This window comes from Citricoccus parietis (assembly GCF_042433045.1).
Taxonomy (GTDB): domain Bacteria; phylum Actinomycetota; class Actinomycetes; order Actinomycetales; family Micrococcaceae; genus Citricoccus; species Citricoccus parietis.
The window spans coordinates 172,234-229,747 of the sequence record NZ_JBHLWH010000027.1 but is presented as its reverse complement, the minus strand read 5'-3'; the positions used below and the strand labels follow the sequence as shown (position 1 = coordinate 229,747).

At 69.9% G+C, this 57,514-nt stretch carries 54 protein-coding genes (1 of these 54 cut by a window edge); 49 read left to right on the top strand and 5 right to left on the bottom strand.

Features of this window, described 5'->3' with window-relative positions:
• Positions 1-20 precede the first annotated feature (20 nt).
• Positions 21-1,169, top strand: a complete 1,149-nt coding sequence (locus ACFFIO_RS10130) for a glycosyltransferase (RefSeq protein WP_378041485.1) — start codon at positions 21-23, stop codon at positions 1,167-1,169.
• Positions 1,170-1,175: 6 nt separating this feature from the next.
• Here the strand turns inward: ACFFIO_RS10130 and ACFFIO_RS10125 are convergent, their stop codons facing one another.
• Positions 1,176-1,805 (bottom strand): peptidoglycan DD-metalloendopeptidase family protein, encoded by a 630-nt coding sequence (locus ACFFIO_RS10125; RefSeq protein ID WP_378041483.1) that lies wholly within the window; start codon positions 1,803-1,805, stop codon positions 1,176-1,178.
• Between the two features lie 439 nt (positions 1,806-2,244).
• Here ACFFIO_RS10125 and rpsB point away from each other — a divergent pair, with 439 nt between their 5' ends.
• From rpsB to ACFFIO_RS10095, 6 genes are all read left to right on the top strand, one after another.
• The gene (gene rpsB / locus ACFFIO_RS10120; RefSeq protein WP_378041481.1) at positions 2,245-3,198 is read left to right on the top strand and encodes a 30S ribosomal protein S2; all 954 of its coding nucleotides are present in this window, start codon (positions 2,245-2,247) and stop codon (positions 3,196-3,198) included.
• 125 nt (positions 3,199-3,323) lie between these two features.
• Complete coding sequence (gene tsf / locus ACFFIO_RS10115) at positions 3,324-4,160, top strand: translation elongation factor Ts (RefSeq protein WP_378041479.1); 837 nt, start codon at positions 3,324-3,326, stop codon at positions 4,158-4,160.
• Positions 4,161-4,341: 181 nt separating this feature from the next.
• Positions 4,342-5,160, top strand: coding sequence for a UMP kinase (gene pyrH / locus ACFFIO_RS10110; RefSeq protein ID WP_378041478.1), 819 nt, complete (start codon positions 4,342-4,344; stop codon positions 5,158-5,160).
• Between the two features lie 98 nt (positions 5,161-5,258).
• Positions 5,259-5,816, top strand: a complete 558-nt coding sequence (frr, locus tag ACFFIO_RS10105) for a ribosome recycling factor (protein WP_378041476.1) — start codon at positions 5,259-5,261, stop codon at positions 5,814-5,816.
• 15 nt (positions 5,817-5,831) lie between these two features.
• Positions 5,832-6,752 (top strand): phosphatidate cytidylyltransferase, encoded by a 921-nt coding sequence (locus ACFFIO_RS10100; RefSeq protein ID WP_378041475.1) that lies wholly within the window; start codon positions 5,832-5,834, stop codon positions 6,750-6,752.
• A 120-nt stretch (positions 6,753-6,872) separates the two neighbouring features.
• The gene (locus ACFFIO_RS10095; RefSeq protein WP_378041473.1) at positions 6,873-7,490 is read left to right on the top strand and encodes a DivIVA domain-containing protein; all 618 of its coding nucleotides are present in this window, start codon (positions 6,873-6,875) and stop codon (positions 7,488-7,490) included.
• 37 nt (positions 7,491-7,527) lie between these two features.
• Here ACFFIO_RS10095 and ACFFIO_RS10090 read toward each other — a convergent pair whose 3' ends face one another.
• Positions 7,528-7,998 carry an Lrp/AsnC family transcriptional regulator gene (locus ACFFIO_RS10090; protein WP_378041472.1) on the bottom strand — a complete coding sequence of 157 codons (471 nt, stop codon included), beginning with the start codon at positions 7,996-7,998 and terminating at the stop codon, positions 7,528-7,530.
• Between the two features lie 182 nt (positions 7,999-8,180).
• Between ACFFIO_RS10090 and pdhA the strand changes: the two genes are divergently transcribed.
• From pdhA to ACFFIO_RS10075, 3 genes are read left to right on the top strand one after another with little or no spacing between them, the layout of a single operon-like run.
• Entirely contained in the window at positions 8,181-9,323 is a 1,143-nt protein-coding gene (pdhA, locus tag ACFFIO_RS10085) for a pyruvate dehydrogenase (acetyl-transferring) E1 component subunit alpha (protein ID WP_378041470.1), read from the top strand.
• Positions 9,320-10,387 (top strand): alpha-ketoacid dehydrogenase subunit beta, encoded by a 1,068-nt coding sequence (locus tag ACFFIO_RS10080; protein WP_378041468.1) that lies wholly within the window; start codon positions 9,320-9,322, stop codon positions 10,385-10,387. Before pdhA ends, ACFFIO_RS10080 begins: the two co-directional genes overlap by 4 nt.
• 1 nt (position 10,388) lies before the next feature.
• Complete coding sequence (locus ACFFIO_RS10075) at positions 10,389-11,780, top strand: dihydrolipoamide acetyltransferase family protein (RefSeq protein WP_378041466.1); 1,392 nt, start codon at positions 10,389-10,391, stop codon at positions 11,778-11,780.
• A gap of 19 nt (positions 11,781-11,799) precedes the next feature.
• Here the strand turns inward: ACFFIO_RS10075 and ACFFIO_RS10070 are convergent, their stop codons facing one another.
• Positions 11,800-12,264: a GNAT family N-acetyltransferase gene (locus ACFFIO_RS10070; protein WP_378041464.1), complete on the bottom strand. Its 465-nt coding sequence runs from the start codon at positions 12,262-12,264 to the stop codon at positions 11,800-11,802.
• A 75-nt stretch (positions 12,265-12,339) separates the two neighbouring features.
• Positions 12,340-12,945 carry a TetR/AcrR family transcriptional regulator gene (locus ACFFIO_RS10065; protein WP_378041462.1) on the bottom strand — a complete coding sequence of 202 codons (606 nt, stop codon included), beginning with the start codon at positions 12,943-12,945 and terminating at the stop codon, positions 12,340-12,342.
• A gap of 143 nt (positions 12,946-13,088) precedes the next feature.
• Here ACFFIO_RS10065 and ACFFIO_RS10060 point away from each other — a divergent pair, with 143 nt between their 5' ends.
• From ACFFIO_RS10060 to ACFFIO_RS09900, 33 genes are all read left to right on the top strand, one after another.
• Positions 13,089-14,288, top strand: coding sequence for an acyl-CoA dehydrogenase family protein (locus ACFFIO_RS10060; RefSeq protein WP_378041461.1), 1,200 nt, complete (start codon positions 13,089-13,091; stop codon positions 14,286-14,288).
• Positions 14,289-14,408: 120 nt separating this feature from the next.
• Positions 14,409-14,825, top strand: coding sequence for a DUF485 domain-containing protein (locus ACFFIO_RS10055; protein ID WP_378041460.1), 417 nt, complete (start codon positions 14,409-14,411; stop codon positions 14,823-14,825).
• A gap of 11 nt (positions 14,826-14,836) precedes the next feature.
• Positions 14,837-16,459, top strand: coding sequence for a monocarboxylic acid transporter (locus ACFFIO_RS10050; protein ID WP_378041586.1), 1,623 nt, complete (start codon positions 14,837-14,839; stop codon positions 16,457-16,459).
• A 123-nt stretch (positions 16,460-16,582) separates the two neighbouring features.
• The gene (dxr, locus tag ACFFIO_RS10045) at positions 16,583-17,806 is read left to right on the top strand and encodes a 1-deoxy-D-xylulose-5-phosphate reductoisomerase (protein WP_378041458.1); all 1,224 of its coding nucleotides are present in this window, start codon (positions 16,583-16,585) and stop codon (positions 17,804-17,806) included.
• Positions 17,800-19,182 (top strand): M50 family metallopeptidase, encoded by a 1,383-nt coding sequence (locus ACFFIO_RS10040; RefSeq protein ID WP_378041457.1) that lies wholly within the window; start codon positions 17,800-17,802, stop codon positions 19,180-19,182. The genes dxr and ACFFIO_RS10040 overlap by 7 nt, the downstream gene beginning before the upstream one ends.
• 64 nt (positions 19,183-19,246) lie before the next feature.
• Positions 19,247-19,561 (top strand): YciI family protein, encoded by a 315-nt coding sequence (locus tag ACFFIO_RS10035; protein WP_159549817.1) that lies wholly within the window; start codon positions 19,247-19,249, stop codon positions 19,559-19,561.
• Positions 19,562-19,773: 212 nt separating this feature from the next.
• Positions 19,774-20,523 carry a hypothetical protein gene (locus tag ACFFIO_RS10030; protein WP_378041455.1) on the top strand — a complete coding sequence of 250 codons (750 nt, stop codon included), beginning with the start codon at positions 19,774-19,776 and terminating at the stop codon, positions 20,521-20,523.
• Positions 20,524-20,592: 69 nt separating this feature from the next.
• Positions 20,593-21,756: a flavodoxin-dependent (E)-4-hydroxy-3-methylbut-2-enyl-diphosphate synthase gene (gene ispG / locus ACFFIO_RS10025; protein WP_378041454.1), complete on the top strand. Its 1,164-nt coding sequence runs from the start codon at positions 20,593-20,595 to the stop codon at positions 21,754-21,756.
• Positions 21,713-22,642 (top strand): GNAT family N-acetyltransferase, encoded by a 930-nt coding sequence (locus ACFFIO_RS10020; protein WP_378041453.1) that lies wholly within the window; start codon positions 21,713-21,715, stop codon positions 22,640-22,642. Before ispG ends, ACFFIO_RS10020 begins: the two co-directional genes overlap by 44 nt.
• A 139-nt stretch (positions 22,643-22,781) precedes the next feature.
• On the top strand, positions 22,782-23,639 hold the full coding sequence (locus ACFFIO_RS10015) for a hypothetical protein (protein ID WP_378041451.1): 858 nt from the start codon (positions 22,782-22,784) through the stop codon (positions 23,637-23,639).
• Positions 23,640-23,713: 74 nt separating this feature from the next.
• A complete protein-coding gene (locus ACFFIO_RS10010) occupies positions 23,714-25,492 on the top strand; it encodes a proline--tRNA ligase (RefSeq protein WP_378041449.1) in 1,779 nt (592 codons plus the stop codon).
• Between the two features lie 68 nt (positions 25,493-25,560).
• A complete protein-coding gene (locus tag ACFFIO_RS10005) occupies positions 25,561-26,310 on the top strand; it encodes a sulfite exporter TauE/SafE family protein (RefSeq protein WP_378041584.1) in 750 nt (249 codons plus the stop codon).
• Positions 26,311-26,318: 8 nt separating this feature from the next.
• On the top strand, positions 26,319-26,975 hold the full coding sequence (gene rimP, locus ACFFIO_RS10000) for a ribosome maturation factor RimP (RefSeq protein WP_378041447.1): 657 nt from the start codon (positions 26,319-26,321) through the stop codon (positions 26,973-26,975).
• Positions 26,976-27,941, top strand: coding sequence for a transcription termination factor NusA (nusA, locus tag ACFFIO_RS09995; RefSeq protein WP_378041445.1), 966 nt, complete (start codon positions 26,976-26,978; stop codon positions 27,939-27,941).
• Between the two features lie 95 nt (positions 27,942-28,036).
• The gene (locus ACFFIO_RS09990) at positions 28,037-28,348 is read left to right on the top strand and encodes a YlxR family protein (RefSeq protein WP_378041444.1); all 312 of its coding nucleotides are present in this window, start codon (positions 28,037-28,039) and stop codon (positions 28,346-28,348) included.
• A gap of 131 nt (positions 28,349-28,479) precedes the next feature.
• A complete protein-coding gene (gene infB, locus ACFFIO_RS09985; protein WP_378041442.1) occupies positions 28,480-31,392 on the top strand; it encodes a translation initiation factor IF-2 in 2,913 nt (970 codons plus the stop codon).
• A 43-nt stretch (positions 31,393-31,435) separates the two neighbouring features.
• Complete coding sequence (rbfA, locus tag ACFFIO_RS09980) at positions 31,436-31,885, top strand: 30S ribosome-binding factor RbfA (protein WP_378041441.1); 450 nt, start codon at positions 31,436-31,438, stop codon at positions 31,883-31,885.
• A gap of 32 nt (positions 31,886-31,917) precedes the next feature.
• Positions 31,918-32,880 carry a tRNA pseudouridine(55) synthase TruB gene (gene truB, locus ACFFIO_RS09975; protein ID WP_378041583.1) on the top strand — a complete coding sequence of 321 codons (963 nt, stop codon included), beginning with the start codon at positions 31,918-31,920 and terminating at the stop codon, positions 32,878-32,880.
• 5 nt (positions 32,881-32,885) lie between these two features.
• The gene (locus ACFFIO_RS09970; RefSeq protein WP_378041582.1) at positions 32,886-33,248 is read left to right on the top strand and encodes a hypothetical protein; all 363 of its coding nucleotides are present in this window, start codon (positions 32,886-32,888) and stop codon (positions 33,246-33,248) included.
• A gap of 79 nt (positions 33,249-33,327) precedes the next feature.
• Positions 33,328-33,699 carry a hypothetical protein gene (locus tag ACFFIO_RS09965; RefSeq protein ID WP_378041580.1) on the top strand — a complete coding sequence of 124 codons (372 nt, stop codon included), beginning with the start codon at positions 33,328-33,330 and terminating at the stop codon, positions 33,697-33,699.
• Positions 33,700-33,741: 42 nt separating this feature from the next.
• The gene (locus ACFFIO_RS09960; protein ID WP_378041440.1) at positions 33,742-34,707 is read left to right on the top strand and encodes a bifunctional riboflavin kinase/FAD synthetase; all 966 of its coding nucleotides are present in this window, start codon (positions 33,742-33,744) and stop codon (positions 34,705-34,707) included.
• 7 nt (positions 34,708-34,714) lie between these two features.
• Entirely contained in the window at positions 34,715-35,503 is a 789-nt protein-coding gene (locus ACFFIO_RS09955; protein ID WP_378041439.1) for a class I SAM-dependent methyltransferase, read from the top strand.
• Positions 35,504-35,602: 99 nt separating this feature from the next.
• Positions 35,603-35,872, top strand: a complete 270-nt coding sequence (gene rpsO / locus ACFFIO_RS09950; protein WP_115930821.1) for a 30S ribosomal protein S15 — start codon at positions 35,603-35,605, stop codon at positions 35,870-35,872.
• 260 nt (positions 35,873-36,132) lie between these two features.
• Positions 36,133-38,409 carry a polyribonucleotide nucleotidyltransferase gene (locus ACFFIO_RS09945; protein ID WP_378041437.1) on the top strand — a complete coding sequence of 759 codons (2,277 nt, stop codon included), beginning with the start codon at positions 36,133-36,135 and terminating at the stop codon, positions 38,407-38,409.
• A 129-nt stretch (positions 38,410-38,538) separates the two neighbouring features.
• On the top strand, positions 38,539-39,876 hold the full coding sequence (locus ACFFIO_RS09940; protein ID WP_378041435.1) for a M16 family metallopeptidase: 1,338 nt from the start codon (positions 38,539-38,541) through the stop codon (positions 39,874-39,876).
• Between the two features lie 156 nt (positions 39,877-40,032).
• The gene (locus ACFFIO_RS09935) at positions 40,033-41,547 is read left to right on the top strand and encodes an alanine/glycine:cation symporter family protein (protein WP_378041434.1); all 1,515 of its coding nucleotides are present in this window, start codon (positions 40,033-40,035) and stop codon (positions 41,545-41,547) included.
• A gap of 70 nt (positions 41,548-41,617) precedes the next feature.
• A complete protein-coding gene (gene dapB, locus ACFFIO_RS09930) occupies positions 41,618-42,421 on the top strand; it encodes a 4-hydroxy-tetrahydrodipicolinate reductase (RefSeq protein WP_378041432.1) in 804 nt (267 codons plus the stop codon).
• A 15-nt stretch (positions 42,422-42,436) separates the two neighbouring features.
• Positions 42,437-42,886: a hypothetical protein gene (locus ACFFIO_RS09925; RefSeq protein WP_378041430.1), complete on the top strand. Its 450-nt coding sequence runs from the start codon at positions 42,437-42,439 to the stop codon at positions 42,884-42,886.
• A 198-nt stretch (positions 42,887-43,084) separates the two neighbouring features.
• Positions 43,085-43,597: a 2Fe-2S iron-sulfur cluster-binding protein gene (locus tag ACFFIO_RS09920; RefSeq protein ID WP_378041579.1), complete on the top strand. Its 513-nt coding sequence runs from the start codon at positions 43,085-43,087 to the stop codon at positions 43,595-43,597.
• Entirely contained in the window at positions 43,594-44,610 is a 1,017-nt protein-coding gene (locus ACFFIO_RS09915) for an FAD binding domain-containing protein (protein WP_378041429.1), read from the top strand. Before ACFFIO_RS09920 ends, ACFFIO_RS09915 begins: the two co-directional genes overlap by 4 nt.
• Positions 44,607-46,706 (top strand): xanthine dehydrogenase family protein molybdopterin-binding subunit, encoded by a 2,100-nt coding sequence (locus ACFFIO_RS09910; protein ID WP_378041427.1) that lies wholly within the window; start codon positions 44,607-44,609, stop codon positions 46,704-46,706. Before ACFFIO_RS09915 ends, ACFFIO_RS09910 begins: the two co-directional genes overlap by 4 nt.
• A gap of 53 nt (positions 46,707-46,759) precedes the next feature.
• Positions 46,760-47,476: a nucleotidyltransferase family protein gene (locus tag ACFFIO_RS09905; RefSeq protein ID WP_378041425.1), complete on the top strand. Its 717-nt coding sequence runs from the start codon at positions 46,760-46,762 to the stop codon at positions 47,474-47,476.
• The gene (locus ACFFIO_RS09900) at positions 47,463-48,545 is read left to right on the top strand and encodes an XdhC family protein (protein WP_378041424.1); all 1,083 of its coding nucleotides are present in this window, start codon (positions 47,463-47,465) and stop codon (positions 48,543-48,545) included. The genes ACFFIO_RS09905 and ACFFIO_RS09900 overlap by 14 nt, the downstream gene beginning before the upstream one ends.
• 27 nt (positions 48,546-48,572) lie before the next feature.
• Here the strand turns inward: ACFFIO_RS09900 and ACFFIO_RS09895 are convergent, their stop codons facing one another.
• Entirely contained in the window at positions 48,573-49,796 is a 1,224-nt protein-coding gene (locus tag ACFFIO_RS09895) for a heparan-alpha-glucosaminide N-acetyltransferase domain-containing protein (RefSeq protein WP_378041422.1), read from the bottom strand.
• Positions 49,797-49,926: 130 nt separating this feature from the next.
• On the opposite strand from ACFFIO_RS09895, the gene dapA reads away from it, so the two are divergent.
• The 6 genes from dapA to ACFFIO_RS09865 form a co-directional block, all read left to right on the top strand.
• Complete coding sequence (dapA, locus tag ACFFIO_RS09890) at positions 49,927-50,838, top strand: 4-hydroxy-tetrahydrodipicolinate synthase (protein WP_378041420.1); 912 nt, start codon at positions 49,927-49,929, stop codon at positions 50,836-50,838.
• Between the two features lie 15 nt (positions 50,839-50,853).
• Complete coding sequence (locus ACFFIO_RS09885; protein ID WP_378041419.1) at positions 50,854-52,539, top strand: ribonuclease J; 1,686 nt, start codon at positions 50,854-50,856, stop codon at positions 52,537-52,539.
• A 73-nt stretch (positions 52,540-52,612) separates the two neighbouring features.
• The gene (locus tag ACFFIO_RS09880) at positions 52,613-55,798 is read left to right on the top strand and encodes an FtsK/SpoIIIE family DNA translocase (RefSeq protein ID WP_378041417.1); all 3,186 of its coding nucleotides are present in this window, start codon (positions 52,613-52,615) and stop codon (positions 55,796-55,798) included.
• Between the two features lie 18 nt (positions 55,799-55,816).
• Complete coding sequence (gene pgsA / locus ACFFIO_RS09875; protein WP_378041415.1) at positions 55,817-56,410, top strand: CDP-diacylglycerol--glycerol-3-phosphate 3-phosphatidyltransferase; 594 nt, start codon at positions 55,817-55,819, stop codon at positions 56,408-56,410.
• 31 nt (positions 56,411-56,441) lie between these two features.
• Positions 56,442-56,951, top strand: coding sequence for a CinA family protein (locus ACFFIO_RS09870; RefSeq protein ID WP_378041578.1), 510 nt, complete (start codon positions 56,442-56,444; stop codon positions 56,949-56,951).
• A gap of 219 nt (positions 56,952-57,170) precedes the next feature.
• A protein-coding gene (locus ACFFIO_RS09865) for a helix-turn-helix domain-containing protein (protein ID WP_378041413.1) crosses the window boundary here: on the top strand, positions 57,171-57,514 show its 5' portion. It continues 109 nt past the right edge of the window; the window shows 344 of its 453 coding nt (coding positions 1-344); the start codon lies at positions 57,171-57,173; its stop codon lies off the right edge, out of view.

The window sequence follows — 57,514 nt, the reverse complement described above, 5'->3', positions numbered from 1 at the left end:
AACGACCCATACGTCTGTTCATGGACGCCCGCTACACCCGGATCGGATTCCATGACGGCATCTCGCGCTACGGTGCCAGCCTCATTGCCGCAGCCGCACGCCTCGCACCGGAGGTGGAGGTCACCATGATCATCTCGGACGAGGCCCAGCTGCACATGTTGCCGGCCAGCTTGCCGTGGGTGAAGGTCACGGACCCGACCTCCCCGGCCGAACCGTTCCTGGCCCGGCAGCTCAATCCGCACCGGCCGGACATCGTCTTCTCGCCCATGCAGACCATGGGCTCCGCCGGCCGGGACTACGGACTGATCCTGACCCTGCATGACCTGATCTACTACCAGCACCGCACCCCGCCGGCGGACATGCCGGGGCCGGTCAAACTCCTCTGGCGGGCCTTCCACCTGGCGTACTGGCCCCAGCGGCTGGTCCTGGACCGGGCTGACGCCGTGGCCACCGTCTCCGAGACCACCCGCACGCTGATGCGGCGTCACCGGCTCACCCGGCGTGAGATCCGCATCATCGGCAACGCGCCGCAACCGGTGGACCGGCCCCGTGATCCCGACCGGGCCCCGGAGCAGTCGCTGGTCTACATGGGCTCCTTCATGGACTACAAGAACGTCCAGACCCTCATCCGGGCCATGGCCCACCTGCCCGGCTATCGACTGCACCTGCTCTCCCGGATCTCTGCTGACCGGGAACACGAACTCGTGGAGGTGGCCCGCGCGGCAGGTGCCGGGGAGGAGGCGGTGGTCTTCCATCACGGCACCACGGACGAGGACTACGTTGAGCTGTTGCGTTCAGCCACCGCGCTCGTGACCCTCTCCCGGGCGGAGGGCTATGGCCTGCCCCTCGCCGAGGCCATGGCGCAGGGAACCCCGGTGGTGGTCTCGGATGCGGAGATCTTCCGGGAGATCGGCGGGCCCGACGGCGGCGCCGCACGTTTCGTGCCCCTCGGGCCTTCCGCCCCCGGTGGCGGAGCGGCCGCCCACCCGGCGGACACCTCGCCGGCCGAGGTGGCCGCCCGGATCCGTGAGCTGGAGGATCCTGAGGTCTTCGCCGCGGCGTCCCGGGCGGCGACCGAGCGTGCCGGCCTGTTCAGCTGGGATGCCTCCGCACGAGGGCTCGTGGACCTGGCCCGGGACATCGCCGAGCGGCGGTCCCGTTCCACCTAGCAGCCCCTACCTGGGCGGCCCGCCCTCGAGCGGCCACAGGACCGACGGTCCGGACCAGCCCAGCAGCACCAGCGGATCGATGTAGCGGTCCCAGGCCGCGCCATCGACCATCCAGCCATCCGGGATGCGCACTCCCCAGTGCACGCAACGCTGGGGGCAGTGTCCAGCCTCCGGGGCCACGGTGCCCAGCAGTTCTCCGGCTTCCACGCGGTCCCCGACGGACCAGTGCTCCGCGACCGTGACCGGTTCCAGGCTCGAGAGCATGCCGTTGGCGTGGGCGAGCGTGATGACGGGTCGCCCTGCCACCGGTCCGGCGAAGCGCACCGTCCCGGCCCCGGGGGCCACGACCTCGTCCTCCGCTGTCTCCCAGTCCACGCCGCGGTGGCCGGCCGCCCACGGTTCGGGGGGTGGATCGAAGGCCCACAGGACCGCACCCGAGGTGGGTGGCACCCAGGTGCTCGCCACCTGCCCGTGAACCGGCTTCTCCACCTCACGGGCAGGCGCCGATACCTCTGCGAAGGCCGGGACGGAGGCCGGGACTGTCAGCCCCAGGGTCGCCAGGCCGAGCAGGCGCAGCATCAGCGGGAAGCGGCGGCCGCCGTCGGTGGGAAGGGTGGGCCAGGACCAAGGTGACATGACTCCAGACTGGGGGACCGGCGTCGTGCGTGGGGGATGGGGCGGACCGTTGGTGGACGACCACGCTGGACCGGTTCCCTGTGGAGGAGCGGAGATGGACCGCCGGAGATCCGGAACAGCGAGGGGCCACGGGTCGGAAAGGCCGAAGCAGCAGGGCAGGCCGGAAGCCGGACGGTTCGGAGCATGGATCCGGCTGGGGTAAGATTGATCCAGCAGTTGTGTGCCCTTGCCGTCAGCGATGACGTGCGGAGTGCGCCGCTGACTACGCGTATGACTGATGCCGGCCCTCACGGGTGCGGCAGGTTCCCACCATCGGTCCCGAACACCCGCTGAGCGGGTGACACGGGTCAGCGTCGGGAATGCCGGGTTCGCCTGCAGGACATGCCAGGGACCGGACCACCATGGAACGGTCGTCAACCGACAACATACAAGGAGCGACATGCCTGTCGTCACCATGCGCCAGCTGCTGGACTCCGGCGTCCACTTCGGACACCAGACCCGCCGCTGGAACCCCAAGATGAAGCGCTTCATCTTCACCGAGCGCAACGGCATCTATATCATCGACCTGCAGCAGTCCCTGTCCTACATCGACCGGGCCTTCGAATTCGTCAAGGAGACGGTGGCCCACGGCGGCACCATCCTCTTCGTCGGCACCAAGAAGCAGGGTCAGGAAGCCATCGCCGAGCAGGCCACCCGCGTGGGCATGCCCTACGTCAACCACCGTTGGCTCGGCGGCATGCTCACCAACTTCGCCACGGTCTCCAAGCGCGTGCAGCGCATGAAGGAGCTCGAGGAGATCGACTTCGAGGACGTTGCCGGTTCCGGCCACACCAAGAAGGAACTCCTCCTGCTGCAGCGCGAGCTGACCAAGCTGGAGTCCAACCTCGGCGGTATCCGCAACATGACCCGGACCCCCTCCGCCGTCTGGATCGTGGACACCAAGAAGGAGCACCTCGCCGTGGACGAGGCCCAGAAGCTGGGCATCCCGGTGGTCGCCATCCTGGACACCAACTGCGATCCGGACGAGGTCACCTACCCGATCCCGGGCAACGACGACGCGATCCGCTCCGTCAACCTGCTGACCCGCGTTGTTGCCGACGCCGTGGCCGAGGGCCTCATCGCCCGCAACCAGGGCAAGTCCGGCGGTCAGGCCGCCGAAGAGCCGATGGCCGAGTGGGAGCGCGAGCTCCTCGAGCAGCACCAGGCCGAGCAGGCCTCAGCTCCGGAGGCCGGCCCCGCCACGGGCGGCATGTCCTCTCCGCAGGGCGAGCAGGCCGCCCAGGCCGATGTCGAAGCCGCACAGGACGTTCCGGCTTCGGCGGACGCCTCCGAGGTGGCCGAGGCCGCCGAGGGCACCGAGGCACCGGCAGTAGAGGCCCCCGAGGCCAAGTGATCCACCACCGGCCGGCCCCCTGTGGGGCCGGCCGGTGTCTGCCCGGAGCAGGTCCGGGCACCAGAACCAAGCACCACAACACCACTTCGGGACAATCCCGCTACAGGTAAGGATGGGTACCACGCATGGCGAACTACACCGCAGCTGACATCAAGGCCCTGCGCGAGCGCACCGGCGCCGGAATGATGGACGTCAAGAAGGCGCTCGACGAGGCCAACGGCGACAGCGACAAGGCGATCGAGATCATCCGCGTGAAGGGCCTCAAGGGCGCCACCAAGCGCGAGGGCCGTGCGGCCGTCGAGGGCCTGGTCGCCGCCGTCGTCAAGGACGGCACCGGCGTCATGATCGAGATCAACTGCGAGACCGACTTCGTCGCCAAGAACGAGAAGTTCATCGAGCTGGGCAACGTCGTCCTCGAGCAGGCCGTCTCCACCGGTGCAGCCGATCTCGAGGCCCTGCTGGCCTCCGAGTTCAACGGCCGCACCCTGGGCGAGCACGTCGTCGACGAGGGCGCTGTCCTCGGCGAGAAGGTCGTCGTCCGCCGCATCGCCCGCGTGGAAGGTGCCTTCGTGGACGCCTACCTGCACAAGACCTCCAAGGACCTTCCCGCCCAGGTGGGCGTGCTGATGGCCGTGGATGCCGACTCCGAGGCCGCGCAGACCGCCGCTCACGACGTCGCCGTGCACACCGCCGCCTTCGCCCCGACCTACCTGTCCCGCGAGGATGTGCCGGCCGAGACCGTCGAGAACGAGCGTCGCATCGCCGACGAGACGGCCCGTGCCGAGGGCAAGCCGGAGCAGGCCATGGCCAAGATCGTGGAGGGCCGCCTGACCGGCTTCTTCAAGGAGATCGTGCTCGTGGACCAGCCGTTCGCCAAGGACCCGAAGCAGACCGTCGGCAAGGTCCTGACCGAGGCCGGCACCGCCGTCGCCGGTTTCGCCCGCTTCCGCGTCGGCAACTGACCGACCCGCACGGCGGGCCCCTGCCCACGCGGTAGGATCGGACCGACCGCGCAGCGGACGAGTCTGAAAAGGGGGTGGTCATCCAACATGGATGGCCACCCCCTTTGCTCTGCCCGACGAACCACCCTCATGTGGTGCACCGCCACCACCGCCAGTCCCGATGAGCCCAGGAGGCCAGCCCATGGAGAGCACTGACCAGCGAACCACCCCGGACATCCGCGACGCCACGTCCTTCAACGAATCCCGGGACCTGCAGCAGGCCCAAGCCGGTGACACCCGCGGCAATCCCGGCAGGACCGGGAAGCGCCGGGTGCTGCTCAAGCTCTCCGGTGAGGTCTTCGGTGGCGGCAAGGTCGGCGTGGATCCGGACACGGTGCGCGGCATGGCCGAGCAGATCGCCGATGCCCGGGGGGAGGTCGAGATCGCCATCGTTGTCGGTGGCGGCAACTTCTTCCGCGGAGCAGAGCTCTCCGAGAACGGCATGGATCGCCGGCGTGCCGATTACATGGGCATGCTCGGCACCGTCATGAACTGCCTGGCGCTGCAGGATTTCCTGGAGCAGGCCGGAGTGTCCACCCGCGTCCAGTCCGCCATCCACATGGAACAGGTCGCCGAGCCGTACATCCCGCTGCGTGCCATCCGTCACATGCAGAAGGGCCGCGTGGTGATCTTCGGGGCCGGCACCGGCCTGCCGTACTTCTCCACGGACACCGTGGCCGCCCAGCGTGCCCTGGAGATCGGTGCCGACGAGGTGCTCATGGCCAAGTCCGGCGTGGACGGCGTCTACACCGCAGACCCGAAGAAGGACCCCGCTGCACGGAAGTACGAGCACCTCACCTATGACGAGGCGCTGCTGAACGACATCCGGGTGATGGACCAGACCGCGATGACCATGTGCAAGGACAACGGACTGTCCATGATGGTGTTCGGCATGGAGGGCCAGGGCAACGTCACCCAGGCACTGTTGGGTGAGAGGATCGGCACCACGGTCACCCTCTGACCTGCACCGCCCGGTCCGTCCGGAACGCCCTCCTGGGACCGCCGCGCCAGCGGGTGTCCTAGGATTGACCACAACCGCACCAGAACCCAGGAGACAACGTGACGCAGGAAACCCTTCAGGCTGCCACTGAGCAGATGGAGAAGACGATCGAGGCCACCCGCGAGGACTTCGGCTCAGTCCGCACCGGCCGGGCGAACCCCGGGCTCTACTCCAAGGTCATGGTGGACTACTACGGCTCCTACACGCCGCTGCAGCAGCTCGCCTCCTTCACCACCACTGACGCCCGCACCCTGCTGATCGCGCCGTTCGACGTGTCCGCACTGCGCAACATTGAGAAGGCCCTCTCGGACTCCGAGGTCGGCGCGAACCCGTCCAACGACGGCAAGGTCATCCGCGTGGTGATGCCCGAGCTGACCGAGGAGCGCCGCAAGGAGTACGTCAAGCTCATCAAGACCAAGGCCGAGGACCACAAGGTCTCCCTGCGCAACACGCGCCGCAAGACCAAGGAGACCCTGGACAAGATGGTCAAGGACGGAGATGTCGGCGAGGACGAGGGGACACGCGCCGAGAAGGAACTCGACGCCATGACCCGTCGGTTCACGGACGAGATCGACGAGATGGCCAAGCGTAAGGAAACGGAACTCCTCGAGGTCTGAGCACCCCACCACACCATGACTGATCCCTCCGCACCCGCTGCCTCGCAGCCGGTCCTGCCGCCGGTTCCGCAACCGGAACCACCGGTGACCCGGCGGCAGCGGCGGGAGCAGGAGGCCGCCCGGGCGCGCCAGGCCAAGGCCGGCCGTAACCTCCCGGCGGCCATCACCGTCGGCCTGCTGCTGCTCGGTGGCGCCCTCGTCGGGTTGATCTGGTTTCCGGTGGTGCTGGCGATCCTCGTCATCGCACTGCTGCTGCTGGGAGTCACGGAAACCGCGCAGGCCATCTCGCGGCGCGGCCTCGGCATCCCCCGGGTGCCGCTCTGGGCCGGGGCTGTGGCGATGCCACTGGGTGCCTTCGCCGGCGGGGTCGAGGCCCTGGTGCTGGCCCTGCTGGGTACGCTCCTGCTGGTCCTGGTCTGGTCGGTGGTCGAGGACCTGCCCGCCCAGGGGGAGTCCGTGATGGCCTCCGCCTTCATCGTCCTCTGGGTGCCGTTCCTGCTGTCCTTCGCGATCGCCCTGCTGGGCCAGGAGCAGGGCAACCTCATGGTTGCCTGCATGCTGCTCATGGTGGTCTCCAATGACACCTTCGGCTACATCGTCGGCGCCAGTTTCGGCAAACACCCCATGGCGCCCAAAATCAGTCCCAAGAAGTCCTGGGAGGGCTTCGCCGGGTCGGTGGCCGGCTCCGTGATGGTGGGCACGGCCGCGGTCCACCTGTTCCTGGACCACCCGTGGTGGGTCGGCAGCCTGCTCGGCCTCCTGACCGTGGCCTCGGCGACCGCGGGGGACTTCGCCGAGTCCATGATCAAGCGCGAGCTGAACATCAAGGACATGGGTTCGATGCTGCCCGGCCACGGCGGTGCCATGGACCGGCTGGACTCGCTCGTGTTCTCCGCCCCGGTCGCCTACATGGTCTTCGCGCTGCCCTTCGTGTGAGTGCGGGGTGCGGGGCGTGAGATAGGCCTGACACCCCGGCGGCCTCACGGGATCTGCCGGTCCCGCTGGCTACGATGGACACGTTGGCGGACCCCACACTCTTTTGAAGGAGCCTTCTTGATGGACCACGGCACGCGGCAGGATTCCGAAGGACTCCAGCAGCAGGTGATGCGGTCGGCCGACCGCCAACCCTTCGACCTCGCGGACCGGCGCACCTTCGGATACCACCGCAAGCAGGTGGACCGGTTCCTGGCCCGGGCCCGAGTCGCCTATGAGGGCGGTGGAGACCTGCGCTCAGCCGACATCCGCCACATCACCTTCGATGCGGTCAAAGGCGGCTACCAGGCCAACCAGGTCGACGACGTCCTGGACCGGCTCGAGGACGCCCTCGCCCGGTCTGAGCGCGAACGGCGCATCGAGGTCGAGGGCGAGGATGCCTGGACGGGCCGGGTCGACGCCTCCATCGACGTCCTCCGGGGCCGTCTCGACCGCCCCGACGGCGAGCGGTTCCGCCGCCCGGCCCGGGACCGGGACGGCAGTTACGACCGGGCCGAGGTGGACGCCCTGTGCCACCGCCTCTCGGCTCGCTTCGACGATCGCCCGGGGGGTGCCGACCTGAGTGCCGATGACGTGCGCAGGGCGGTGTTCGCGGCCGCTCCCGGCACCGAGGGCTATGACGAGGCACAGGTGGACGCGTTCCTCGACGCCGCCATCGACGTGCTGTCCGTCCTCGACTGACGTACCGACCGGGTCGACTGGTCCGCCCGAACCGTCTCTAGCCGCCCAGGAGTGACTCGACGAGCGGCACCGTCCGCCAGGCGACCAGCTCGGTCATGGCCAGGGACGTGTCCGCGCGGTCCACCCCGTCGATCTGCAGGATCCGTGAGTGGATCCTGAACAGGTCCTCCGCGTTCCGGGCCGCCACCCGGGCCAGGACATCCGCCGAGCCGGTCAGGCCGTGGGCCTGGACCACTTCGGGAATCCCGCGCAGTTCCGCGGTGATCTCGGTGAGTTGCTGCTGATGGACGTGGATCTGCACGAACGCCGTCAGCGGGTGCCCGAGGGCGTCCATGCTGATCCGGCGTTCGAAGGGCAGGAACACCCCCTCCTCAGTGAGCCGGACCAAGCGCGCCTGGACGGTGTTGCGGGACAGGGAAAGGGCCTGGGCAAGGGCCACGGTGGTGGCATCCGGTGTCTTCGAGAGTTCCACGAGGAGTCTCAAGTCGGTGGTGTCCAACGTGCGCATGATGCTCACTTTCCCTGGAGGGCCTCGGGCTGTCGCTGGGCAGGATGCCCAGTGCGAACAGCGTACCTTGTGCAACGCTGCGGCTGTGACTAGCATCACAGGAACAGCGGTCGACACCCTGACCGCGTCCACGGCTATGGCACGGCACCCCACCGGGTGCGGGCCTGAACGAGGAGGTCACCATGGGATCCACCAGCCTGATTCCCCCATCCACCGGCATGCCCCACGTCCCCGAACCCGATCTGCTCCAGGTGCTCACCCCGGAGGGCCATCGCCGTCCGGACCATGACCTGGATCCCTGGCTGGAGGACGTCACCCCCGCGATGCTGACATCCCTGCACCGGGACATGACCCTCATCCGCCGGATCGACACGGAGTGCACGCACCTCCAGCGCCAGGGAGAGCTCGCCCTGTGGCCGCCGCTGCTGGGCCAGGAGGCCGCGCAGGCCGGTTCCGCCGTGGCCATGCAGGATGATGATTACGTCTTCCCCTCCTACCGCGAGAACGGCGTGGCCTACTTGCGGGGCGTCGACCCGCTGGGCCTGGTCCGCCTGTGGCGCGGTGCCACGTTCGCCGGCTGGAAGCCCCAGGACCACAACTTCGCGGCCCAGCAGATCATCATCGGCGCGCAGGCGCTGCATGCCGTCGGCTACGCCATGGGCATCACCCGGGACGGCGCGGACGCGGCGGCCATCGGCTACTTCGGCGACGGTGCCACCAGCCAGGGCGACGTCAACGAGGCCATGGTCTTCGCCGCCAGCTTCCACGCCCCCGTGGTGTTCTTCTGCCAGAACAACCATTGGGCGATCTCCGAGCCGGTCGGTCTGCAGGCCAAGCGCCACATCGCCGACCGTCCCTGGGGCTTCGGCATCCCCGCCATGCGTGTGGACGGCAACGACGTCCTGGCGGTCATGGCCGCCACCCGCCGCGCCCTCGAACGGGCCCGCAACGGCGGCGGCCCGACCTTCATCGAGGCGGTGACCTACCGCATGGGCCCCCACACCACCGCGGACGATCCGACCCGCTACCGGGACGCGGAGGAGGTGGAGGCCTGGCGCGCGAAGGACCCCATCGACCGGCTCGAGAAGCACCTGGCCGCGCTGGGGGAGGACGTCGAGGCACTGACAGCGGACTCCACGGCCGCGGCGGATGCCATGGCCGCGGAACTGCGGGCCGGCGTCGCCGCCCTGACCGATCCGGAGCCGGCCGATCTCTTCGACCACGTGTACGCGGAGCCGCACCACGAGCTGGAGCGTCAGCGAGAGCACTACCGCCTCTACCTGGAGCAGTTCGACGGACCGCAACTGGAAGCGGGTGCGCGATGACGGGCACCGCCGCCGAGAATCTCACCTTCGGCAAGGCCATCAATGCCGGCCTGCGTGCCGCCCTGGCCGATGACCCCGCCGTCCTGCTCATGGGCGAGGACATCGGCAAGCTCGGGGGAGTCTTCCGCATCACCGACGGCCTGCAGGACGAGTTCGGAGAGGACCGCGTGGTGGACACGCCCCTGGCCGAGTCCGGCATCATGGGCACTGCCGTCGGCCTGGCCTATCGGGGCTACCGTCCCGTCGTGGAGATCCAGTTCGACGGGTTCGTCTACCCGTCCTTCGACCAGATCGTCTCCCAGGTCGCCAAGCTCTACCACCGCACCCACGGGGCCGTGACCATGCCGATCACCATCCGCATCCCGTTCGGCGGCGGCATCGGCTCGCCGGAGCACCACTCGGAGTCACCCGAGGCCTACTTCGTGCACACGGCCGGGTTACGGGTCGTCTCCCCCTCCACGCCGCAGGAGGGGTTCGACCTCATCCGCGCGGCCGTCGCCAGCAACGACCCGGTCGTCTACCTGGAGCCGAAACGCCGCTACCATGACAAGGCTCCCGTGGACCTCACGGCTCCGCTGCGTCCTCTGGGCCCGGCCGCCCTGGCCGCCGAGGGATCCGATGTCACCCTGGTGACCTATGGTCCGCTGGTGAAGACCTGCCTGCAGGCCGCGGAGGCCGCCGCCGCGGAGGGAGCCTCGCTCGAGGTGATCGACCTGAGGTCACTGTCCCCGATCGACTTCGGGCTCATCGAGTCCTCCGTGCGCAAGACCGGCCGGCTGGTGATCGCCCATGAGGCCTCCCGCACCGGGGGGCTGGGCGCCGAGATCGCGGCCACGGTGACCGAGCGCTGCTTCCACTGGCTGGAGCACCCGCCGGTGCGTGTCACCGGATTCGACATCCCGTACCCGCCGGCGAAACTCGAGCACCACCACGTGCCGGACCTGGACCGCATCCTCGACGGCGTGGACCGGGCCCTGGGCCGCCCCCACTCGCTCGATTCCCTGGACCCCTTCGCGGCACCCGTACCCCTGGGTTCCGCGTCCGACCACACGTCAGGAGCCTGACATGCTCAAGGTCTTCAACCTGCCCGATCTCGGCGAGGGCCTGACCGAGTCCGAGCTGCTCTCCTGGAAGATCGCCGTCGGTGACACGGTCGCGGTGAACGATGTGCTCGCCGAGGTGGAGACGGCCAAGGCGGTCGTCGAGCTCTCCAGTCCCTTCGACGGCACCATCTCCGAACTCCACGGGGAGCCTGGGGCGGTCATCCAGGTCGGTGCCCCCATCATCTCCTTCGACCTGCCCGGAGCGGAACCTGACAAGACCGACAACACCCCGGTGCCCGACGCCGGCTCCTCCTCCCCGCCGGATGGCCGGGTTCCGACGCTGGTCGGCTACGGCGCGGCGGTGGAGGGGGCGGGGCGCCCCGCCCGCCGCGCCCGGGCCGGGCGGCCCGCGGCGCCCGATCCGGTGCCGGCAGCCCAGCCGTCTGGCTCGCCGTCCTCGGTACCGGTGCCGGCGGGGGCCACCACAACGCTCACGGCCGAGCGCCCGCGTTCCACCCCGCCGGTCCGCAAGCTCGCCCGCGACCTCGGGGTGGACATCGCCCTGCTCGCGGGCAGCGGAGCGGGGGGAGTGGTGACCCGCGAGGATGTCACGGCTGCCGCAGACGATGCGCGGCCGGCGTCGGGCAGTCCGTCCGGGACGGATACCCTGACCGACGCCGCAGCCGGCGGAGTCCGCACCCTCGGCGGCCGGCCCCGCACGGAGGAGGAGCCGATCCGCTCCGTCCGCAAGGCCACCGCCGCCGCCATGACGTCCAGTGCGTTCACCGCCCCGCATGTGACCGAGTTCCTGACCGTGGACGTCACCGAATCCGTTGAGTTGCTGCAGGAGGTGAGGCAGCGGCGGGACTTCCGCGAGTTGAGGCTCACGCCGCTCACCCTGGTGGCCCGGGCTGCCTGCCTGGCCCTGGAGCGCACGCCCGAACTCAACGCCCGGTGGGACGGGGACGGTGGTCGGATCATCCGGCAGAACTACGTCAACCTGGGCATCGCCGCGGCCACCCCGCGCGGACTCATGGTGCCGAACCTCAAGGACGCCCACGCCGCAGACCTGCGCTCGCTGGCGATCAGGCTGGCCGAGCTGACGGCGGTGGCGCGGGAGGGGAAGCTGACGCCCGAGCAGCTCTCCGGGGGCACCTTCACGCTGACCAACGTGGGGGTCTTCGGGGTCGATGCCGGCACCCCCATCATCAATCCGGGGGAGGCCGGCATCCTGGCCATCGGTCAGGTCCGGCGGATGCCGTGGGAGTACCGGGACGAGATCGCGCTGCGCCAGGTGATGACGCTGTCCCTGTCCTTCGACCACCGGCTGGTGGACGGCGAGCAGGGCTCCCGGTTCCTGGCCGACGTCGGCGCGGTGCTGGCCCGCCCGGGCATGGCCCTGGCGCTGTTCTAAGGCCGATCAGCCGAGGTGGTCAGCCGAGCTGCATGATGAGCTCGGTGACCACCTCGGACCGCGCGTTGGAGAAGGTCTTGTCCTCGCCCACCACGGAGAAGCCGCGGCGGGTGAGGATCTTCTGCGAGCCGATGTTGTCCGCCGGCACGTGCGCGCGCAGGGGACGGTCCGTGAAGGCCTCCAGCAGGGCGTCCACCGCGGAGGTGGTGATGCCCTGGCCCCAATACTCACGGGCGGTCCAGAAGGAGAGTTCCGGCTCCTCGCCGATGCCGGAGACGACGACGGCCCCGGCGACCTGGCCGTCCTGCTCGATGGTCCGGACTTTCGTGGCGGGGTCCTCGAGCAACCGGGACCAGTGGTAGTCGAACACGCCGCGGTCCTGGGGACTGCGCGGGGCGAAGGCGGCCATCAGGTTGGCCTCGGCATCCTGCTGGTGCTCAAAGAAGTAGTCCAGGTCCTCGGACCGGACTTCACGAAGTTGCACGGAAATGGTGACCTCCTCGTCACGGGGTGGGGCCTGAACCACGGTGGCCCTCGCTCTCACACTGTACGCGGAATACTAGCTGGCCTCGGATCCCGCCAGCAGTGCGGACAGGGCCATCCCCTCCAACAGGGTGCGCCGTCCTCGCTGCTCCGAGGGTGAGCGGCGGACCGAATGCGGGGTGGAGTTCATGAGCCCGAGGGCCGCCTGGGTGCGGAAGACCGCGGTGCCGTGGTCCTCGTCCGGGTGCAGCAACCGCAGTTGGCCCGCCCAGACCTCGATGTAGTCCCGCTGGAGCCGGACCACCTCGGCGCGCACATCCGGCTCGAGATGGCGCATCTCCCGGCCCTGCACGGCGATCACGTCGCGGTGGGAGAGGGCGAAGTCCGTCTGGAAGCGCACGAGGGCGGTCAGGACCTCTCGAGCTCCGTCCTCGGCGCCGGCCACTCGGTGGGCGCCGTCCAGCAGGTCCTGGCTGACCTGGAGCAGCAGCTCGCCGAGGACGGCGGTCTTGCCCGGGAAGTGCCGGTACACCGCCGGGCCGCTGACACCGCAGGCCGCGCCCAGGTCCTCCAATCGGACCGAGGTGAAGCCCTGGTCGGCGAACAGCCGGGCGGCGGCCTCCAGCAGGGATTGCCGGCGATCGGCCTTGGCGGCGGCACGGGCGGTCTGTTCGGAGGTCATGGCGTCCTGGCGATGTCGGTGGGATGAGCTGGAGGCGGTTTCGGTTGGGGCGAGGCGGTCCGGTGGTGGACAGCGAGCACCCGGGGTGTCTACGATCACACCATTGTTTCAGTTAATCACGATTTACTCAGATGGGACACGCCATGAGCACCACCCAGCATTCCGCCGGTCTGGCCGGACCCGAACTCGACGAGGACTACCGGGACCTGGTCGGCACCGTCCGGGAGCTCGCCGACGAGGTGGTGGCACCGGTCTCCGCCAGCCTGGATGCCCGTCATGAGTTCCCCTACGAGATCGTGCGCCAGATGGGGGAGATGGGCCTGTTCGGCCTGCCGTTCCCGGAGGAGTACGGCGGCATGGGTGGTGACTACTTCGCGCTGGCGCTGGCCCTCGAGGAGTTGGGGCGGGTGAACCAGTCCGTCGCCATCACCCTGGAGGCCGGGGTGTCCCTGGGTGCCATGCCGGTCTACCGCTTCGGCACCGAGGAGCAGAAGGGCGCATGGCTTCCGGATCTCGTCACGGCCCGTGCCCTGGCCGGCTTCGGGCTGACCGAGCCCAACGGTGGGTCGGACGCCGGGGGGACCCAGACCACGGCGACCCTGGCCGACGGCACCTGGACCGTGAACGGGGCCAAGGAATTCATCACCAACTCCGGCACGGACATCACCCGCCTCGTCACCGTCACGGCGGTGACCGGCGTCAACGAGGCGAGGAGGGGGCCGGATGGCAGCCCGGGCAAGGAGATCTCCACCCTCCTGGTGCCCTCCGGTACGCCCGGGTTCACCGTGGGCGGGGCCTACGACAAGATGGGCTGGAACTCCTCGGACACCCACCCGCTGTTCTTCGACGGCGTCGAGGTGCCGGAGGCGAACCTCCTGGGCGAGCGGGGCCGTGGCTACGCCAACTTCCTCTCGATCCTGGACGAGGGGCGCATCGCCATCGCCGCCCTGTCTACAGGGGCGGCACAGGGATGCGTGGATGAATCGATCGCCTATGCGAAGACCCGGACCGCCTTCGGGCAGGCCATCGGCAAGAACCAGGCCGTGTCCTTCAAGATCGCCCGGATGCAGGCGCGGGCCCACTCGGCCCGGTTGGCGTACTACGAGGCGGCGGCCAAGATGCTGGCGGGCAAGCCGTTCAAGACGGAGGCGGCCATCGCCAAGCTGGTCGCCGGAGAGGCGGCCATGGACAATGCGCGGGATGCCACGCAGGTGTTCGGTGGCTACGGATTCATGAACGAGTCCCTGGTGGCGCGCCACTACCGCGACTCGAAGATCCTGGAGATCGGCGAGGGCACCACCGAGGTCCAGCTCATGCTGATCGCGCGCTCCCTCGGCCTCTGACCTCGCGCGACACCGGTACTGGAATTTGCCCGAATGGCTGTGATCTGTATCACTGAGCGCTTAGGATGGCCGAGTCATACTCGCCGGTAGCCTGCGGGCACCACACTGACTGGGGGATACGTGTCTTCAACACCACACCCGGACCTGGCCGACAACGGCCATGTCGATTTCCGCGCCGTTCAGGCCACGCCACAGTTCCAGGAGCTGCGGAAGACCCACCGCAGCTTCGTCTTCCCGTGGACCGTGGTCTTCATCGTCTGGTACTTCCTGTACGTCATCCTCGCGGCCTACGCCCCTGAGTTCATGTCCATCAAGGTCCTCGGCAACATCAATCTGGGGCTGGTGATCGGGCTCCTGCAGTTCGTCTCGACCTTCGTCATCACCGGGCTCTACGTGGCCTTCTCCAACAAGAAGCTGGACCCCAAGTCCACGGCCATCCGGGAGGAACTCGAAGCCCTGGACCCGAGCATCGCCAACCAGAGCCTCTCCGGTTCCGGTGCACCGAACGATGAGCCGACCGACGGAGGTCAGAAGTGAACACCCTCTCCCTGCCGACCCCCGTCCTGACGGCCAGCGCCGAGGGCACCAACGTCGGTGAGCCGTGGCTGAACATCCTGATCTTCGGCCTCTTCGTCGCGATCACCCTCATCATCGTCCTGCGGGCCTCCAAGAACACCAAGACCGCGGCCGACTACTACGCCGGCGGCCGGTCGTTCACCGGTACTCAGAACGGCACCGCGATCGCGGGAGACTACCTCTCGGCCGCGTCCTTCCTCGGCATCGTGGGCGCCATCGCCATCAACGGCTATGACGGCTTCCTCTACTCGATCGGTTTCCTCGTGGCGTGGCTCGTGGCCTTGCTCCTGGTGGCCGAACTGCTGCGCAACACCGGCAAGTTCACCATGGCGGACGTGCTGTCCTTCCGCCTCCAGCAACGGCCGGTCCGCATCGCGGCGGCGCTCGCCACCCTGATGGTCTGCCTCTTCTACCTGCTGGCCCAGATGGCCGGCGCCGGAGCGCTCGTCTCCCTGCTGCTGGGCATCGACGAGCGGCTGGGCCAGTCCGTGGTCATCGCGATCGTGGGCGCGCTGATGATCGTCTACGTGCTCGTGGGCGGCATGAAGGGCACCACCTGGGTCCAGATCATCAAGGCCTGCCTGCTGATCGCCGGTGCCTTCATCATGACCATCTGGGTCCTGGCCCTGTTCGGCTTCAACTTCTCCGCCCTGCTCGGTGCGGCCGTGGAGCTCAGCCCGGAGGGTGCGGCCATCCTCGACCCGGGCCTGCAGTACGGCCTCAGCGAGGTCACCAAGCTCGACTTCCTGTCCCTGGGCCTGGCCCTCGTGCTCGGCACTGCCGGCCTGCCCCATGTGCTGATGCGCTTCTACACGGTGCCGACCGCCAAGGAGGCCCGCAAGTCCGTGGTCTGGGCCATCGTGCTGATCGGCGCCTTCTACCTGTTCACCCTGGTGCTGGGCTACGGCGCCGGCGCCCTCATCGGCCCGGAGCGGATCGAGAACGCGCCGGGCGGCGTCAACTCGGCGGCACCGCTGCTGGCGTTCGAACTCGGTGGACCACTGTTGCTGGGCCTGATCTCGGCCGTCGCCTTCGCGACCATCCTGGCGGTGGTGGCCGGCCTGACGATCACCGCCGCCGCGTCGTTCGCGCACGACATCTACGCGAACGTCCTGGCCAAGGGCAAGACCAGTCCGGAGAAGGAGGTCAAGATCGCCCGCCGCACCGTGGTGGTCATCGGCATCCTGGCGATCATCGGCGGCATCGGCGCCCAGGGCCAGAACGTGGCCTTCCTGGTGGCACTCGCCTTCGCGGTCGCCGCGTCCGCCAACCTGCCCACCATCCTGTACTCGCTGTTCTGGAAGGGCTTCACCACCCAGGGCGCCCTGTGGTCGATGTACGGCGGCCTGGGTGCCGCGATCCTGCTGATCGTCTTCTCCCCGGTGATGTCCGGCACGGAGACGTCCATGATCGTCGGCGCCGACTTCGCCTGGTTCCCGCTGAAGAACCCCGGCATCGTCTCCATCCCGCTCGCCTTCCTCCTCGGATTCATCGGCTCCAAGCTGGACAAGCGCACCGAGAGCCCGGAGAAGCAGGCCGAGATGGAGGTGCGTTCCCTGACCGGCATCGGCGCCGAGAAGGCGGTGGACCACTGACCCCACTACCGACCAGACACCGTGCGGGCCAGGAGAACTCGTTCTCCTGGCCCGCACGGTGCTGTCCGGCTCCGGGGGAGCGGATGGCAGGGACCTCCCAGTTCGTCCGGCCATAATGGACCGGTGACTTCCGAACCGCTTTACCTGCCCGACGCCGGCCCCACGAGCACCCGCCGGGTCACCCTGATCGGTTCCACCGGCTCGATCGGCACCCAGGGACTCGAGGTCATCGCCTCGGCTCCGGAGCACTTCACGGTCGCCGGGCTGTCCGGCGGATCCAACACCGCGCTCCTGGCCCGTCAGGCCGTGGCCACCGGAGCCGGCGCGGTCGGCAGCGCCACCGCCACCACGGAGGAGCTCGCCGAGGCCATCGCCGCCGCGGCCCGGCAGGCCGGGGTGCCCGCGCCCTCTCCGGAGTTGTTCTCCGGCCCCACCGCGGCGGCCGAGGTCGCCGCCTGGGAGGGCGCCGACGTCGTGCTCAACGGGATCACCGGGTCCATCGGCCTGGCTCCCACGCTCGCGGCGCTGCAGGCCGGCCACCTGCTCGCGCTGGCCAACAAGGAATCGCTCATCGTCGGCGGGGCCCTCGTCAAGCAGGCCGCCGCGCCCGGCCAGCTCGTCCCGGTCGACTCCGAGCACTCCGCCCTGGCCCAGGCCCTGCGCTCCGGGGCCGCCGAGGAGGTCCGGCGCCTGGTGGTCACCGCCTCCGGCGGACCGTTCCGCGGCCGGACCCGGGACCAGCTCGCCGGGGTCACCCCGGCCGAGGCCCTGGCCCACCCCACCTGGGACATGGGCAAGGTGGTCACCACCAACTCGGCCTCCATGGTGAACAAGGCCCTCGAGGTCATCGAGGCCCACCTGCTCTTCGACCTTCCGCTGGACCGGATCGACGTGGTCGTCCACCCGCAGTCGATCGTCCACTCGATGGTCGAGTTCACCGACGGCTCCACGATCGCCCAGGCCTCCCCGCCGGACATGCGCCTGCCCATCGCCCTCGGCATCGGCTGGCCCCACCGCGTGCCCGGCTCCGCGCCTGGCCTGGACTGGACGCGGGCCGCGACGTGGACCTTCGAACCCCTGGACGAGGACGCCTTCCCCGCGGTGCGGCTCGCCAAGCAGGCCGCCAGCGCCTCCACCACGCACATGGCCGTCTACAACGCCGCGAACGAGGAGGCCGTGGAGGCCTTCCACACCGGCCGGATCGGCTTCACCGAGATCGTGGACACCGTTCGCGCCGTCGTGGAGGACTATGACCCGGACGTCGTGCTGGCCGGCCAGGACCTGAGCGTCGAGGCGCTCGCGGCCGCCGAGCAGTGGGCCCGCACCGCAGCACAGGCGCGGTGGTGACGGTGGAGATCCTCTGGTTCATCGTCGGCGTCCTCGCCGTGGCCGTCGGCATCGCCCTGTCGATCGCCCTGCATGAGGTCGGCCACCTGGTGCCCGCCAAGCTCTTCGGCGTCCGCGTCACGCAGTACATGGTCGGCTTCGGCCCCACCGTGTTCTCCCGCAAGAAGGGGGAGACCGAATACGGGGTGAAGGCCATCCCGCTGGGCGGCTACGTCTCCATGGTCGGGATGTACCCTCCGGAGCACCCCGAACAGGGCGAACGGCCGCGCAGCGCCAGCACCGGCCTGTTCCAGCAGATGGCCTCCGACGCCCGTCAGATGTCCGCCGAGGAACTGCGGCCGGGGGACGAGAAGCGCACGTTCATCTCGCTGCCGGTGTGGAAGCGGATCGTCATCATGCTGGGCGGGCCGTTTATGAACCTCGTCATCGCATTCGCCCTGACGGCCATCCTCGTGACCACCACGGGCGTGGCCACCGCCACGACCACCGTCTCCGAGGTGTTCAAGTGCGTGCTTCCGGCCGCCGTCCAGCAGGAGCGGGCCGCCGCCGGCGAGGCGGCCGGGCAGGGCGGCACGGAGGCCTGCCGGCCCGGGGACCCGGCCGCGCCGGCCTTCGAGGCCGGGCTGGAACCCGGGGACACCATCACCGCCTTCAACGGCCGCCCCGTGGACGACTGGGACGAGCTGTCCTCAGCCATCCGCGAGCGGGCCGGAGAGCCCACGTCCATCACCTGGGAGCGTGACGGGGCCGAGCAGTCCGGGACCATCACCCCGAAGCTCACCGAGCGGCCGGTCGCCGATTCCAGCGGCCGCGCGCAGACCAATCCGGACGGCAGCACCCAGACGGAGGACGTCGGCTTCGTCGGCATGGGCTCCGAGGTCCAGAACGTGCCGCAGCCGATCACCGAGACCTTCCCGGTGATGGGGCAGCAGCTGAAGGCGACCGCCGACGTGGTGGTGGTGCTGCCCGTGAAGCTCTGGGAGACGGCCGTCGCCGTCTTCGGCCCGGAGGAGCGCGATCCCAACGGACCGATGTCCGTGGTGGGCGTGGGCCGCATCGCCGGTGAGGCCGCCGCCCTGGAGGACGTGCCGCTGGCGGACAAGGCCTCCCTGCTGCTCTCCCTGGTGGCCGGGGTCAACGTGGCTCTGATGGTGTTCAACCTCATCCCCCTGCTGCCACTGGACGGCGGTCACGTGGCCGGGGCGCTGTGGGAGGCCCTCCGCCGCGGGTGGGCCAAGCTGACCCGGCGCCGGGACCCCGGGGTCTTCGACATCGCCAAGCTCCTGCCGCTGACCTACGTGGTCGGGATCGCCCTGCTCGGTATGGGCCTGCTGCTGATCGTGGCGGACATCGTGGATCCCATCCGCATCTTCTAGTCGGAGCGGACGGACCGAGGTGTCGCGCGACCTCTGGACCAGGGAGGTGTCCTACGCTGGCCCCATGGCTGAACCACAGAAGATCTTCGCCGTCCAGTACAACTACGTCCCCGGGCTGGGTGACCAGCGTGACGTGCACCGCGCCGCTCACCGTGAGTTCCTGGGCTCCCTGGGCACCGCCATGGTGGCCGCGGGCGCCTACGTGGATGATCCGACGGCGGCCCTGCTGCTCGTCAAGTCCGATGCGGCTGAAAGCGTCCGGGACCTGCTGGCCGGGGACCCCTTCCAGCAGCACGGCCTGATCTCCTCCACCGATGTCCATGAATGGTCGTGTGCGGTCGGTGACCAGGCGGCCGCCATCCGCGGGAACGGGGCCTGAGTATCGAACGCCGCCGCGTCCTGACGTCCCTGGCCGGACTCACCGCCGCCGGTGCTGTCGCGGCCCTGACCGCCTGCACCCCCAGCCCGCAAGCGGGCGCCGGTGGGCCGACGGGCTCGGGTTCGGCGCCGCCGTCGGGCACTCCGACCCCTAGCCCTACGCCCACCCCGGAGCTTCCCGGCGGGGGGACCACCCTGTTCCCGGGCCGCCGCATGGTGGCGCTGTACGGCACGCCCGGCACCGGCTCCCTCGGCATGCTGGGTGAGCAGGACGTGGACGAGGCCCTGGAGCGGGCCGCCGCCCTGGCCGCCGACTACCAACCGTTCAGCGAGGAGCCGGTGATCCCGGCCTTCGAGATCATCTCCACCGTGGCGACCTCGTCTCCGGGACCCACGGGGGACTACACCTCCTACGTGGACCGGGACCAGCTGGCCGAGTGGGTCGAGGCCGCCGGAAAGGCGGACACCTACGTGGTCCTGGACCTGCAACCGGGGACCCAGGACTTCACCACCCAGGCGCAGGCCTTCGAGGAACTGCTGCTGCACCCGCACGTGGGACTGGCGCTGGACCCGGAATGGCGGCTGCAGCCCGGCCAGCGGCACATGGAGCAGATCGGGCAGGTCTCCGCCGCGGAGGTCAATGAGACCACGGCCTGGCTGGCGGAGCTCGTGGCCGAGCACGATCTGCCGGAGAAGCTCGTGATCCTGCACCAGTTCCAGGCCCGGATGATCCCGGACCGGCAGGACGTGGAGGCCCGGGACGGGCTGGTGCTCATGGTGCATGCGGACGGCAACGGGTCCGCGGAACAAAAGCAGGGGACGTGGCGTTCGCTGAAGAAGGACCTGCCGTCCGGGATGCGCCTGGGGTGGAAGAACTTCATCGACGAGGACTCGCCGACCTTCACCCCGGAGCAGACCATGACGGAGGTCTCACCCCAGCCCTGGTTCGTCTCGTACCAGTAGACTGGGGCGAACGGAACCCCCGTACCCCGATCAGCCCCACAGGAGTTGTCAGTGCCCGTCAGTCTTGGCATGCCCGCCGCACCACCGCCCGTCCTGGCACCTCGCCGCAAGACGAGGCAGTTGCAGGTGGGACGAGTCGGCGTGGGCTCCGATCACCAGGTCTCGGTCCAGACGATGACCACCACGAAGACGCATGACATCGGCGCCACGCTCCAGCAGATCGCCGAGCTCACCGCAGCCGGCTGTGACATCGTCCGGGTGGCCTGCCCCACGGACAAGGACGCCGAGGCGCTCAAGGTGATCGCGCAGCAGTCCACCATCCCGGTGATCGCGGACATCCACTTCCAGCCGAAGTACGTGTTCGCCGCGATCGAGGCCGGTTGTGGCGCCGTGCGGGTGAACCCCGGCAACATCCGGAAGTTCGACGACCAGGTCAAGGAGATCGCCCAGGCCGCCTCGGACCACGGCACCTCCATCCGGATCGGCGTCAACGCGGGTTCGCTGCATCCAGACCTGCTCAAGAAGTACGGCAAGGCCACCCCGGAGGCGCTCGTCGAGTCCGCCGTGTGGGAGGCCTCCCTGTTCGAGGAGCACGGCTTCCGCGACTTCAAGATCTCCGTCAAGCACAACGACCCGGTGATCATGGCCCGCGCCTACGAACTGCTGGCCGAACAGGGCGACTGGCCGCTGCACCTCGGCGTCACCGAGGCCGGGCCCGCCTTCCAGGGCACCATCAAGTCCGCGAGCGCCTTCGGCTATCTCCTCGGCAAGGGCATCGGTGACACGATCCGCGTCTCCCTGTCCGCCCCGCCGGTCGAGGAGGTCAAGGTCGGGCTGCAGATCCTGCAGTCCCTGAACCTGCGCGAGCGCCGCTTGGACATCGTGTCCTGCCCCTCCTGCGGCCGTGCCCAGGTGGACGTGTACTCCCTGGCCGAAGAGGTCACCGAGGGCCTGAAGGACCTCACGGTCCCGCTGCGCGTGGCCGTCATGGGCTGCGTGGTCAACGGGCCCGGGGAGGCCCGCGAGGCCGATCTCGGCGTGGCCTCCGGCAACGGCAAGGGTCAGATCTTCATCAAGGGAGAGGTCGTCAAGACGGTGCCGGAGGACGAGATCGTGGAGACGCTGCTGTTCGAGGCCCGCCGGATCGCCGCCGAATCCGGCCTGGAGGAAAGCAGCGAGGGTACTGATAGTGAGAATCCTGTCCAGGGCTCGCCCGTGGTCACCATCTCCTGACGACGCCGTCCGCCGGGCCACCGGTGGGGCCGTCCGGGTCCTGAACCACGCCGACACCACGGCCCTCACGGCCTTGGCCGCCGCCGACCCGGTGGCGAACTGCTTCGTGGAGTCCATCCTCGAGAAGGGTCGCGACGCCACGCCGGCCCACTCCGGGGGGCCTCTCTTCCTCGGCATCTTCACGCAGGCGACTCCCGTGACCGCCGGGCGCCCGGCCGAGCTGGAGGCCGCCTGCTGGGTGGGCGCCAATGTGGTCCCCATCGGCGCCACCGCCGAGGCCGGTGCCCTGTTCGGGGTGGCGCTGACCGCCCTGCACCGCCGCTTCGCCTCCGTGTACGGTCCCCGCGAGGCGGTGCTGCCCCTCTGGGAGGAGCTGTCCCGGGGACCGCAACGGGCCCGCCAGATCCGGGACGACCAGCCGCTCATGGTCCTGCGCGGCCGCCCGGCGGTGGAGCCCTCGCCCCACGTCCGTCCGGCCCGCACCGAGGAGTTCCCCGTGGTGCTGCCCGCCTGCGTGGCGATGTTCGAGGAGGAACTCGGGTTCTCGCCCCTGCAGAACGGGGCGGTGCAGTACCGGTTGCGGGTGGAGGACCTCATCCGCAACGGATGGTCACTGGTGGATCTCGACGACGCCGGCCGGGTCCGCTTCAAGGCCGATCTCGGCGTGGTCTCCGCCAGCTGCACGCAGATCCAGGGGGTGTGGGTGGAGCCGGGCCAGCGCGGACAGGGCCTGGCCGCACCGTCCGTGGCCGCCGTGACGGAGTACGCCCGGCAGACGGCACCCCTGGTGAGCCTCTACGTCAACAGCTTCAACACCGCCGCCCTGCGCACCTACCGCACCGTGGGGTTCGAGCAGGTCGGCACCTTCGCCACCGTCCTGTTGTAGTCCCCTGTTGCAGGCTCCGCGATCCTGTGCCCCGGACCTGGGCGCTTGACCTATGCTTTTCCTAGCTCCTGTCCGTCCGACCAGCCCGTACGGCCCGGCGTTGACGGAGCCACCAGCACCACCTATGAGGGGACAGGACATGAACCGCCAGCACACCCGATTCCGTGCCATGACTCTGCCGGCGACCGTGGGCATCGGACTGCTCACCCTCTCCCTGGCCGCCTGCGGCGGCTCCGGCGACGAGGGCGAGTCCAGCGCTCCGGCCAGCAGCGTCGCCGCGAACGAGGCCAGCGTGTCCGCCACGCCGTCAGCCACCGAGGAGGCCACGGCCGGAGCCTCCGCCACCGCGTCCCCGGACGCGTCGTCCAGTGACGACGCGGCGGCCGCCGGCGACGTCGAGGCAGCGCTGAAGGCCGTGCTCGGTGAGGGCACCCAGATCGTGACCGGCTCCCAGCTCGAGGAACTGCAGCAGTCCAGCCAGGGCCTGACCGAGGGCATCACCGTCACCCCGGCCGAATGCGGTCCGGAGGGACAGGACGCGGCCACCGGTGAGCTGCCGGAGGGCACGGAACTGACCGGCGGCGTGGTGGTGGAGACCACCGAGACCGGCGGGGCCAACTCGGACATGCTCAGCGTGTCCGAGTACCCGGATGCCGCTGCGGCCACCGAGGGCATGGCCGCCTTCGAGGAGTTCGCCGCCGCCTGCCCGAGCTACTCCCTGGAGATGGGCGAGGGCCTCAACGCCGAGGCCACCATGACGGTGGAGGACGTCGAGGCCGAGGGGGACGCCGCCCTGGCCATCACCATCGGCACCACCGTAGACATCGAAGGAGCGTCGCTGCCCGCCGGGGCCGGCAACAGCACCTCCACCACCGTGTATGTCCGGGACGGCGAGCGGCTGATCAGCTACGCCGGGACAGCGGCCGGCGGGGAGCCGAAGACCGCCGCCGAGGGCGTGGAGCTCATCGACGCCCTGCGCACCGAGCTCGGCGGCTGAACCCACCCCGGCAGCCCTCCCACCAGCACCACCAGCACCACCAGCCAGTCCAGCAACCACTGATCGGAGCCCTCGTGCCCCTGCGCATGTCCACCCTGTTCCTCCGCACCCTGCGTGACGACCCGGCCGACGCCGAGGTGGCCAGCCACAGGCTGCTCGTCCGCGCCGGCTACATCCGGCGTTCCGGCCCGGGGGCGTACACGTGGCTGCCGCTGGGGCTGCGCGTGAAGAACCGGGTCGAGCAGATCGTGCGCGAGGAGATGGACGCGATCGGCGGTCAGGAGGTCCAGTTCCCGGCCCTGCTGCCCAAGGAGCCCTACGAGGCCACCGGCCGCTGGGAGGAGTACGGTGACGCGCTGTTCCGCGTCCAGGACCGCAAGGGGGCGGACTTCCTGCTGGCCCCCACGCATGAGGAGATGTTCACCCTCCTGGTCAAGGACCACTACTCCTCCTACAAGGACCTGCCGGCGTACCTGTACCAGATCCAGACCAAGTTCCGGGATGAGGCCCGGCCCCGCGCCGGCCTGCTGCGCGTGCGCGAGTTCATCATGAAGGACTCCTACTCCTTCACCGTGGACGACGCCGGCCTGGACCAGGCCTACGCCGACCACCGCGGTGCCTACCTGAGGATCTTCGACCGCCTGGGCCTGGACGTCGTCCCCGTCCAGGCCCAGGCCGGGGCCATGGGCGGCTCACGCTCCGAGGAGTTCCTGCACCCCTCACCGATCGGTGAGGACACCTTCGTGGAGTCCGACGCCGGCTTCCGCGCCAACGTCGAGGCCGTCACCACCGTGGCCCCCGCGCCCTTGGACGAGGCGGCCCTCGCCGGCCTGCCGCCGGCCCAGGTGCGGGACACCCCCGACTCCACGACGATCGCCACCTTGGTGGACGTCTCCAACCAGTTGATGCCCCGCGAGGGACGCGCCTGGGAAGCCGCGGACACCCTCAAGTGCGTCGTGCTCACGGGCGTGCTGGACGGCAACGAGCGCCGACAGTTCATCGTGGCCGTCCCCGGAGACCGGGACGTGGACCTCAAGCGCCTGGAGGCCGGCATCGGCGGGCTGCTCGAGGTGGCCGGGGAGCCCGGTGTCGAGCAGGCCACCGAGGCGGACCTCGCCCGGCATCCGTCCCTGGTCAAGGGCTACATCGGTCCCAACAACGAATCCGGCCTGCCGTTCTTCGTGGACCCGCGCATCGTCACCGGCACCGCCTGGATCACCGGCGCCAACGCCCCGCAGCAGCATGTCTTCGGCCTGGTGGCCGGGCGTGACTTCCAGTGGGACGGCGTCATCGAGGCCACCGAGGTACGTGACGGCGATCCGGCCCCGGACGGCTCCGGCCCTCTGCACACCCGTCGCGGCATCGAGATGGGGCACATCTTCCAGCTCGGCCGCAAGTATGCCGAGGCCCTCGACCTCAAGGTCCTGGATCAGAACGGCAAGCAGGTCGTGGTGACCATGGGTTCGTACGGCATCGGCGTCACCCGCGCCGTCGCCGCCCTGGCCGAGTCCCACCACGATGAGAAGGGGCTGGCGTGGCCGCGCGCCATCGCCCCCGCGGACGTGCACGTGGTGGCCACCGGCAAGGGTGAGGAGATCTTCGCCGCCGCCGAGCAGCTCGTCGGTGACCTCGAGGCCCAGGGGCTGACCGTACTCTACGACGACCGCAAGAAGGTCTCGGCCGGCGTGAAGTTCTCGGACGTCGAGCTCATCGGCATCCCCACCTCCGTGGTCGTCGGCCGCGGCCTCGCCGACGGCGTGGTCGAGGTCAAGGACCGGGCCACGGGCGAGGCGCAGTCGGTGGAGGTCTCCGGTGCCGCCGCCGTGATCGCCGGCCTCGTCCGCTCCGCCTAGGCCTTCGGCAGCATGGAGGCACGGCCGTGCTGACCGGTCTCGAAGACATCACCGCGGCCACCCTCGTGATGGTCCTCCTGGCCGGTCTCGCCGCCGGGTGGATCGACGCGGTGGTGGGCGGGGGAGGACTGCTCCAATTGCCCGTGCTGCTCATGGTCCCGGGCATCACCCCGGTCCAGGCGCTGGCCACGAACAAGCTGGGCTCCGTCTTCGGGACCACCACCAGCGCCATCACCTACTACCGGCGCATCCACCCTGACCTGAGCACCGCCCTGCCCATGGCGGTGGTCGCCCTGGGAGGCAGCTTCGGCGGGGCGATCGTCGCCACGCTGCTGCCGGCCGAGGTCATCAAGCCCGTGATCCTGCTGGCCCTGGTCGGCGTGGCCGTCTTCACGGCGGCCAGGCCCCAGCTGGGCCGTGACACGGGACTGCGCTACGAGGGCCGGCGCCACCTGGCCGTGGCGCTGCTCATCGGGGCGGTCATCGGCTTCTATGACGGGGTCCTGGGGCCGGGCACCGGGACCTTCCTGGTGATCTCCCTGGTGGCGATCCTCGGCTACACCTTCCTGCAGGGCTCGGCCCAGGCCAAGATCGTGAACCTGTTCACCAACCTCGGGGCCATCGCCTTCTTCCTGCCCTCCGGCCACATCCTCCTCGGCCTGGGCCTCGTCCTAGGGGTGGCGAACATGATCGGCGGCTACCTCGGGGCTCGGATGGCCATCCGGCGCGGCTCGGGCTTCATCCGGATCGTGTTCCTCGTGGTGGTGTTCGTCCTGATCGTCAAACTCGGTTACGACTTTGTTGCCGACTGGGCTTGAATGGACCCATGCACGACGCCTACGAACACGCCAACGAACACCCTGAACGCACATCCCTGGCCGCGCTGGTCGCGCCCGCCGTCGAGTCCACCGGCCTGTACTTCGAGGCGGCCACAGTCGAGGGCGAGCCGGGTCAGCTGATCCTGAAGGTCGTCGTGGACCATGCCGACGGCACCGCCGGGCTGGATCTGGACGAGGTCGCCGAGGTGGCCCAGGCCGTCTCGACCGCGCTCGATGCGGCGGGGTCCGACCTGCCGGAGCTCGGCACCGAGCCGTACCAGCTCGAGGTGTCCTCCCCGGGCGTCGAGCGGCCCCTGACCGAGCCGCGGCACTGGCGCCGCAACGTCGGTCGCCTGGTCTCGGTCGAGGTCCTGCCCGACGACGGCCCGTCACCCTCGCCGACCACCTCACCCACCTCACCCACCGCGTCGACCGAGGCGTCCGCCCCGGCGCCGGCCGGTCGGTTGACCGGGCGCATCCAGTCCGCCGACGAGGCCGGCGTCGTGCTGGTGCCGGTCAGGCCGGGGGCGAAGAAGGGGATGCCCGCGAAGATCGGTGATCCGGTCCGGCACGCATACCACCGCCTGGGTCCGGCAACGGTGCAGGTAGAGTTGACCCGCGGTGGCGGAAGTGCTGCCGATGAAGAACTGAATTCGGAGGCCTGAGTGGACATCGACATGAGCGCCCTGCGGATGCTGGAGACCGAGCGTGAGATCCCACTGGACCGCCTCGTGCCCACCATCGAACAGGCTTTGGTGGTTGCGTACCACAAGTCACCCGGCGCCCTGTCCCGGGCCCGCGCGGAGATCGACCGCAAATCCGGCCACGTGACCATCTGGGCCACCGAGATCGACGAGGACGGCCAGGCGGTCGGCGAGTTCGACGACACCCCGCAGGGCTTCGGCAGGATCGCCGCGTCCACGGCCCGGCAGATCATCCTCCAGCGACTGCGCGATGCCGAGGACGACAACATCCTGGGCCAGTTCAAGGGCCGCGAGGGCGAGATCATCTCCGGGCTGATCCAGCAGGGCACCAACCCACACATGATCCAGGTGAACCTGGGCTCGGTCGAGGCCGTCCTGCCGCCGCCGGAACAGGTCCCCGGCGAGGACTACTCCCACGGCCAGCGTCTGCGCGCCTACGTGGTGGACGTGCACCGCGGGCTCAAGGGCCCCTCGATCACACTCTCGCGCTCCCACCCGGGGCTGGTCCGCAAGCTGTTCGAACTGGAGGTCCCCGAGATCGCCGACGGCTCCGTGGAGATCCTCGCCCTCGCTCGCGAGGCCGGACACCGGACCAAGATGGCCGTGAAGGCCACCAAGGCCGGCATCAACGCCAAGGGTGCCTGCATCGGCGAGATGGGCTCCCGCGTCCGCGCCGTGATGAGCGAGCTGAACGACGAGAAGATCGACATCGTCGACTTCAGCGAGAACCCGGCCTCCTTCATCTCCTCCGCCCTGTCCCCGGCGCGGGTCAGCTCCGTGGAGATCGTGGACGAGGCCACCCGGTCGGCCCGCGTGGTCGTTCCGCGGGACGTGCTCTCGCTGGCCATCGGCAAGGAGGGGCAGAACGCCCGTCTGGCCGCCAAGCTGACCGGCTGGCGGATCGACATCTCCGGCGAAGAGGCCTGACCGCAGGCCGGCTACCGCTGGCGGCTGCCCCACCGGGCTGACTGAGGTAGACTGGCCAGGTCCATTTCCATTTCCTTGACGGAACAGGCTTTTCCATGCAGGCACACACCCCGGTGCGCACCTGCGTCGGATGCCGGGGGAAAGAGGACCACACCAAGCTGGTGCGCCTGGCGCTGGAGGAGGTCACGAGTCCCGGACTCGTGGTTCCCGACTGGCGCCGGCGCAAGCCGGGCCGAGGGGCCTGGATCCACCCGGATCACGCTTGCCTGCAGGCCGCCCTGAAGAAGGGCGCATTCAACCGGGCCTTCCGAGGCCGTGTGGATGCGACCTCCCTGGCCGGACTGTTCGCCGGGCATCCGGATGCACCGGTGTTGAAGACCGATAACGAAAGCGGGTCAGAGATCTGATGGAAACCCGATGAGCACCACACGATGAGTGCCCAACGATGAACACCACCCGTCATTACGGTCCGCTTGACACGGCCCGGGGGAGCTGAGGCTCCCCTCGAGGCCACGACGCGGACCAGAACAGGAGAACCGTGGCTAAGGTCCGCGTCCACGAGCTCGCCAAAGAGCTCGGCATTTCATCCAAGGAGGCCCTGAACAAGCTTCAGGACATGGGCGAATTCGTTCGTTCCGCCTCCTCGACCATCGAACCCCCGGTGGTCAAGAAGCTGCGTTCCGCCTATGCGGACGCCGCACCGAAGACCCCCTCCAAGCCGGCCGCCGCCAAGCCTGCGGCAGCCACTCCGGCACCGGCCGCCCCCGCGGCCGAGAAGCCGGCAGCCCCGGCAGGGGAGAAGCCGGCTGCTCCGGCAGCTCCGTCCGCCGCGAAGCCGGGCGCACCGGCACCGGCCGCCCCTGCGGCTGAGAAGCCGGCCGCTCCGGCACCGGCCGCCCCTGCGGCTGAGAAGCCGGCCGCTCCGGCACCGGCCGTCCCTGCGGCCGAGAAGCCGGCTGCTCCCGCCGCGCCGGCCACCCCGGCAGCATCGGCGGAGGCTCCCGCACCGGCGGCACCAGCGTCTCCGTCCGCGCCGAAGCCGGCCACCCCGGCCCGCCCCGGTGCCCCGAAGCCGGGCGGCACCAAGCCGGCCGCCCCGCGGCCCGGCAACAACCCCTTCACCTCCAAGCAGTCCGCGCCCCGGGCCGACGAGCGCGGCGGCGAACGCTCGGGTGGCCCGCGTCCCGGTGGCCCCCGCCCCGGTGGCCCGCGTCCCGGCAACAACCCCTTCGCGCCCAAGCAGGGCATGCGTTCGGGCCGTCCGGATGCCAGTGAGCGTGCCGGCGGTCCCCGCCCCGGTGGTCCGCGTCCGGCAGCCGCCGGCGCGGGTGCCGGTGCCCCCCGTCCGGGTGGCGCACGCCCCAGCCCGAACATGATGCCGGGCCACATCAACAAGCCGCAGCCGGCCTCCGCCCGTCCGGGTGGTCGTGGACGTCCCGGTGGCGGCCCCGGGGGCGCTCCCGGCGGCGGGACCGGTGGCGGCCCGCGTGGTGGCCGTCCCACCGGCCGCGGCGGCACCCAGGGTGCCTTCGGCCGCGGTGGTCCCGGTGGGCGCAAGCAGCGCAAGTCGAAGCGCGCGAAGCGTCAGGAACTGGAACAGAAGTCGGCACCGTCGGTCGGCGGCGTCTCCGTCCCGCGCGGTGACGGCACCACGCAGCTCCGCCTGCGCCGCGGCTCGTCCCTGAGTGACTTCGCCGAGAAGATCAACGCGGATCCGGCCTCGCTGGTGACCGTGCTCTTCCACCTGGGCGAGATGGCGAACGCCAACCAGTCCCTGGACGAGGAGACGTTCCGCGTGCTCGGGGAGGAGCTCGGCTACCAGATCGAGATCGTCTCCCCGGAGGACGAGGACAAGGAGCTCCTCGAGGCCTTCGACATCGACCTCGACGCCGAGGAAGAGGCGGAGACCGAGGACGACCTCGAGAAGCGCCCGGCCGTCGTGACCGTCATGGGCCACGTGGACCACGGCAAGACCCGACTGCTGGACGCCATCCGCTCCACCAAGGTCATCGAGGGCGAGGCCGGCGGCATCACCCAGCACATCGGTGCCTACCAGGTGGACTTCCAGCACGGCGAGACGGACCGCAGCCTGACCTTCATCGATACCCCGGGCCACGAGGCGTTCACCGCCATGCGTGCCCGTGGTGCCAAGGTCACGGACATCGCGGTGCTCGTGGTGGCCGCTGATGACGGCGTCATGCCGCAGACCGTCGAGGCGTTGAACCACGCCAAGGCGGCCGGCGTGCCGATCGTGGTCGCGGTCAACAAGATCGACAAGCCCGAGGCCTCCCCGGAAAAGATCCGCGGTCAGCTTGCCGAGTACGGCCTGGTCCCCGAGGAGTACGGTGGCGACACGATGTTCGTGGACGTCTCCGCCCGGAACAACGTGAACATCGAGGAGCTGCTCTCGGCCATCCTGCTCACCGCGGACGCCGCGCTGGAGCTCACCGCCAACCCGAACAAGGGTGCGCGCGGTGTGGCCATCGAGGCGAACCTGGACAAGGGCCGCGGTGCCGTCGTCACGGTGCTCGTGCAGTCCGGCACCCTCCGCGTCGGGGACACCATGGTGGTGGGCCACGGTCACGGCCGCGTCCGCGCCATGTTCGACGATGACGGCACCACCGTGACCGAGGCGCCGCCGTCGCGTCCGGTCCAGGTGCTGGGCCTGTCCTCCGTGCCGCGCGCCGGCGACACCTTCCTGGTGACCGAGGACGACCGCACCGCCCGCCAGATCGCCGAGAAGCGCGAAGCCGCCGATCGCAACGCCATGTTGGCCAAGCGCCGCAAGCGGATCTCCCTGGAGAACTTCGACCAGGCCGTGGCCGAGGGCAAGATCGACACCCTCAACCTCATCATCAAGGGCGACGCCTCCGGCGCCGTGGAGGCCCTCGAGGACTCCCTGCTCGAGATCGAGGTCGGCGCCGACGTGCAGTTGCGCGTCATCCACCGTGGCGTGGGTGCCATCACGCAGAACGACGTCAACCTGGCCACCGTGGACAACGCCATCATCATCGGCTTCAACGTCCGCCCGGCCGAGCGCGTCACCGATCTGGCCGACAAGGAGGGCGTGGACATGCGCTTCTACTCGGTGATCTACGACGCGCTCGATGACATCGAGAGCGCGCTGAAGGGCATGCTCAAGCCGGAGTACGAAGAGGTCCAGCTGGGTACCGCGGAGGTCCGCGAGGTCTTCCGGTCCTCCAAGTGGGGCAACATCGCCGGCACGCTGGTCCGTTCCGGGCTCATCCGCCGCAACGCCTCCGCCCGCCTCGTGCGGGACGGCAACGTGGTGGCGGACAAGCTCAAGATCGAGTCGCTGCGCCGGTTCAAGGACGACGCCACCGAGGTCCGCGAGGGCTACGAGTGCGGTATCGGCCTGGGCGGCTTCAACGACATCAAGGACGGGGACATCATCGAGACCTTCGAGATGCAGGAGAAGCCGCGCGTCTGAGTTGACGCGCCGGCCGATCCCCCCAAGGAGAAAGGACGGTCCCATGGTGGATCAGGCACGTGCGGCCCGGTTGGCCCAACGGATCAAGGTCCTGGTCGCCGAGGCCCTGCGCAAGCGGGTCAAGGACGACCGGGCCGAGGCCATCACCCTCACCGAGGTGCGGGTGACCAACGACCTCCAGCACGCCACCGTGTACTACACGGTGCTCGGTGACGCCACGGCGGCCGAGGGCGCCCGGGAGGTCCTCGAGGCCCACCACGGCGTCATCCGGCACGAGGTCGGCCGCCAGCTGACCATCCGGTTGGTGCCGACCCTGGAGTTCGTGGCCGATGAGGTCCCGGAAACCGCGGCGCACCTCGAGGAGGTGCTCGCCCAGGCCAGGGAGCGCGACGCCGAACTGGCCCGGTTGCGTGAGAACGCCTCCTTCGCCGGTGAGCCCGACCCGTACAAGAAGGACGGCGAGGACAGCGGGAACGAGGACACGGCCCGTTGAGCGGTTCTTCCAGGCAGTCCCGGGACCGGGAGCTGCCCGAGGGCGCTCCCGGGACCCGGGCCTCCGGCCTGGTGCTCGTGGACAAGCCGGCCGGCTGGACCTCCCATGACGTGGTCGGGAAGGTCCGCCGGCTGGCCGGCACCCGCAAGGTCGGTCATGCCGGCACCCTGGACCCGATGGCCACCGGCCTGCTGGTGGTCGGCTTCAACAAGGCCACCCGTCTGCTGACGGCGATCACGGGGACGGACAAGACCTACCTGGCGACCATCCGGCTCGGTGTCTCCACCGTGACGGATGACGCCGAGGGCGACGTGCTGCAGACCCGGCTCGCGAACGCGGTCACGCCGGAACGGGTGGACGCTGCCGTGGCCGACCTCACGGGCGACCTCCAGCAGGTCCCCTCGGCGGTGTCCGCCATCAAGGTGGACGGGCAGCGCGCCTATCACCGGGTGCGGGCCGGCGAGGACGTGCGCCTCGACGCCCGGCCCGTCACGGTCCGCCGCTTCGAGGTCACCGGTTACCGGCGCGCCGAGGACGGTACCACCGTGGACCTCGACGTCGAGGTGGACTGCACCTCCGGGACCTACATCCGTGCCCTGGCCCGGGACCTGGGGGAGGCCCTGGAGACCGGTGGCCACCTGACCGCCTTGCGGCGCACCGCCGTCGGGCCCTTCTCCGTGGCCGATGCCGTGACCCTCGAGGAGCTGGCGGTGCGCTTCACCTCCACCGAGCTCTCCGCGGCCGCGGCCGGGCTGTTCCCCGTGCGCCGGCTGACCGGTGAGGAGGCCTCTGAGCTGTCCTTCGGGCGGCGCATCGAGGCCACCGGCACCGACGGGATGGTGGCCGCACAGGCGCCGGACGGCACCGTCGTCGCCCTGATCTGCGACCAGGAGCGCCAGGGCCGCCCCGAGGTCCTCTCCGCCAAGCCTGAGATCGTCTTCGCGCCCGCCACAGCACCGGCAGCAGCCCCGACGCGGGACGGCGGGCGGACGTGACCGAGGTGGCGACCGACGGCTGGTTCTGGGCCGGCACCGCGTTGTGTGCCCTCTCGCTCGTGATCTGCGTGGTGATGACCTTCATCCGCACCTTCCCGGACGACTTCTCCATCCTCTCCGTGGCCGCGGTGGAGCTCTTCCTGATCGCCTACGGCGTGGGGGCGATCGTCCGCCAGGCCGGAGGTGAGCCCCTCCAGGGGGAACTCTGGGAGTTCTGGGGCTATGTCCTCACGGCGCTGGTGGTCTCCCTGGTCGCGGTGGTGTGGGCCGTCACGGACAAGACCCGCTGGTCCAACCTGGTGATGGCCGCCGTGGGGCCGACGATCTTCGTGATGTTATACAGACTGCAGGTGATCTGGTTTGGCTGAGGCCGAGAACAACAAGAACAACAAGAACAACGAGAACATCAGGCCCCGGCGGAACCAGGGGCTCGGCCGCATCCTGGTCATGGTCTACGCCGTGTTCGCCCTGTCCTCCTTCGCGCGTTCGATCTTCCAGATCGCCATGCACTTCGAGCAGGCGCCGCTGGCCTACCTGCTGTCCGCCTTCGCCGCCGCCGTCTACATCGTGGCCACGCTGTCCCTGGCCCGTTCCGGCCGTACGGCCTGGTACGTCTCGGTCGTGGCGGTCGGCATCGAACTGGTGGGCGTGGTCGGGGTCGGGCTGTGGACGCTCCTGGACCCGCAGCTGTTCGCCGATGACACGGTGTGGAGCCGCTTCGGCGCCGGGTACGGGTACATCCCCCTGATCCTGCCGATCCTGGGCCTGGCCTGGCTGCTGGGACACCGCCCCCGCGTTGAAGTGGAAAGCCGCCCCTGAGGGGGTGGATAATCGAGTGATGAGCCGGAGCGGAGGGACTGCATGCACTATTGGGACGGCCTAGCCGCCGTACCGGAGAATCCCGCACCCTCCGTGGTCACCATCGGGAACTTCGACGGGGTGCACCGTGGCCACCTCCAGGTCCTCGACCAGGTCGTCTCCGCCGCGCGCGGTTCCGGGGCGACCTCCGTGGCCATCACCTTCGACCCGCACCCCCGCGTGGTGCACCGGCCCAATGACCTCCAGGAGGCCATCACCGGCTACGAGGAGAAGGCCCGGCTGATCGAGCAGGCCGGCATCGACGCGATGCTGGTCATCCACTACACCCTCGAGTTCGCCCAGCAGAGCCCCGAGGAGTTCGTCAAGAACGTGATCGTGGACGCCGTCAACGCCACGGCGGTGGTGGTGGGCCGGGACGTGCGCTTCGGCTTCCGCAATTCCGGTGACTTCGGCACCATGGTGGAACTCGGCCGCACGTACGGCTTCGACGTCATCGACGTGGCCGACTTCGGGGAGGACCGCCGCTGTTCCTCCACCTGGATCCGCGAATCGCTGCGCGAGGGTGGGGTCCGCGAGGCCGCCGGTGTGCTGGGCCGCAACCACCGCGTGCACGGAGAGGTCGTCCACGGCTTCGCCCGGGGCCGCGAGCTGGGCTTCCCCACCGCCAACCTCTCCGACGAGGTCCAGGGCATGATCCCGGCCGACGGCGTCTACGCCGGCTGGCTCTTCGACGAGGCGCACCGGCGTTGGCCCGTCGCCATCTCGATCGGCTCCAACCCGACCTTCGAGGGGGTCTCCCGGGTGGTCGAGGCCCATGTCATCGACCGGCCGCAGGAGCAGGTCGAGGACTTCGACCTGTACGGCCAGTTCGTCACGATCGAGTTCGTGGAGCGGCTGCGCGGCATGGTCGCGTTCGAGGGCATCCCCAAGCTCGTCGAGCAGATGACCCAGGACGTCGACCGCACGCGGGAAGTCCTCGCCGCGGTGCCGGCGGACCCCCGTCCGTGACCGTCCGGTGACACGTCCCGTCCCGAACCGGCCCGGTGGGGACCCCCGGCTCGACAGCGCCTCCCGCCATAGCTTCGGGGCCGCCTTCACCACCGGGGGAGAGCACTACCACGCGGTGCGGCCCTCCTACCCGGCGCAGACCGTCGACTTCATGGTCCCGGCCGGCGCCCGCACCGCCGTGGACCTCGGCGCCGGCACCGGCCTCTTCACCCGGCTGCTGGCGGACCGGGGACTCGAGGTCACCGCCGTGGACCCCTCGGCCTCCATGCTGGAACCGCTGCGGCGCGCGGTGCCCTCCGCCGCCGTCGTGCAGGCCGCCGCGGAGCACACGGGACTGGAGTCCGGCGGTTTCGACCTGGTCACGAGCGCGCAGGCGTGGCACTGGATCGACCCGGACGCCGGCTCGGCGGAGGCCGCGCGGCTGCTGCGCCCCGGCGGGACGCTGGCCCTGGTGTGGAACCAACTGGACACCTCCGTGCCCTGGGTCCACCGGCTCACCCGGATCATGCATGCCGGCGACGTCCATGCGGCCGGCTCCGGCCGGCCGCAGCGGCGCACACGCGCGCCCTTCGGAGCTGAGGAGCACCACGAGGTGCACTGGACGGACCGCACGACGCCGGCCGGCCTCCATGCGCTGATGGCGTCCCGTTCGTATTGGCTCCGCTCGGGCGAGCACATCCACGCGCGGATGACCGCCAACCTCGGGTGGTACCTGCACGAACACCTGGGATTCGCGCCGGACGAGACGATCGAACTGCCGTACCTGACGCTCGCGCTGCGTACGCGACGGGGCTGAGGGCACCCGGACTGCTAGACTGGGTTGTTGGTGCCCGCTGCAGTCCGCGGTGGCGGGATCCACCATTTCTGATCGCGGCACAACTCATAAGGAGTTCGCGTGGCACTCGACCCCGCCGTCAAGCAGGACATCATGAAGGAATACGCCACCCACGAGGGCGACACCGGTTCCCCGGAAGTGCAGGTTGCTGTGCTGTCCCGTCGCATCCTGGACCTGACGGAACACCTGAAGTCCCACAAGCACGACCACCACACCCGCCGTGGCCTGATGGCCCTGGTCGGTCGCCGTCGTCGTATGCTCGGATACCTCGAGCGCACCGACATCGAGCGCTACCGCTCGCTGATCGGGCGCCTCGGCCTGCGTAAGTGACATCCTGACTTCAGGCGGCGTCCCGCGTGTGGGGTTTCCCCCTTCGGGCCGCCGCCTTTAGTCTGGTCCGGGAGGGTCACCCGATGTGACCGTCCCTGCTGCACACCAGTCAGCACACCCATCAAGCCCGTCACGTCCATCCATTCGCGGTCCTCGACAGTGGCTTCCGGAACCTCACGACCATCGTGTCCGAGCGTCCGGAGGCTTCGATCGAAGACCGGGTGGTGACGCGGCGGGCCGCGAAGAAAGGACACCCACCCATGGAGGGTCCCGAGATCAAGTTCGCCGAAGCCGTCATCGACAACGGCACCTACGGCCAGCGCGTCGTGCGCTTCGAAACCGGCCGTCTGGCCCAGCAGGCCGCCGGCGCGGCCATGGTCTACATCGACGAGGAGACCTCGATGCTGTCGGCCACGACCGTCGGCAAGTCCCCGCGTGAAGGCTTCGACTTCTTCCCGCTGACCGTGGACGTCGAGGAGCGCATGTACGCTGCCGGCCGCATCCCCGGTTCGTTCTTCCGCCGTGAGGGCCGCCCGTCCACGGACGCCGTGCTCACCTGCCGCCTGATCGACCGCCCGCTGCGCCCCGCCTTCACCAAGGGCATCCGCAACGAGGTCCAGGTCGTCGTGACCGTCACCTCGATCGCCCCGGACGAGGTCTACGACACGGTGGCCATCAATGCCGCCTCGATGTCCACCCAGCTCTCCGGCCTGCCGTTCTCCGGTCCGATCGGCGGCGTGCGCGTGGCCCTGATCGACGACGGCACCGGCAACCGCCAGTGGGTCGCCTTCCCGAAGCACTCCCAGTTGAAGAACGCCGTGTTCAACATGGCCGTGGCCGGCCGTGTGGCCGGGGACGACATCGCCGTGATGATGGTCGAGGCCGAGGCCACCCCGGACTCCTGGAACCTGATCAAGGAACAGGGCGCCACCGCTCCGACCGAGGAGATCGTGGCCGAGGGCCTCGAGGCTGCCAAGCCGTTCATCAAGGCCCTCTGCGACGCCCAGGCCGACCTGGCCCAGCGCGCCGCGAAGGCCCCCGTCGAGATCCCGGTCTTCAAGGACTACGAGGACGACGCGTACGAGGCCGTGGAGCAGTTCGCCGCCGCCCGCCTGCAGGAGATCTACTCGATCGCCGACAAGCTGGAGCGCCAGAACACGGATGACGCCTACCGCGCCGAGGTCGTCGAGGCCCTGGCCGGCGAGGGCACCCAGTTCGAGCAGCGCCGCGGTGAGATCGCCAAGGCCTATGGTGCGGTGACCAAGAAGGCCGTGCGCCAGCAGATCCTGACCAACCAGGTCCGCATCGACGGCCGTGGCCTCACGGACATCCGCAAGCTGACCGCCGAGGTGGAGGTCCTGCCGCGCGTGCACGGTTCGGCCATCTTCGAGCGCGGCGAGACCCAGATCATGGGTGTCACCACGCTGAACATGCTGAAGATGGAACAGCAGATCGACTCGCTGGCCCCGGAGACGCGCAAGCGCTACCTGCACCACTACAACTTCCCGCCGTACTCCGTCGGCGAGACCGGCCGCGTGGGCTCGCCCAAGCGCCGCGAGATCGGCCACGGTGCCCTCGCCGAGCGTGCCATGGTCCCGGTGCTGCCGTCCCGCGAGGAGTTCCCCTACGCGATCCGCCAGGTCTCCGAGGCCCTGGGCTCCAACGGTTCCACCTCCATGGGCTCCGTCTGCGCCTCCACCCTGTCGATGCTGAACGCCGGTGTGCCCCTGAAGGCCGCCGTGGCCGGCATCGCCATGGGCCTGGTCTCGGACACCGTGGACGGTCAGACCCGCTACGCCGCCCTGACGGACATCCTCGGCGCCGAGGATGCCTTCGGCGACATGGACTTCAAGGTGGCCGGCACCTCCGAGTTCGTCACCGCGATCCAGCTGGACACCAAGCTCGACGGCATCCCGGCCTCCGTGCTGGCCGCCGCGCTGACCCAGGCCCGTGAGGCCCGCCTGCACATCCTGGGTGTCCTGAACGCCGCGATCGATGCCCCGGACGAGATGAGCCAGTACGCACCGCGCATCATCGCCGTCAAGATCCCGGTGGACAAGATCGGTGCGGTCATCGGCCCCAAGGGCGCCATGATCAACCAGATCCAGGACGACACGGGCGCGGACATCTCCATCGAGGACGACGGCACCGTGCTGATCGGCGCCACCGAGGGATCGGCAGCCGAGGCCGCCCGTTCCGCGGTCAACGCCATCGCCAACCCGCAGGTCCCCGAGGTCGGTGAGCGCTACCTCGGCACCGTGGTGAAGCTGACCACCTTCGGTGCGTTCGTGTCCCTCACCCCGGGCAAGGACGGTCTGCTGCACATCTCCGAGCTGCGCAAGATCAACGAGGGCAAGCGCGTCGAGGACGTCGAGGACGTCGTCGAGGTCGGCCAGAAGATCCAGGTCGAGATCACCAAGATCGATGACCGCGGCAAGCTGTCCCTGGCCCCCGTGGTCGAGGGCGGCGAGTCCGAGGACAACGAGTCGGAAGCCGTCTCGGACGCCGATGAGTCTGACAAGTCCGAGGAGAACTGATCTCCCGCTGATCGCCTGAAGGAGCTGACCCGTCAGCTCCACCGGCCCGTGGCCCGCACTTCGGTGCGGGCCACGGGTGGTTAAGGCCCCGGTGAGGCCGGCCGCGGCGGCGCTGGTAGTTTCGGAGACATGAGTCCTACGCTGCCGATTCCCGCTGATTTCACCGGAACCATCCAGGACGCCGGCCACGGCTCCGTGGTCCGGCGTTCCGTGCTTCCCGGCGGCGTCCGGGTCCTGACCGAGGCGATGCCGGACCAGCGCTCGGTCACCATCGGCTTCTGGATCGCCGTGGGCTCACGGGACGAGGCGGACGGCGGTTTCGGCTCCACCCATTTCCTGGAGCACCTGCTCTTCAAGGGCACCCCCACCCGGTCAGCCATGGACATCGCCACGGCGTTCGATCGCGTCGGCGGGGAGTCCAACGCCTCCACGGCCAAGGAGTCCACGTGCTACCACGCCAGGGTGCTGGACACCGACCTGCCGATGGCCATCGACGTCATCACGGACATGGTCACCTCCCCGCTGATCGAGCCTGAGGAACTCGAGACGGAACGCGGGGTTATCCTCGAGGAACTGGCCATGGATGCCGACGATCCGATCGACACCGCCCACGAGGCCCTGGCCGCGGCCCTGCTGGACGGGCATGAGCTGGGCCGTCCCATCGGCGGCACCGCCGAGACCATCAACGCCGTGACCCGCGAACGCGTGGTGGAGCACTACCGCCAGTGGTACCGCCCGGACGAACTGGTGGTGACCGCCGCCGGCGGCCTGGACCATGACGAGGTGTGCCGGCTCGTGGTCGAGGCGCTGGACCGCTCGGGCTGGGACCTGCCGGAGGGCGCTTCCCCGGCCCCGCGGCGCAGCCACGTGTACACGGGGGCGGGGATCTCCGAGGGGCTGCACCGGATCGCCCGGCCGGTCGAACAGTCCTCGATCCTCGTCGGCGGACGCTCCGTCCACTCCCTGGACCCCGACCGGTTCGCGCTGGCCCTGATGAACTCCACCCTGGGTGGAGGCATGAGCTCACGGTTGTTCCAGGAGATCCGGGAGAAGCGCGGCCTGGCCTACAACACCTACTCCTTCTCCGCCGCCTATTCGGACGTGGGCTACTTCGGCCTCTACGCCGGCTGCTCCCCGCAGAAGGCCGACTCCGTGGCCGAGCTCATGGTCTCGGAGCTGGAGCGCCTGGCCGAACACGGCATCACGGACGAGGAACTGGAGCGCGCCCGCGGCCAGCTCTCCGGCGGCACCGTGCTCGGGCTGGAGGACACCGGCTCCCGGATGTCCCGCCTGGGCCGGGCCGAACTGGTCACGGGCGAGTTCGTGGACCTGGACGGCGCGCTGGACCGGCTGCGCGCCGTGACGGCCGAGCAGGTGCAGTCGGTGGCCCAGCGCCTGGCCGCCTCCCCGCGGGCCACGATCATGGTCGGTCCGGACGTGTCGGCGGACGGACTCTCAGGAAGCTGAGCGTTTCCACGACGTTTCCATCCGCGTGTCCTGCGGGGAGTCGCTTGACTCGACGTGGTGTGTGCAACATTCTGGACGGCATCGACCTCTCACAGGCCGATCCGTCGCCCGAGGGGCCGGGCACCGCACCACGGACAGAAAGACCGGTTCACCGTCATGGATCAACTGCAAACAGTGCTGGACAACATCGGCTCGTTCGTCTGGGGTCCGTTCTTCCTCATCCCCCTGCTGTTGGGCACCGGCCTCTACCTGACCATCCGTCTGGGCTTCCTGCAGTTCCACAAGCTCTTTCCCGCCCTGAATCTGGGGATCATCCGCCGGCGGGATGCGGACACCGAGGGAGACATCTCCCAGTTCCAGGCCCTGACCACCGCCCTGGCCGCCACGGTCGGCACCGGGAACATCGTGGGTGTGGCCACGGCGATCGGCATCGGCGGGCCCGGTGCCCTGTTCTGGATGTGGGTCACGGGCCTGCTGGGCATGGCCTCGAAGTACTCCGAGGCGTACCTGGCCGTCCGGTTCCGCACCACCGACGAGGCCGGGGACAAGTCCGGCGGCCCGCAGTACTACCTGCAGAAGGCCATCAAGGGGCCCTTGGGCAAGACCCTGGCCCTGACCTTCGCCGTCTTCGCCTTCCTCGCCTCGTTCGGCATCGGCAACATGACCCAGGGCAACTCCATCGCGGCCAACGTCGAAGGCTCCTGGAATGTGGCCCCGTGGATCACCGGCATCATCCTGACCGTCATGACACTGCTGGTGCTGGTGGGCGGAATCAAGGCCATCGGCAAGGTCACCGCCGGATTCGTTCCCGTCATGATCGTGTTCTACGTGGCCGCCTCGCTCTATATCCTGATCGTCAACCTCGTGGACATTCCGGCCGCCTTCGCGCTCATCTTCACCGATGCCTTCACCGGCACGGCCGCGGTTGGGGGCTTCACCGGCTCGATCCTCATCATCGCCATCCAGTACGGCGTGGCCCGCGGTATGTTCTCCAATGAATCCGGGATGGGCTCGGCGGCGATCGCGGCGGCAGCGGCCCAGACGTCACACCCGGTCCGCCAGGGCCTGGTGTCCATGACCCAGACCTTCATCGACACGCTGATCGTGGTGACCTGCACCGGCCTGGTGATCATCACCACGGGGGCTTGGAACGTGATCGACGAGGCCACCGGTGAGCAGATCTCCGCGGCGCTGATGACCGGCGAGGCCTTCTCCCACGGCCTGCCCGGCGAATGGGGTCACTGGGTCGTCACCATCGGCCTGATCATGTTCGCCTTCTCCACCATCCTCGGATGGTCCTACTACGGTGAGCGCAACGTGGAACGCCTCTTCGGTCAGCGGCTCGTGATGCCCTACCGCGTGGTGTTCTCCCTCGTGGTGTTCGTGGGCTGCACCGTGCCGCTGTCCATTGTCTGGAGCTTCTCCGACATCATGAACGGCCTGATGGCGCTGCCGAACCTCATCGGCCTGCTCATCCTCTCCGGCCTGATCGCCCGGGAGACGAGGCACTACCTCAAGCACGATCCGAAGCTGGTGGCCAGCACGGCCGAGATCGAGGCCTTCATGGTGGACCGGCCGGGCTGGGCGGACTGGAAGTCCGGCAACGTGGTCGGCTCCTCCCGCACGCACACCGGGCGGGCGCCGGTGGAGTCCGTCCGAGACCGGGACTAGCGGAATCCCGCCGACGGCCCGCGCGGGCCGTCGGCGCCGGGGGCCTCCGGCGGCGCCTAAACTGGAGGTCATGACTGCGCCCGAGACCGAATCCCGCACCGTATCCCGCCCTGAACTCAACGCCGAGCCGATCCGGGTCGCCATCCTCGGAGCCACCGGCAAGATGGGCCGCTACGCTGTGGCGGCCGTGGGTGGAGCCCCGGATCTGGAGCTGGTGGCCGAGCTCGGCTCCCGGGATCCCGTCTCGGCCGCGCTCGACGCCGGCGCGAGCCACCTGCTGGACCTCACCGTCCCGCAGGTCTCCCCGGACAACGTGGCCTTCGCCGTCGCGCACGGCCTGCACGCCGTCGTCGGGACCTCCGGCTGGTCTGCCGAGCGCCGGGAGACGCTCGCGGGGCAGCTGGCGGCGCACCCGGAGGTGGGCGTGCTGATCGCCCCGAACTTCTCGGTCGGCTCCGTCCTGGCCAGCGCCTTCGCCGCGAAGGCCGCCCGTCACTTCCCCTCGGTGGAGATCATCGAGATGCACCACCCGGACAAGGTCGATGCGCCCTCCGGCACGGCGGTGCGCACCGCGGGACTGATCGCGGACGCCCGCAAGGCGGCCGGCGTCGGACCCGCGCCGGACGCGACCACCCATGATCCGGACGGCGCCCGTGGGGCCCTGGTGGACGGGATCCGCGTGCATGCCGTGCGACTGCGCGGACTGGAGGCCCACCAGGAGGTCCTGATGGGCGGGCCGGGGGAGCAGCTGGTGGTCCGCCACGACGCCTTCGACCGCGGGGCCTACATGCCCGGTGTCCTGCTGGGGCTGCGGACCGTGGCCTCCCGGCCCGGCCTGACCTACGGCCTGGACGCCTACCTGGACCTCGACTGAGCTGGACCGGAGACGATGAGAACCAAGATCGGAGTGGTGGCGGTCGCCGCCCTCATGCTGCTGTTCGCCGTGGTGGCGGTCGTGTCCGCCGTGAGCTTCCTGCAGGCACCCCAGCCCATCGCCAAGATCCTCGGCGTGGCCGTGCTCTGCGTGGTCGCCGTGGGAGTGTGGACGCTGTGGCGCGAGCTGCGCTTCGGTCTCACGATGGAGAAGATGGGCCGCACCCTGGAGGCCGAGGGCGGACTGCCCGAGGACAACCTGCCCCGCTCGGCTGCGGGGCGCATCGACCGCTCGGCCGCGGACGTCCAGTTCGAGACCTTCCGTGCCGAGGCCGAGGCCGCCCCGCAGGACTGGCGCTCCTGGTACCGGCTCTCGCTCGGCTACGACGCCTCCGGGGACCGCTCCCGGGCCCGGAAGGCCATGCGGGACGCGATGGCGCTGTACTCCGCCCGGTCCGGGAGCTGAGGACCCGGCTCTGATCGGGCCGTTCTCAACGGGCCGCGGGTGTGGCCAGGCGTGCCGCCCCTCGGTAGTGTGTGCGCAGCAGCACCGCACGCTGCCGGACAGGGAGGGCCTTTGGAACACGTCGCAGAACACCATCCGGACCACGAGCCACCGCACACCGAGTCACCACACGCCTCACAGCACGTCCCGGAGCAGGGCATCACCCTCCGGATCGATGGCACCGACCACGAACTGACCGTTGACACCCGCACCACCCTGCTGGACGCCCTGCGCGAACGCGCCGGCAACACCTCTCCCAAGAAGGGCTGCGACCACGGACAGTGCGGCTCCTGCACGGTCCTGCTGGACGGGCGCCGGCACCTGACCTGCCTGGCCCTGGCCGTGGCCTATGACGGCGCCGAGATCGTGACGGCCTCGGGACTCGCCGGTGACGGCGCGGGCGGGGCGGAGGGGGAGCTCCATCCCGTGCAACGGGCCTTCATTGCCCACGACGGATTCCAGTGCGGCTATTGCACCCCGGGCCAGGTCTGCTCGGTGGTCGGGATGCTGCAGGAGGCCGAGCAGGGCCACCCGAGCCACGTGACCCGGGACCTGGAGGCGGAGGTCGACCTCGACGACGACGAGATCCGCGAGCGGATGAGCGGCAACCTGTGCCGTTGCGGTGCCTATGTCGGCATCCTGGACGCGACACGCGAGGCGGCGGGCCGATGAGACAGCTGACCTACGAGGCTCCGGCCACCGCCGAGCAGGCCGTGGCCGCCGTGACCGGGGATCCGCAGGCGCGGTACCTGGGCGGCGGCACGAACCTGGTCGACCACCTCAAGCTCGGCGTGAGCACGCCCGGGCGGCTGGTGGACATCAGCAAGCTGCCACTGGACACGGTCGAGCAGACCGAAGCCGGGCTGCGGATCGGGACCAACGTCCGCAACAGCGACCTGGCCGCCCACCCGCTCGTACGCAGTGGCTGGCCCGGCGTCAGCCGCGCGCTGCTCGCCGGTGCCAATGGACAGATCCGCAACCAGGCCACCACCGGCGGCAACCTGCTGCAGCGCACCCGGTGCGTGTACTTCCAGGACATCACCACCCCGTGCAACAAACGGGAGCCGGGCAGTGGCTGTTCGGCGCTCGAGGGGTACGGCCGGTACAACGCCGTGCTCGGTGCCAGCGAGGCCTGCGTGGCCACCCACCCCTCGGACCTTGCCGTCGCCCTGACCGCTCTGGACGCCGTCGTCGTGGTCCTGGGACCCGAGGGCGAGCGGCAGGTCCCGATGGCGGACCTGCACACCCTGCCCGGGCACCACCCCGAGATCGAGACCACGCTGTCCCACGGTGAGCTGATCACCGCGGTCGAACTCCCGGCCACGCCGTTGGCCCGGCGCTCGACCTACGTCAAGACCCGCGACCGGGCCTCGTTCGCCTTCGCCCTCGTCTCGGTGGCCGCCGCGGTGACCCTCGACGACGATGGCACAGTCCGGGACGTGGCGCTGGCCTGGGGCGGGGTTGCGCACAAACCCTGGCGTGCCCGGCGGGCCGAGCAGGCACTCCGCGGGGAGCGGATCGATGAGGACAGCATCGACCGTGTTGTTTCCCAGGCAGTGGACGAGGAACTGCGGGACGCGGCCTTCGGCCAGGACACCGAATACAAACGCCCGCTGCTGCGGGGCGCCACGACGGCCGCCCTGTTCAGGCTCACCGGCGGGACCGACCGAGAGGGGCCACGATGACCGCTCAACCCGTACGGGCCGTGGCCATGGGCACCGCGATGGAGCGGGTCGACGCCCGGGAGAAGGTCACCGGCCGCGCTGCCTACGCCGTGGAACACGACGCCGAGGCAACAGCCGCGTCCGGCCGGTCTCCATTGCACTGCTGGCTGGTGACCTCGACCACCGCCAAGGGGCGGGTGCTGCGCGTGGACGCGAGCCAGGCCCTGGAGCACCCCGGAGTGGTGGCGGTGCTGGACCACACCACCGCACCGAGGCTGGCCACCACGGACAACCGTGAACTGGCCGTGCTGCAGGACGATCGGATCGGGTTCCGCGGTCAGATCGTGGCCCTGGTGCTGGCCGAGACGCCTGAGGCCGCCCGCGAGGCCGCCCGCCTGGTGCAGGTCCATCAGGAGGACGAGCCGGCGTCGGTGGTCCTGGAGGGTGCGGAGACCTACCGGCCCGAGACGGTCAATGCGGGCTTTCCGTCCGACACCGATGAGGGCGACGTCGAGGCGGCGCTGGCGGCAGCGCGGGTGCGGGTCGAACAGACCTACACCACCCCGCACGAGCACAACAACGCGATGGAGCCCCATGCGGCCACGGCCCTGTGGCACGAGGACACGCTGACGATGTGGGACTCCACCCAGGGCGTGCACAGCGTCGCCTCGACCCTGGCCCCGATGCTCGGCATCGACGCGGACCGGGTGCGCGTACAGGCGCCCTACGTCGGCGGCGGGTTCGGCAGCAAGGGGCTGCCCCACGGTCCGGAAATGGCCGTCGTCCTCGCCGCACGCTGGGCCGAGGGACGGCCGGTCAAACTGGCCGTGACCCGCCAGCAGATGTTCGCCCTCACCGGGTACCGCACCCAGACGGTCTCCCGCATCCGACTCGGGGCCGAACCGGACGGCCGGATCGTCGCCCTCGACCACGCGGTCGAGGTCCAGAGCTCCGCCGTCAAGGAATTCGTCGAGCAGGCCGCCGTCCCGGCACGGATGATGTATGCCGGTCGGCACCGGCGGACCAGCCACCGGGTGGCCGCACTCGACGTCGCTGTCCCGTCCTGGATGCGGGCACCGGGGGAGATGCCCGGCATGTACGCCCTCGAAGTGGCCATGGACGAGTTGGCGGTGGCGGCCGGCGTCGATCCCCTCGAGGTGCGCGAGCGCAACGAGCCCGAGGTCGACCCCGAGACCGGCAACCCGTTCAGCAACCGGCGGCTGGTGGAGTGCCTGCACCGCGGGGCGGAGCTCTTCGGGTGGGCCGACCGCCCCGCCGAGGCGCGTGCCACCCTCGACGGCGACTGGTGGGTGGGCACCGGCGTCGCGTCCTCGACCTATCCCGCCCACTTCTTCCCGGGCAACGCCGCCCGCATCGCCGCACTCGGCGGGGGGCGCTATGCCGTCTCCATCGGAGCGGTCGACATCGGCACCGGAGCCCGGACCGCCCTGCTGCAGATCGCCGCCGATGCCCTGGGCGTCGGGGTGGCCGACGTCGACCTGGCGATCGGCGACACGGACCTGCCGTTCGCCACCGTGGCCGGCGGGTCGTCCGGCACGGGTTCCTGGGGCACCGCCATCACCCAGGCCGCGCAGCAATTCCGCGCGGACCACGGCGAGGACCCGGACCCCGGGGTGGAGACCACCGCGACCGCCGAGTCCTACCCCGACGCGAAGCACCTGGCCATGCACTCCTTCGGCGCCGTGTTCGCCGAGGCACGGGTGCACCGCTGGACCGGTGAGGTGCGGATACCGAGGATGCTCGGCGTCTACTCGGTGGGCCGGGTGATCAACCCGACCACGGCGCGCTCGCAGTTCCTCGGCGGACTCGTCATGGGGCTCTCGGCCGCGTTGTTCGAGGAATCGGTGCGCGATCCCCGCTTCGGCCACGTCGTCACCCAAGACCTCGCCACCTACCACGTCGCCGCGCACGCGGACATCGGCGACCTGCAGGTCGAGTGGCTCGACGACGTCGACGAGCAGGCGACTCCCATGGGGTCCCGGGGGATCGGGGAGATCGGCATCGTCGGCACCTCCGCCGCCGTCGTCAACGCCACCTACCACGCCACCGGGATCCGGGTTCGAGACCTGCCCGCGACCGCCGACAAGTTCCTGTGAGCCCCACGCGTCCTCCGGTGGGCCCCGGGCCCGTCGCGGTGAGTGGCCCACCAGTGCCGGCAGGTCTGTCCTCGGGTGCCGCACCGGTGGTGGGCGTGCTGCTGGCCGCCGGTGCGGGCCGCCGTCTGGGCCGGGGGCCCAAGGCCCTGCTGTCCGTGGACGGGACGCCCCAGGTGGTCCGGATGGCGCGTGCCCTGCTGCGTGGCGGCTGTGACGCGGTGGTGGTGGTTCTCGGCGCCTCGGACGAGGAGGTACGGAGAATCCTCGACGGAGCGCTGACGGGGACCCCCGAAGGCCGGCGCGTGCGTACCGTGGTGAACGCGGACTGGGAGTCGGGGATGGGCTCGTCCTTCAGGCTCGGGATCGAGTCCGCCGATCGGCTGCTCGCCCCCTCCGGCCCCTCGTCCGGCTTGGTCGCGGTGGCCCTGGTGGACCAGCCCGACGTCGGCGAGGCCGTGGTGCGCCGCCTGCTGGCCACTGCCACCGCCTCCACCACAGCCCAGGCCATCGGCCCTCGGGTGACGGCCGCCGGGTACCCGGATGCACAGGGGCGGCTGGTCCGCAGTCACCCCTTGGTCTTCCCCCGGCCCTGGGCCCGGGAGGCGGCCGCCCTGGCAGCGGGGGACGCGGCCGGACGGGTCTGGCTGCGCAGCCACCCGGAGGTGGTGGACGTCGTGGACGTGGGGCAGCTGGCCACGGGCCGCGACGTGGACACCCCGCGGGACCTCGACGGGCTCAGCCGGGGAACGGAGGCCGATGTCCGAGCGTGACGACCTGTGGCAGCGGATGGCCCCGGTCCTCGACGGTGACGCCGGCTTCGTGCTGGCCACCGTGGTCTCCACCTCCTCCAGTGCGCCGAGACCGGTGGGGACACAGATGGCCATCCTGGACGACGGCACGGTCATCGGCAGCCTGTCCGGAGGATGCATCGAGGCGGACGTCTACGCCCACGCCCAAGAGGTGGCGACCACGGGCCGGGCGCTGGTCCGTGACTACGGCTACAGCGACGGTGCGGCGCTCGACATCGGGCTGACCTGTGGCGGCTCGCTCCGGGTCTTCCTCGAACGCGTCGCCCCGGCGGATCTGGACTTCTTCCGCGTCCTCGCCGACGCCCTGCGCTCCGGTGAACCGGTCGCCACCGTCACGGCGCTGCCGGGACCGGACGCCGGGTGGCGCGGTCACGTGACGGAGACGGACTCCGGAACGGAGCCTGACCGGCGCCTCCACGAGGCCGCCGCATTGCTGAGGGAGTCTCGCTCCGGCGTCGTGACCGTCCCGAGCCCCGCCGGCGGCCCGTCCTCCGACTATGCCGTCCGCAGCTTCACGGCGCCGGCGCACCTCGTGGTCTTCGGCTCGAACGCGTTCGCCGCGTCCCTGGCCCGGTTGGCCGCGGACGTGGGCTACCGGGTGACCGTCTGCGACGCCCGGGCGGCGTTCGCCACCCGGGAGCGGTTCCCTGAGGCGGATGAGGTCGTCGTGCGTTGGCCCCACGAGTACCTGGACGAGTTGCACGTCGATCACCGCACGGTCCTCTGCGCACTGACGCATGACCCGAAGTTCGACGACCCGCTGGTGGCGAAGGCCCTGCGCTCGCCGGCCGCCTTCGTCGGGGCCATGGGATCGCGGCGCACCAGCCGGGAACGTGAGGAGCGACTGCGGGACCTGGGGCTGAGCGAGCAGGAACTGGCGCGGTTGCATGCGCCCTTGGGCCTGGACCTCGGGGCGGGGACCCCGCAGGAGACCGCGGTGTCCATGATGGCCGAGATCATCTCCGCCCGGCGGTCGGGGACGAACCTGCCCCTGGCCCAGGTGAGCGGCCCCCTGCACCGTGAACGGTGAATCCCGGGGCGTCAGGGGCGCAGTGCGTCAGGGTTTCGGCCCGGCCAACGTGCCGGAGACGGTTGCGACGAGCCATTCCAGCGGGCCCCTCCAGCCGAATCCGCGCCACAGGGTCCCCGCGACGAGGCAACCCACCCAGTAGGCCAGGAGCAGGCCGAGGCGGGGCCAGTCCGCCGTCGCCGTCTCGAAGACGTCCAACGCCACCAGGTGCCCCACGTACAGCGTGAGGGGCAGGGCGCCGGCACCGATCAACGGCATCAGGGGCCAGACGAGCACCCCGCGGGCGATCTGGGTCAACAGCAGACAGACGCCGAGCACCAGGGCGGAGGTGCCACAGGTCAACAGCAGGTCCAACGGCGCCCCGGAGTGGGGCGTGGCGAGCGTGAACCACACCGGAAGATGCTGCACCGACTCGGTGGACAGGCTCGCGCCGGTCAGCAGCTCGGCCCCGAGCGCACGCGTGCCGGCCCCCGTCCCGGTCGCGAGGGCCGAGGCCACCTCGGGCCACTGCTGCAGACCGCGCGAGAGGAGGAAGGCCACCGCGGCCAGGGCGGCGCCACCGGCGGCCAGGACGGCCGCCACCCGCATCCGGTCCAGCCGCAGCCGGCCGAGGAACAGGCCGAAGAGCACGTACCCGAACCACTGCAGCACGGGATAGTAGCCCGTGAACAGCAGGTCCCAGGCCAGCAGCCCGGGCTGGGAGACCAGGTCGATGAGGGTCGGGTTGGACCACAGTCGCCAGCCGTCCACATAGGCCGTGGACCCCACCGCCGACTGCATCGCCGCGGACAGCAGGCTCGCGAGCACGGGGGAGAGCAGCACCCAGCCGATCGCCCAGACGGCCAGGACGCGGGCCCCCAGGTGCAGGAAAGGCACCGCGATCAGGAACAGCAGTGCGTATTGGGCCAGGATGACGGCGACGTTCATGTCCAGGGAACCGCAGGCGAGGCCGAGGACGAACAGCAGCAGTGCGCGTATTGCCACCCGGCGGCGGTCCCAGCCGAGGAGGGGGCCGCGGTGGGGTGCGCCGGTCCGGCCCGCGCCGCCACTGAGCAGGGCCAGCCCGACGCCGGCCAGTGTGGCGAACAGGGCCGAGGACTTCCCAGCGAACACCAGCCCGACGACGGTCGGTTCCGTCCCGTCCGCGGACACCAGTCCGAGCAGATGGGTGGCGATCATGCCCAGCAGGGCCAGGCCCCGGGCCGCGTCCACACCGGGGATGCGACGCTGCACTGCCGTGGTTGCCGCCATGGGCCACTCCTTGTTCCCGATCCGTTCCTGGTTCGTACTTAGTTCGTTCTTGGTTCATTCGCCGTGTCAGCCCAGACTCTCGCCCTCCGGCTACCTGCCGGAGGCCATTCTCGCAGGTAGGCTGGAAGCCATGATCGAGACCCCTGCCGCGCGCTCCGCGAACACCTTCGGCACCGTTGTCCCCGCCATGGTCACCCCCTTCACGGCCGACGGCGGCCTGGACCTGGATTCGGCCCAGAGACTGGCGAACCACCTCGTGGACGAGGGCGCCGACGGGCTGGTCATCACCGGCACCACCGGCGAGACCTCGACCCTGCTGGACGAGGAGAACGTGGCCATGTTCGAGGCCGTGGTGGAGGCCGTGGGGGACCGCGCCAAGGTCATCGCCGGCACCGGCATGAATGACACGGGGCACTCGGTGCACCTGTCCCAGCTGGCCGCCAAGACCGGCGTCGACGGCCTGCTGCTGGTCACGCCGTACTACAACAAGCCCAACCAGGCCGGCATCCGGGCGCACTTCGAGACCATCGCCTCCGCCACCGACCTTCCGGTCATGCTCTACGACATCCCCGGGCGCTCGGTCATGCCGATCAACCCGGACACCATCATCGCGCTGGCCCAGCACCCCAACATTGCGGCCCTCAAGGACGCCAAGGGGGATTTCCAGTCCACCACCCTGGTGGCGGCGAACACGGACCTGGACATCTACTCGGGTGAGGACTCCCTGACCATGCCGCTCATGACCCTGGGTGCCGTGGGCGTGGTCTCCGTGACCGCCCACGTGGCCACGCGGCTGTACCGCCGGATGGTGGACGCCATGCTCGCCGGCGACCTGGCGGCGGCCCAGGCACTGCACTTCGAGCTGGATCCGTACCAGCGGGCGGTGATGACCCACATCCAGGGCGCGGTCTCCGCCAAGACGATTCTGAACTGGCAGGGCATCCTGCCGAACTCCGTGGTCCGCCTCCCGCTCGTGGAGGCCACCGAGGACGAGAAGACCATCATCCGTGCCGACCTCGCGGAGGCCGGACTCACCTTCTAGAAGGGACCGAACCCCATGGCACCAGGCTCCCGCCTGTCCACTCCACCCGCGCTGAAGCCCGGCACCTGCCGCATCGTCCCCCTCGGCGGCCTCGGCGAGGTGGGCCGCAACATGACCGTCTTCGAACTGGACGGCAAGATCCTCATCGTCGACTGCGGCGTGCTCTTCCCCGAGGAGCACCAGCCCGGCGTGGACCTGATCCTGCCGGACTTCAGCTATATCGAGGACCGCCTCGACGACGTGGTCGGAGTGGTGCTGACGCACGGCCACGAGGACCACATCGGCGCGGTGCCGTACCTGTTGCGCCTGAAGGCGGACATCCCCCTGATCGGCTCCACCTTGACCCTGGCCCTGATCGAGGCCAAGCTCGAGGAGCATCGGATCCGTCCGCTCACCCTCACCGTCACGGAGGGGGACACCGAGCACCTCGGCCCCTTCGAATGCGAGTTCGTGGCCGTCAACCACTCCATCCCGGACGCCCTCGCGGTGGCCATCAAGACGCCGGCCGGCACCATCCTGCACACCGGCGACTTCAAGATGGACCAGTTGCCGCTGGACGGCCGCATCACGGACCTGCGGGCCTTCGCCCGGCTGGGGGAGGACGGCGTGGACCTGTTCCTCACCGACTCCACCAATGCGGAGGTCCCCGGGTTCACCACCACGGAGAAGGAGATCGGCTCCGTCCTCGAGGGCCTGATGGCCCGGGCCAGCCAGCGCGTCATCGTGGCCTCGTTCGCCTCCCACGTGCACCGCATCCAGCAGGTCCTGGACGCCGCCCACCAGCACGGCCGCAAGGTCTGCTTCGTGGGACGGTCCATGGTCCGCAACATGGGCATCGCCGCCAAGCTCGGCTACCTCAAGGTGCCTGAGGGCATCCTGGTGGACCTCAAGCAGGTGGACCAACTGCCGGATGACCGGGTGGTACTGATGTGCACCGGCTCCCAGGGCGAGCCCATGGCCGCACTGTCCCGGATGGCCAACGGGGACCACCGCATCCAGCTCAATGCCGGCGATCTCGTCATCCTGGCCTCGTCCCTGATCCCGGGCAACGAGACCTCCGTGTTCCGGGTGGTCAACGGCCTGATGAAGCTCGGCGCCGAGGTGGTCCACAAGGGCATGGCCCAGGTCCACGTCTCCGGGCACGCGTCCCAGGGCGAGCTGCTCTACTGCTACAACATCGTCAAGCCCACCCACGTCATGCCGGTCCACGGGGAGACCCGCCACCTGATCGCCAACGGCAAGATCGCCGAGTCGACCGGGGTGCCGAGGGAGAACGTCCTGCTCACCGAGGACGGTTCCGTGGTGGACCTGACGGACGGCGCGGCGCGCGTGACCGGACAGGTGGAGTGCGGATTCGTCTATGTGGACGGTTCCTCGATCGGCGAGATCACCGACGCCGACCTCAAGGACCGCCAGGTGCTCGGCGAGGAGGGGTTCATCTCGATCATCTCCGTGGTCAACCGCCAGACCGGCACCATCGTCTCCGGCCCGGACATCCACGCCCGCGGCGTGGCGGAGGACGACTCGGTGTTCGACGAGGTCAAGCTCAAGATCGCCCGCGCCCTCGAGGAGGCCGTGCAGTCCAACGCGGATCACACCACACATCAGCTCCAGCAGGTGGTCCGCCGCGTCATCGGCACGTGGGTCAACCGCAAGCTGCGCCGCCGGCCGATGATCGTCCCGGTGGTCCTGGAGGCCTGAGGCACCGGAACCGTCGCCGGAACCCCTGTGTTGGTCACGGACAGCCTACGGGGACGCCGGTACCCTACGTAGCATGGCGACCCGTACTTCCCCGACGCGTTCGCAGTCCAGCCGGTCTTCGACCTCCACCGCCCGCAAGGGTGCGGAGCCGAAGTCGGCGAAGTCGTCTGCGCGCCCGTCCGGCTCCACCCAGCGCAACCGCAGCGCGCCCGAACCCGCCCCGCAGCCGGCGGGCAACCTGTTCGTGCGCGCGGCGCGCGGGTTCTGGATGGCCCTGGCCACGCCGATCGGCGCCGGCGTCCGCAAGGTCGGCCGCGACGCCAAGATCGATCCCGAGGACCGCCGTGACGGCACCGGTTTCTTCCTCGTGGCCCTCGCCCTCATCATCGGCTCGGTGGAATGGTGGGGCCTGCGCGGCACCCCGGGCTACGGCACCGTGGTCCACCATGTGGCCGCCGGCACCCTCGGCTGGGCGGCCCTGCTCTTCCCGGCCGTGCTGCTCATCATCGCGGTCCGGTACTTCCGCACGCCACAGGAGCACCGGGACAACGGCCGCATCTCGATCGGCCTGATGGTCATGCTGGTCGGCGCCGCCGGGATCGCCCACCTCGTGGCGGGCCTGCCCGCCGTGGCCGATTCCTTCGAGAACCTCCTGGCCGGGGGAGGCCTGGTCGGCTACCTCGCCACCACCCCGCTGGCCTCCCTGCTGACGCCATGGCCCGTGTGGGCCCTGATGGTCGTCCTCGTCCTCTTCGGCCTGCTGATCGTCACCGCCACCCCGGTGGGCCAGATTCCGCAGCGCACCCGGGACGCCTATGCCTGGCTCACCGGCCAGCCCGACGGCGGCGCGGCCACCGAGCGCCCGGACCGCACCGCCCGCGGTGCCCGAGAGAGCCGGGCCGACCGGGACGGAGAGGACGAGCACGATCAGTCCTACCTGACGCAGCACGAACGGAACCACGCCGGCAAGCCGGACAAGCAGAACAAGCAGGGCAAGAAGAAGCGCAAGGGCACCCGGCTCTTCGGGCGTGACGACGAACAGCCGACCGCGGTCCTGGACCAGAACGGTGACCCGGTCACCACCACGGAGGCCTACGAGACCGCCGTGATCGGCGATGCCGACGGGCATCCGGTCGAGCACCCTGACGCGGCCTCCGCGGCCACCCCCGCTGAGGCCGATTTCTCCGGCCCAGCCGTGCCGCCGGGTGTCCGGCGGCCGACCGCCGGGGAACTGGCCATCGCCCGCGTCAAGGAAGCCGCCGGCGTCGGACCCGATGCCCCGGCCGGGCCGGCGACCGAACCGATCGGCACTGTGCCGCCGGCAGCAGCACCGGCAGCGGCCGTGAAGGCGACCCCGGTGGCACGGCCGGCCGAGCTGCCCCCCATGCCGGCACGCTCGGAGCAGCTGCACCTGGGCGGGGACATCACGTACACGCTGCCGGACTCGGCCCTGCTTCCGGCCGGTCCGCCGCACAAGGACCGTACCGAGGCCAATGACGCCGTGGTGGCCGCCCTGACCTCCACGCTGGACCAGTTCAAGGTCGACGCCGAGGTCACCGGATTCTCCCGCGGCCCCACGGTCACCCGCTACGAGATCGAGCTCGCCCCGGGCACCAAGGTGGAGAAGGTCACGGCGCTGTCCAAGAACATCTCCTACGCCGTGGCGTCCTCGGACGTGCGCATCCTCTCGCCGATCCCGGGCAAGTCCGCCATCGGCATCGAGATCCCGAACGCGGACAAGGAGGTTGTCGCCCTGGGTGACGTGCTGCGTTCCAATGCCGCGCGCAAGACCGACCACCCGATGGTGATGGGCGTCGGCAAGGACGTCGAGGGTGGCTTCGTCATGGCCAACCTCGCCAAGATGCCGCACATGCTCGTGGCCGGTGCCACCGGTGCCGGCAAGTCCTCGTTCGTGAACTCGATGATCACCTCGATCCTCATGCGATCCACCCCGGACGAGGTCCGCATGGTCATGGTGGACCCCAAGCGCGTGGAACTCACCGCGTACGAGGGTGTCCCGCACCTGGTCACCCCGATCATCACGAGCCCGAAGAAGGCCGCGGAGGCCCTGCAGTGGGTCGTGCGCGAGATGGACACGCGCTATGACGACCTGGCGGCCTTCGGCTACAAGCACGTGGACGACTTCAACAAGGCGATCCGGGCCGGCAAGGTCAACCTCCCGCCGGACTCCAAGCGCGTGCTCAAGCCCTACCCGTACCTGCTGGTGATCGTGGATGAGCTCGCGGACCTGATGATGGTCGCCCCGCGGGACGTCGAGGACGCCATCGTCCGCATCACGCAGCTCGCCCGTGCCGCCGGCATCCACCTGGTGCTGGCCACCCAGCGGCCCTCGGTGGATGTGGTCACCGGCCTCATCAAGGCCAACGTGCCCTCCCGCATGGCCTTCGCCACCTCATCCGTCACGGACTCCCGCGTGGTCCTGGACCAGCCCGGTGCCGAGAAACTGCTCGGCCAGGGTGACGCCCTGTTCCTGCCGATGGGCAAGTCCAAGCCGATGCGCGTCCAGGGGGCCTGGGTCAACGAGTCCGAGATCCACGCGGTCGTGGAGCACGTCAAGACCCAGATGACCGCGCAGTACCGCCAGGATGTGGTCCCGGAGAAGGTCGAGAAGGTCATCGACGAGGACATCGGCGACGACATGGACCTGCTGCTGCAGGCCACCGAGCTCGTGGTGACGACCCAGTTCGGCTCCACCTCGATGCTCCAGCGCAAGCTGCGCGTCGGCTTCGCGAAGGCCGGCCGGCTCATGGACCTGATGGAGTCCCGCGGCGTCGTCGGCCCCTCGGAGGGCTCGAAGGCCCGCGACGTGCTGGTGAAGCCGGATGACCTGGCAGACCTGCTGGCCACCATCCGTGGTGACGGCCCGCCGGCCGCGGCCCCGAGCGAGGACGCGCCGGAGGCCTACGCCGAGGACGTGGTGCACGCGGACCAGGCCGACGCCACTGGCGCCTTGGACGGCTCAGACAGTTCCGATCACGTCAGCGGCTCGGGCAGCTCCGGTCAGCCGCGCGCCGCCTACCCGGAGATGCCCCAGCGTTCCGGCCAGGCCCCCTCCGATCAGGAACTGGTGCGCGGGTCCCTGCCTGCGGAGACCTCCGACCGGCAGGACCCGGACTACGGACGTGACCTGGTGGCAGACGATCTCGCCTCCCGTCCCGCGGCGGACGACTGGTACGACGAGGACGGTGGCGAGGACGGCGAGGGTTCCGAGGACGCGTGGCACCTCACCGGACGGTGAGATCCGTAGACTGCACGCATGAGTGAGAACTGGAACCTGCCCAACCTCCTGACGGCCGTCAGGATCGTCATGGTCCCGTTCTTCATCTGGGTGCTCGTGGCCGGAGGCCCCTCGGGCGAGGACTCGATGGTCCTGCGCTGGGTGGCCTTCGCCCTGTTCGCCGTGGCCATCTACACCGACAAGCTGGATGGCGACATCGCCCGGTCCCGGGGCCTGGTCACCAGCTTCGGCAAGATCGCCGATCCCATCGCGGACAAGCTCCTGACCGGCTCCGCCTTCATCGTGCTCTCCCTGCTGGGCGAGCTCTGGTGGTGGGTGACCGTGTTGATCCTCGTCCGCGAGTGGGGCATCACGCTGATGCGCCTGATGGTGCTGAAATACGGCGTCATGCCGGCCTCCAGGGGCGGCAAGCTCAAGACCGTGCTCCAGGCCGCGGCCCTGCTGTGGCTGTTGGCCCCCCTGGGCCCGGTGCTGGGGGACTGGTGGCTGTGGGCCGGTTGGATCCTGATGGCCGCCGCCCTCGTGGTCACCCTCATCACCGGCGCCGACTACGTCCTCAAGGGCCTGCGGCTGCGTCGGGACTCCCTCGCCGGCGAGTCCAGCCGTGATTGAGCCGGCTGGCCGGGTGGAACGTGAAGAGCCGATGGAACCGGCCGAGCGGGTCGATGCGGAGAACCTGCCGGCCGCCGTCGTGCAACTGTTGATCCGCCGGGACCTGACGGTGGCCACCGCGGAATCACTGACCGCCGGACTGCTGGCGGCCACGCTGGCCGACGTGCCCGGGGCCTCCGGGACGCTGCAGGGCGGCGTGGTGGCGTACCAGAACCACGTCAAGGAGCGGCTGCTCGGCGTGGACCCGGCCCTGCTGGCCCGGGCCGGCGCCGTGGACGCCGAGGTGGCCCGGCAGATGGCCGAGGGTGCCCGCCGTGTGACGGGCGCCGACGTCGGGATCTCCACGACCGGCGTGGCCGGGCCGGAGGCACACCAGGGCAAGCCGGTGGGCACGGTCTATGTGGGGCTGGCCGGGATGCCGGGCCACGCGGAGCCGGAGGCCGTACTGTTGCACCTCAAGGGCGACCGGGAAGCGATCCGGCGGGACACGGTCCGCCGGGGATTGCAGATGATGCAGGCGCGTCTGACCGGGTGGACATGACATTTGCGTCACGGAATGCGAGGGATGCGTCGGCACGCTTGCCTCCGGGTCCGGGGTTGTCGGTAGGCTGGGACCACGCCGCGCAGTCAGCTGGGAATCGGCTGGGAATCCAGCTGATGGGCGGTCGGAACGGGAACAAATACCGGCCCGGCCACCGTTGTACCCACCAGTTGGCCTGATCGGCCACTCCCAGTACCCACTCAGGAGAAGACAGTAGACATGATGAAGCATCCGGTAACCGTCAACGGCATCACCCGTTGGCTGGAGACCGGGGAAAACGTCCCAACCGACTCCCTCGAGACCAAGGAGCACGCCGTGCCAGTCCTTCGCCAGGAAATCGGAGACGTCCTGCGTGACGTCCGCCAGCGCCAGCGCCGCACGCTCCGCGAGGTCTCCCACCATGCGCGAGTCTCCCTCGGCTACCTGTCCGAGGTCGAGCGCGGACAGAAGGAAGCCTCCTCGGAGCTGTTGTCCTCCATCTGCGGCGCCCTGAACGTGCCCATGTCCCTGATGCTGCGCGAGGTCTCCGACCGCATCGCCCTCCAAGAGGGTGTGCACATCCC

What these genes read in the sequence shown, in the direction of transcription:
- ACFFIO_RS10130 (WP_378041485.1), top strand. Translation starts at nt 21, where the DNA reads ATGGACGCCCGCTACACCCGGATCGGATTCCATGACGGCATCTCGCGC.
- ACFFIO_RS10125 (WP_378041483.1), bottom strand. Translation starts at nt 1,805, where the DNA reads ATGTCACCTTGGTCCTGGCCCACCCTTCCCACCGACGGCGGCCGCCGC.
- rpsB (WP_378041481.1), top strand. Translation starts at nt 2,245, where the DNA reads ATGCCTGTCGTCACCATGCGCCAGCTGCTGGACTCCGGCGTCCACTTC.
- tsf (WP_378041479.1), top strand. Translation starts at nt 3,324, where the DNA reads ATGGCGAACTACACCGCAGCTGACATCAAGGCCCTGCGCGAGCGCACC.
- pyrH (WP_378041478.1), top strand. Translation starts at nt 4,342, where the DNA reads ATGGAGAGCACTGACCAGCGAACCACCCCGGACATCCGCGACGCCACG.
- ACFFIO_RS10100 (WP_378041475.1), top strand. Translation starts at nt 5,832, where the DNA reads ATGACTGATCCCTCCGCACCCGCTGCCTCGCAGCCGGTCCTGCCGCCG.
- ACFFIO_RS10095 (WP_378041473.1), top strand. Translation starts at nt 6,873, where the DNA reads ATGGACCACGGCACGCGGCAGGATTCCGAAGGACTCCAGCAGCAGGTG.
- ACFFIO_RS10090 (WP_378041472.1), bottom strand. Translation starts at nt 7,998, where the DNA reads ATGCGCACGTTGGACACCACCGACTTGAGACTCCTCGTGGAACTCTCG.
- pdhA (WP_378041470.1), top strand. Translation starts at nt 8,181, where the DNA reads ATGGGATCCACCAGCCTGATTCCCCCATCCACCGGCATGCCCCACGTC.
- ACFFIO_RS10080 (WP_378041468.1), top strand. Translation starts at nt 9,320, where the DNA reads ATGACGGGCACCGCCGCCGAGAATCTCACCTTCGGCAAGGCCATCAAT.
- ACFFIO_RS10075 (WP_378041466.1), top strand. Translation starts at nt 10,389, where the DNA reads ATGCTCAAGGTCTTCAACCTGCCCGATCTCGGCGAGGGCCTGACCGAG.
- ACFFIO_RS10065 (WP_378041462.1), bottom strand. Translation starts at nt 12,945, where the DNA reads ATGACCTCCGAACAGACCGCCCGTGCCGCCGCCAAGGCCGATCGCCGG.
- ACFFIO_RS10060 (WP_378041461.1), top strand. Translation starts at nt 13,089, where the DNA reads ATGAGCACCACCCAGCATTCCGCCGGTCTGGCCGGACCCGAACTCGAC.
- ACFFIO_RS10035 (WP_159549817.1), top strand. Translation starts at nt 19,247, where the DNA reads ATGGCTGAACCACAGAAGATCTTCGCCGTCCAGTACAACTACGTCCCC.
- ACFFIO_RS10030 (WP_378041455.1), top strand. Translation starts at nt 19,774, where the DNA reads ATGGTGGCGCTGTACGGCACGCCCGGCACCGGCTCCCTCGGCATGCTG.
- ispG (WP_378041454.1), top strand. Translation starts at nt 20,593, where the DNA reads ATGCCCGCCGCACCACCGCCCGTCCTGGCACCTCGCCGCAAGACGAGG.
- ACFFIO_RS10015 (WP_378041451.1), top strand. Translation starts at nt 22,782, where the DNA reads ATGAACCGCCAGCACACCCGATTCCGTGCCATGACTCTGCCGGCGACC.
- ACFFIO_RS10005 (WP_378041584.1), top strand. Translation starts at nt 25,561, where the DNA reads ATGGTCCTCCTGGCCGGTCTCGCCGCCGGGTGGATCGACGCGGTGGTG.
- rimP (WP_378041447.1), top strand. Translation starts at nt 26,319, where the DNA reads ATGCACGACGCCTACGAACACGCCAACGAACACCCTGAACGCACATCC.
- ACFFIO_RS09990 (WP_378041444.1), top strand. Translation starts at nt 28,037, where the DNA reads ATGCAGGCACACACCCCGGTGCGCACCTGCGTCGGATGCCGGGGGAAA.
- rbfA (WP_378041441.1), top strand. Translation starts at nt 31,436, where the DNA reads ATGGTGGATCAGGCACGTGCGGCCCGGTTGGCCCAACGGATCAAGGTC.
- ACFFIO_RS09965 (WP_378041580.1), top strand. Translation starts at nt 33,328, where the DNA reads ATGGTCTACGCCGTGTTCGCCCTGTCCTCCTTCGCGCGTTCGATCTTC.
- ACFFIO_RS09960 (WP_378041440.1), top strand. Translation starts at nt 33,742, where the DNA reads ATGCACTATTGGGACGGCCTAGCCGCCGTACCGGAGAATCCCGCACCC.
- ACFFIO_RS09945 (WP_378041437.1), top strand. Translation starts at nt 36,133, where the DNA reads ATGGAGGGTCCCGAGATCAAGTTCGCCGAAGCCGTCATCGACAACGGC.
- ACFFIO_RS09940 (WP_378041435.1), top strand. Translation starts at nt 38,539, where the DNA reads ATGAGTCCTACGCTGCCGATTCCCGCTGATTTCACCGGAACCATCCAG.
- ACFFIO_RS09935 (WP_378041434.1), top strand. Translation starts at nt 40,033, where the DNA reads ATGGATCAACTGCAAACAGTGCTGGACAACATCGGCTCGTTCGTCTGG.
- dapB (WP_378041432.1), top strand. Translation starts at nt 41,618, where the DNA reads ATGACTGCGCCCGAGACCGAATCCCGCACCGTATCCCGCCCTGAACTC.
- ACFFIO_RS09925 (WP_378041430.1), top strand. Translation starts at nt 42,437, where the DNA reads ATGAGAACCAAGATCGGAGTGGTGGCGGTCGCCGCCCTCATGCTGCTG.
- ACFFIO_RS09915 (WP_378041429.1), top strand. Translation starts at nt 43,594, where the DNA reads ATGAGACAGCTGACCTACGAGGCTCCGGCCACCGCCGAGCAGGCCGTG.
- ACFFIO_RS09910 (WP_378041427.1), top strand. Translation starts at nt 44,607, where the DNA reads ATGACCGCTCAACCCGTACGGGCCGTGGCCATGGGCACCGCGATGGAG.
- ACFFIO_RS09900 (WP_378041424.1), top strand. Translation starts at nt 47,463, where the DNA reads ATGTCCGAGCGTGACGACCTGTGGCAGCGGATGGCCCCGGTCCTCGAC.
- ACFFIO_RS09895 (WP_378041422.1), bottom strand. Translation starts at nt 49,796, where the DNA reads ATGGCGGCAACCACGGCAGTGCAGCGTCGCATCCCCGGTGTGGACGCG.
- dapA (WP_378041420.1), top strand. Translation starts at nt 49,927, where the DNA reads ATGATCGAGACCCCTGCCGCGCGCTCCGCGAACACCTTCGGCACCGTT.
- ACFFIO_RS09885 (WP_378041419.1), top strand. Translation starts at nt 50,854, where the DNA reads ATGGCACCAGGCTCCCGCCTGTCCACTCCACCCGCGCTGAAGCCCGGC.
- ACFFIO_RS09880 (WP_378041417.1), top strand. Translation starts at nt 52,613, where the DNA reads ATGGCGACCCGTACTTCCCCGACGCGTTCGCAGTCCAGCCGGTCTTCG.
- pgsA (WP_378041415.1), top strand. Translation starts at nt 55,817, where the DNA reads ATGAGTGAGAACTGGAACCTGCCCAACCTCCTGACGGCCGTCAGGATC.
- ACFFIO_RS09870 (WP_378041578.1), top strand. Translation starts at nt 56,442, where the DNA reads ATGGAACCGGCCGAGCGGGTCGATGCGGAGAACCTGCCGGCCGCCGTC.